This window comes from Streptomyces sp. DH37, assembly GCF_029813835.1.
GTDB lineage: Bacteria > Actinomycetota > Actinomycetes > Streptomycetales > Streptomycetaceae > Streptomyces.
This window is the reverse complement of the sequence record NZ_JARVKV010000053.1, coordinates 1-50,018: the sequence shown is the minus strand read 5'-3', so window position 1 is coordinate 50,018 and position 50,018 is coordinate 1. Positions and strand designations below refer to the sequence as shown.

The window sequence follows — 50,018 nt, the reverse complement described above, 5'->3', positions numbered from 1 at the left end:
CCACCCACCCACCCTTTCCCCTCGTCACCCGTACGAGTGACCAGCTTGCGGGTTTGAGAAGCGGGCGGTTACGTTCACCGCGACAACCGCAAACAGATACGGCCCCCGGCCGGGACTGGCATCCCGATCGAGGGCCTCACCGATCAGGAAGAAACAGGCTTCCCGATGGCTGACTCGCAGTTTAGCGCGCCCGCGCGCGCCCGCGCCGAGGCTCCGGCCTCCGGCGTGATCCACGTCCGCACCCGTCTCACCACCGGCTTCACCGTCCTCGCCAACGCCCTGGCCCAGCGGCCCGGCAGCGCGGTCACCATCGGGGTCGCGGCCTACATCGCCTCCCTGCCGGACGGCGCTCCGGTGAGCATCACCGCTCTGTGCGAGCACTTCTCCGAGGGCGAGATCCTGATCTCCCGGGCCCTGCGGGAGCTGGAGGCGTCCGGCCACCTGGAACGGCGGCGCGAGCGCGGGCCGGACGGCCGGGTCCGCACCCGCACCCGCTTCCACGACGTACCGCCCGGCGACGACGGTCCGGACCCCACGCCGCCGCCCGGCCGCCGGCGCCGCCCCGCACCCGTCCGCGTACCGGTACCGGCGGCGCGTACGGAGGCCGAGGCGGCGCCCCTCCCGCCTCCCCCGGCGGCGGTGCGGTCGCCGCAACCGCCGCCCCCTCCGCTCGGCGAGGCCGATCCGCACGCGGTGCGCGTCCTGACCTCCCTGCGCACCGTCGATCCCCGGCTGATCCTCTCCGAGGGCGAGGCCGCCCGGCTCGCCCCGGACGTGGCCCGGTGGCTCGCGGCGGGCGTGTCCCCCGCCCGGATCACCGAGACGCTCACCAACGGCCTGCCCGAACGGCTGCTGGCCCGCCCGGCCCGCATCCTGGCCTTCCGGCTCGGCGAGCCGCCCCTGCCCGCGCCCGCCCCTCCCCCACCGCCCGCGAAGCCGGCCGTCCTGCCCCTCCAGACCTGCGACGGCTGCGAACGCGCCTTCCGCGCGGCCAGGCCCGGCCTGCTGTGCCGTGACTGCCGCGTGGAGCGGGAGGAACTCCGCGCGACCGGCTGATTCAGCGAGCGCGGTGCCCTGTACGGCGACGAGGAAGGTCCATCCTGCGGTGGACTGCTGCCGAGCCTGCGCCGTACGCCGCCCCGGGTCTGCGTCGTGATCGACACCCCCGGGTCGGTGAGCGACGCCGAGCTGGGCAGCGCGCTGCTGGAGGTGGTGGCGATCTCACGGGCGGTGGGCGGACCGCGCGACCTGGTCTCGGTGCTCTCCTGCGACGCGGCGGCCGGAGTCGCCGTCCCGCTCTGCCGCGCCGAGAACGTCGAACCGGTCGGCGGCGGGGGAACGGACCTGCGTTCCGGTTTCACTCGGGCGCTCCGCTCCCGGCCCCGCCCGGACGTGATCGTCGCCCTGACGGACGGCCAGACTCCGTGGCCCTCCGCACAGCCGCCCTGCCGCATCGTCGTCGGCCTCTTCCCCCGTCCCGCCCGGGCCGTGGACGAGGAGAACCCCGACCACCTCCCGGACGCCCCGCCGTCCTGGGCGCGTGTCGTCACCATCGGCTGAGGAAGCGCGCCGGGGAAGCGGTGAGGCACCACCCCTCGCGGGCGGACCGCGGCCGACCGGCGCGGGCTACAGCGGCGCGGTGTCCCGGGAGGGGGCGGCGGTGCTGTCGCGGACCGTCAGGGTGGGGTCGGGGCCGTGGCGGTGCTCGACGCGGTGGCCGGTGGCCACGTCCCGGAGCTGACGGGCCGCCAGGGCTCCGTAGGCGGCGATGTCGCGGCGCAGCGCGGTCAGGCCGGGGTGGACCAGTTCGCACAGCGGCGAGTCGTCCCAGGCCACGAGGGAGACGTCCTCGGGGACCCGGACGCCCAGGGTCTGCGCCGCGCTCAGGCCGGAGACGGCCATCACGTCGTTGTCGTAGAGGATCGCGGTGGGGCGCTCGGCGCCCTCCAGCAGGGCGCGGGTGGCGGCGAAGCCCCGCTCGCCGCTGTAGTCGGCCTCCACGCTCCGCCCGGTGACGCCCCGCTCGGCGGTGGCGGCGGTGAAGGCCTCGGTCCGTATGAGGGTGTGCCGCAGGACGGCGGGCCCGGTGACGTGGGCGATGGAGCGGTGGCCGAGGTCGGCCAGGTGGGCGACGGCGGTGCGTACGCCCGCCGCGTCGTCGCTCCACACCGCCGACAGGCCCCCGGAGGCGGCGGGCGAGCCGATCACCACGGCGGGCAGGCGCAGTTCCTCCAGGGCGCGCACCCGGGGATCGTCCACCCGCAGGTCGACCAGGAAGACGCCGTCGACCTTGCGCTGCGCCCACCAGGCCCGGTAGGTGGCCATCTCGGCGTCGGCGTCGGGCGCGACGGTGAACAGCAGCGAGGTGCCGTCCTCGGACAGCTCGCCCTGGATGCCGGAGACCAGCTGCATGAAGAACGGCTCGATGCCCAGGGAACGCGCCGGGCGGTCCACGACCAGTCCGAACGCGCCGGCCCTGCCGTCGGAGAGGGCCCTGGCCGCGCTGTTGGGCTGCCAGCCCAGTTCGTCCGCGATGGCGAGCACCCGGGCGCGGGTCGCCTCCGAGACTCCGGGACGGCCGTTGAGCGCGAAGGAGACCGCGCTCTTGGTCACCCCCGCACGACGGGCGATGTCCACCATGGTGGGACGCTTCACCGCTACTCCCTCCCGCCGCCGTCACCGGCGAACTGGGGCTCATCCTAGAGCGGCCGACTGCGGCCCGGAACACGAGATCCGAAGGCCGTCCGCGGCCGGGGGCGCGGCGTATGGACGCCTCCGATGCCGTTGAACAATCAACCGGATGAGCCCGGGGCGGCACCGCCGCCGGAACCCGTCCGCCTCCGGAGGGCGGGCGGCGGGCGGACATCACCCCGGCCCGCGGGGGTAGGAGGCAGAGAGGACGCACGACAGAGCGCAGAAGGCGCAGCTCGCTCCGGCGAGCACCCGTGAACAGCTGGAGGAACCGTGCCGGGCATTCTGAGCAAGATCGCCATGTTCGCCCGAACCCCGCAGGGCCGCCGTCTGACCCAGAAGGCCAGGACGGCGGCCTCCGACCCCAGGAAGCGGGCCGAGGCCAAGCGCGCCCTGAGCAGGCTGCGCGGCCGCGGGTCCGGGCACCGCTGAGGCGCCCCGCCTCCGTACGGCCCCGCATCCCCGCACACCCGCCCGCCCGCTCGCCGACCACAGCACGCCGCCCGCCGCCGTGGAAAACGGCGGCGGGCGGCGTCGTGTGCTGCCAGGATGGGGGCATGGTCGAGATCGGCACGGGCGGCGGCAGCGGGATCAGACTCGTCCACACCGCCGAGCTGGACGCGTCCGCCCGCGCGGCGGCGCGGTCCCTGCTGGACGAGGTCTTCGAGGGGGACCTGACCGACCAGGACTGGGAGCACGCCCTGGGCGGCGTGCACGCCCTGGCCTGGGAGGGCTCCGAACTGGTCGGCCACGCCTCGCTGGTCCAGCGGCGGCTGCTGCACGGCGGCCGGGCGCTGCGCGCGGGCTACGTCGAGGGGGTCGGGGTCCGCGCCGACCGGCGCGGACGCGGATACGGCGCGGCGCTGATGGAGGCGCTGGAGCGGGTGGTGCGCGGCGCGTACGACCTGGGCGCGCTGGGCTCCAGCGACGAGGCGCTCGGCTTCTACGCGGCGCGCGGCTGGCTGCTGTGGCAGGGCCCCACCTGGGCGCTCACCCCCTCGGGCCTCGTGCGCACCGAGGAGGACGACGGATGCGTCCACGTCCTGCCGGTGACCCGGGAACTGGACCCGGCCGGCGAGCTGGTCTGCGACTGGCGCGACGGCGACGTCTGGTAGCACCGGCCGTACGGCTCCGGGGCCGCCTCAGATCCCCGGTTCCAGCGCGCGGACGGCCGCGACCAGCGGCGCCAGCTCGGGCCGCTCGGCGGCGGCGGCGAGGGCCTCGCGCAGCGCGGCGTCGTTGGTCGGCCGCGCCTTCTCCAGCAGTTCCCGCCCCTCGCCGGTGACCTCGGTGTAGATGCCGCGCCGGTCGGTGGGGCACAGGTAGCGGCTGAGCAGGCCGCGGTCCTCCAGCCGGTTGACCAGGCGGGTGGTGGCGCTCTGGCTGAGCACCACGGCGTCGGCCAGCTCGTTCATGCGCAGGTGCCCGCCCTCGCCGCCGTGCTGGCCGCTGAGCACGTCCAGCACGGAGAACTCGCGCACGCTGAGCCCGTGCTCCGCCTGGAGCGCGCGCTCGACGCGCGCCTCGATGCGGCCGTGCAGGGCCGACAGGGCGCACCAGCCCTGGGCCAGCCCCCGGTCGGGGCGGGTCGTGGTCATCTCGCGTCTCCCCTTCGTGTCGCCTCCCAGGTTAGCCAGGCGCGGTACAAGGCGTTTGCAAATATCCCGCGTCTGCAATTATTGTCTACGCCTGTAAGACGTATGTGCAACAAATCTGGGAGCCCCTTCATGCCCCTCGCCCTGCTGGCGCTCGCGATCGGCGCCTTCGGCATCGGCACCACCGAGTTCGTGATCATGGGACTGCTGCCGGAGGTGGCGGAGGAGTTCGGCGTCCCCATCCCCACCGCCGGCCTGCTCGCCACCGGCTACGCCCTCGGCGTCGTCGTCGGCGCGCCGCTGCTGGCGGTCGCGGGCACGCGCGTCTCGCGCAAGCGGATGCTGATGCTGCTGATGGTCCTGTTCACCCTGGGCAACCTGGTCTCCGCCCTCGCCCCCGCCTTCGAGGCGATGCTGGCCGGGCGGGTCGTCGCGTCGCTCGCCCACGGGGCGTTCTTCGGCATCGGCTCGATCGTCGCCGCCGACCTGGTGGCCCCGCGGAAGAAGGCGGGCGCGATCGCGACGATGTTCACCGGCCTCACCGTGGCGAACGTGGTCGGCGTACCGCTGGGCACCCTCGTCGGCCAGGAGTTCGGCTGGCGCGTCACCTTCCTGGGCGTCGCCGGGCTCGGAGTGCTGGGCCTGGCCGGTGTGGCCGCCCTCGTGCCCCGGGACGAGCGCCCGGCGCCGGGGCACTCCCGGGTGCGCCGGGAGCTGGCCGCCTTCCGCGACGTCCAGGTGCTGCTGGCCATGGCGATGACCGTGCTCGGCTTCGGCGGCGTCTTCGCCGCGATCACCTACATCGCGCCGATGATGACGGACGCGGCGGGCTACGCCGACGCCTCCGTGAGCCGGCTGCTGGTGCTGTTCGGCCTGGGCATGGTGGCGGGCAACCTGGTGGGCGGGCGCCTCGCCGACCGCGCGCTGATGCCCCTGCTGTTCACCGCCCTGGCCGCCCTCTCCCTGACGCTGGGCCTGTTCACCTTCACCGCGTACGACAAGACGCTCGCCGCCGTCTCGATCACGCTGATCGGCGCCTTCGGCTTCGCGACCGTGCCGCCGCTGCAGAAGCGCGTCCTGGACCAGACGGCGGACGCGCCCACGCTGGCCTCCGCCGTCAACATCGGCGCCTTCAACCTGGGCAACGCGCTGGCCGCCTGGCTCGGCGGGGCCGTCCTCGCGGCCGGGCTGGGCGTCACCGCGCCCAACTGGGTCGGCGCGGTGCTCGCCGCGAGCGCCCTGGTCCTGGCCGTGCTGTCGGCCCGGCTGGAACGGCGCACGGACGGCCGCGGGAGCCGGATCGTCGCCTCCTCCTCCCCGGCGGCCGGGGCCGCACGGGCCGTGCGCTGAAGCCCCCGGCCGGAACGGCCGTGGCCCCCACGGCCGTTCCGGCGACGGTCTTCCGCCGACGGATTGTCTGCGCATGCCGCTGGTGTCATGCTCACAACACCACCGGGTGAACCGGTGGTAACCCCCCAGCAGCACCGTGAGGAGCCGCACGTGAGCGATTCCCGAACCCAGCGGCGCGCACCGTCCGGCGAGATCCCGGACGGACCGTCCCGCACCACGGGCAGCAGCCGCCGGAACGTCCTGCGCGCCACGGCCGCGGCGACCGGGCTCGGCCTCGCCGGGCTTCCGCCGGCCACGGCGTCCGCCGCCGGCCGCACCTCCGCCGCACCCGGGCGGGCCGGCGCCGCGGAGGCCGGCCCCCACAGCCCCTACCTGGTGGGCCGCGGCATCGCCGACGCCACCGGCGAGGTGGCCGAGGTCGGCATGATGGGCTACGGGCGCACCGACCAGCAGGCCCAGGGCCTGCACACCCGGCTGCGGGCCCGCGCCTTCGTCATCGCCGACCGGACGCCGGACGGCGGCGCCGGGGAGCGCGTGGCCCTCGTCGTGGTCGACTCCCCCATGATCTTCTCCAGCGTGCACCAGGCGGTGCTGCGCGCCCTCGAGGAGCGGTACGGCGGCCTCTACACCGCCCGGAACACCATGATCACCGCCACCCACACCCACGCCGGACCGGGCGGTTACTCCCACCACCTGCTCTACAACATCACCACGCTCGGCTTCCACGCCAAGACCTTCGACGCGGTCGTCCGCGGCATCGTGGAGGCCGTCGGCCGGGCCCACGCCGACCTCGCGCCCGCCGGGCTCTCCCTCTCCCGCGGGGAGCTGCGCGGCGCCAGCGTCAACCGCTCCCGCGCCGCCTTCGACCGCAACCCGGCGGACGTCAGGGCCCACTTCCCCGACGCCGTCGACCCGCTCACCACGCTGCTGCGGATCGAGCGCGAGGGGCGGCTGGTGGGCGCGGTCAACTGGTTCGCCACCCACTGCACCAGCATGTCCGGCGACAACCGGCTGATCAGCGCCGACAACAAGGGCTACGCCGCCTACCACTGGGAGCGCGAGGTCGCGGGCGCGGACTACCTGGCCGACGCCTCCCCCGAGGTGATCACCGCGTTCGCCCAGACCAACGCCGGCGACATGTCCCCCAACCTCGACCTGCGGCCCCCGACCACACCGGAGGACTTCGAGCGCACCCGGGCCTGCGGCCTGCGCCAGTACGAGGCCGCCGCACGGCAGCTGGAGCGCCCCGGCACCCCCCTGACCGGGGGCGTGGACTCCCGGCTGGTGTACGTGGACCTCTCCGACGTCACCGTGGCGCCGGAGTTCACCGGCGACGGACGCGCCCACAGGACCGCCCGGCCCGCGGTCGGCGCGTCCATGGCCGCGGGCAGCATGGAGGACGGACCGGCGTTCCCCGGCTTCACCGAGGGCGAGAACCCCTTCTGGGACGCGGTCTCCCACTCGGTGGTCTACACCGTCTCGCCCGAGCTGCGCGAGGCCCAGGCCCCCAAGGCGATCGCCGTGCCCATCGGGGAGATGAACCGGATCTACCCCTGGGTGCAGGAGATCGTCCCCGTCCAGCTCGTGCGCATCGGCCGCCTGTACCTCATCGGCGTCCCGGGCGAGGTGACCATCGCGGCGGGGCTGAGGCTGCGCCGCACCGTCGCGGACGTCACCGGCGCCGACCTGGACGACGTGCTGGTGGCGGGCTACGCCAACGCCTACTTCCACTACCTCACCACGCCCGAGGAGTACGACGCCCAGCACTACGAGGGCGGCAGCACCCTCTTCGGCCGCTGGCAACTGCCCGCGCTCCAGCAGGTGTCGGCGCAGCTGGCCCGCGCGATGCGCGACGGGAGGGAGCTGCCGACCGGCCCGGAGCCGCCCGACCTGTCCGCCGCGCCGCTCGCCCTCCAGCCGCCGATCGTGCTGGACGCCCCGCAGATCGGGCGGTCGTTCGGGGACGTGCTGACCCAGCCACGCGAGAGCTACCGGACCGGCGAGCGGGTCTCGGCCGTGTTCGCCGGCGCCCATCCCGGCAACGACCTGCGCCGGGGCAGCACCTACCTGCGGGTGGAGCGGTACGAGGGGGGCGCGTGGCGCACGGTCGCCGACGACGGCGACTGGTCGACGGCCTTCCGCTGGGAGCGGGACGGGATCGCCGCCTCCAGGGTGACCGTCACCTGGGACGTGCCCTCCGGAGCCGTGCCCGGCCGCTACCGCGTCCGCTACCACGGCGACGCCAAACCCCTGCTGGGCGGCGCCCGTTCCTTCTCCGGCACCACCCGCGCGTTCACCGTCCTGTCCTGACCCCTCCTCGCACGCCTCCCCCACGCCTCCCCCACGGCCCTCCCGCACACCCCTCCCCGCGCGGCCCCTCCGGCCCGTCCCGGCCCGTCCCGGCCCGTCCCGGCCCCTCCGGCGGCGGGCCGGGACGCCGGCCGCACTATGCTTCACCGGCCGCCGGGCCGCCGAGGAGGTGGGGAGATGACGCACGACCCGGTCCCGCTGCACCGCCTGGAGGTGCCCGCGCCGAACGTCCTGCCGTTCGCCATCGGCTCCTTCGACACCATCGGCCCGCTGTCGCGCGCCGCCTTCCCGCACCGGCACGTCTTCCACGAGATCGTCTACGTCACCAGCGGCCGGGGCACGCACGTGGTCGACACGGTGCCGTGGCCGCTGCGCCCGCCGAACCTGTGCCTGGTCCTGCCCGGGCAGGTGCACCACTGGCGCGGGGTCTCGGGCCTCAACGGCTGGGTGGTGCTGTTCACCGACGACTTCCTGCTGACGCACCCGGAGGACCGGGAGGCGCTGCGGGCGCTGCGGGAGCGGCCGTGGCTGTGCCCCCCGCGCGAGGAGGCGGTCCGCCTCTCGGCGCTGCTGCGGGAGATGGAGCGGGAGTACCGCGTCCGGGGCGAGGGCTTCGTCTCCGTCCTCCAGTCCTACCTGCATGTGCTCCTCGTCCGCGCGGGCCGGCTGCCCGGCGGCGGTACGCCCGCCTCGGCGGCCGGGCGGGCGGCCGAACTGGCCGCCCGGTTCGGGGAGTTGCTGGAGGACCCGGACACGGGGCCGCCGCCGGTGCGCGAGTGCGCGGCGCGGCTGGGCGTGTCGGTCGGCCATCTGAACGAGGTGGTCAAGCGGGCCACCGGCCGCACCCCGGGGCAGTTGGTGCGGCGGGCGCGGGTGCTGGAGGCCAAGCGCCTGCTGGCCGGAACGGGGATGACGGTGGGTCAGGTGGCCCGCCGGACGGGCTTCGCCGATCCGGCGTACTTCTGCCGCTTCTTCCGGCGGGAGACCGGCGTCAGCCCCGGCGCCTTCCGCCGCGGCGCGGACGGCGGCGGAGCGAGCGGGGACGGCGGGACGGGCGGGGACGGCGGGACCGTGCCGAATCACCACGACCGCTGAATCCTGTCCATCGATCCCTCCCGGGCGCCCGCATAGGTTCGGACCTGCTCGCGAAAAGTCCGTACCACCTTCCCCGATGCCCAGGAGAAGACCGTGGAAGACGACACCACCCCCCATTCCGAGCCCCGCTCCGGGCCCCACACCGGACCCCGCTCCGGGCCGCGGCCCGCGTCCCTCAGCCGCAAGAGCGTGCTCAAGGGCGCGTTACTGGCCGCCCCCCTGCCCCTGCTCGTCGGCGGCGCGCCGGCCCTGGCCCGCACCCTGCGGCCGTCGTCCACCGGGGAGCCGCTCCCGCCGACCCCGTACTGCGACGACGGGGACGACCCGACGCCCCCGCAGATGGAGGGCCCGTACTTCAAGCCGAACTCGCCGCGCCGCACCTCGCTGGTCGAGGCGGGGACGCCGGGCACGCGGCTGACCGTCAGCGGGTACGTGTTCGGCCGGGCGTGCCGGCCGATCCCCGGCGTGCTGCTGGACTTCTGGCAGGCGGACGTGAACGGCGCCTACGACAACACCGGCCACCGGTTCCGCGGCCACCAGTACACCGACGCCCAGGGGGCCTTCGAGCTCACCACGATCGTCCCCGGGCTGTATCCGGGCCGCACCCGGCACATCCACGTCAAGGCGCAGGCACCGGGCCGCCCGGTGCTCACCACGCAGCTCTACTTCCCGGGCGAGCCGCGCAACAACACCGACGCGATCTTCGACCCGGCGCTGCTGATGAACGTGCGGACGGCCGGCTCGGCGAAGGAGGCCACGTTCGACTTCGTCCTCGACGTCCCCCAGACTCCCCCGCCCACCACCCCGCCCCCGGACGATCCCGGCGGCACCTGGCGTGCGGGGGTGTCCTACCGGGCCGGCGACCGGGTGGAGTACGGCGGCGCCTCCTACACGTGCCTCCAGGGCCACCTGTCCCAGGCGGGTTGGGAGCCGCCGAACGCACCGGCCCTGTGGCGGAGGGGCTGACCCCCGCACGGCAGCGGTGCACCCGGGCCCGGCGTCGATGTGGGGGACGCCGGGCTCCGGTACGGCCCCGTCCGGAGGCCGCCCGCACGGTCCCGGAGGCGGTCGGTCAGTCGGCCGCGACGGCCTCGGCGTCCGGGCCCCGGTGGGAGCCGAGGCAGGCCAGCAGCTCCGCACGGTGCAGCCCGGCGACCGGCGCCATCAGATCGGGGTGGCGCAGCAGGGGCGCGGCCTGCCGGTCGAGCCCGTCGGGCGCGGCCAGCCTGCGGAAGTCGACCACCAGGCCCTGCGCGTGCTCGCTGCGCAGGGCCCCGGCCACCGCCTCCTCCACCAGGTCCGGCGAGGTCAGCAGGCAGGCCGCCCAGCTGGCGAGGACCTCGTCCACCCAGGTGCGCCAGGCTCCCCCCGTCTCGCCCGGCTCGCGGGGCACCGGGATCCACGGCAGTCCGGCGGGCGTCCCGTCGGCCCCGCCGAAGCCGTCGGGCTCGCCGAGGCCGTCGGGCTCGCGCGGCTCCGGGGGCTCCGCGCCGCTGATCCGGTCCAGCCGCAGCGCGCCGCCCGGACCGGCGAGCGTCACCAGCGCGGCGTCCAGCAGGGTCGGGTAGCGCAGCCAGGCCGCGACCGTGACCGCCTGGCGCGCCTGCGCCTCGGCCAGGGAGGCGCTGAGGACGCCGCCGGCGGTGGGGTAGGAGCGGACCAGCCACCGGGCGGTCGCGGCTATGACGGAGGAGAGATCAGCAGACACCTTGGTCCCGCATTCGGAAGAGCGGATTCCGGTCTTCGGTACTCCGATGGTAGCGAGCCCCGCCCAGGTCACCGGAGTGAGGTGCGACACCGGGCCGCCGACGAGCCGCCGGGCACCACGGGCCCCACGGTACGGCGACCGCGGCGCGCTCGCGTCGTCCCCGCCGCCGTCCGTCCCGCCGTCCGTTCCCGGTCCGCCGGCTCACCGGTGACGGGCGGAGGGCGCTCCGCGGGTGCCGTCCCTCCCGGCACGTCGGCGCGGGAGGCGCGGCGCGGGGGCGGGGTCTCGCAACCGCACCGCGCCCCGGGCTACCGTGGCGTGCGACAGCCGTGGCCGACGGTGGTGACCGCACCGGAGGCACGGACGGGCCCGGCGGGGCACGGCGGAAGGGGAACTGCCGGTGAACTGCACCACATGCGGAGCCACGGTGATACAGGGACCCGACGGGCGCTGGTCCTGCGGCAACTGCGGGGCGACCGGATGACCCCCCCGCCCTCCGACATCCCGGCGCCCGACGTGGCCGTGATGCACTGCGCCCAGTGCGGCTGGGCGGTCCAGGAGGGGCCGCGGGGCGGATACGTGTGCACCCAGTGCTTCCACACCGTCGAGCCTCCGGCGGACCTCGGCCGGGGCTGAGGCCGCGCCGCCGTCCGCCGCCGCTCGCCGCCGCTCACCGGTGGGCACGGGTCCGCGCGGGCGCGCACCGGCTCCCGCCGGGCCGTCGCCCGGTGCACGCCTCATCCGTGGGCCTGCGGTGCGCGCGGCGCGGCGGCGGTGACGTGCGCGGCGGGACGCCGGGCGCGGTGGACGCCCGGCGCGGCGGCGCGGGCGTGCTCCGGCGACCCGGCCGGGAAGCCTCCCGCGGCGGCCGGGTCGCCGTCCGGCGCGGCACCGGGCGGCTCCTCGCCGGGCGGCGGGAGAAGGGCCCCCGGCTGCCGCAGCAGCGGACTGCCGTGGCGCAGCAGCCACCAGCGGTAGGCGGCGCTGGCCCAGGCGGCCTCCGCGTAGGAGGCCATGAGGTCGGCGCGCAGGCCGCCGACCTCCGCCTCCAGACGGCTGTCCGACCGGCAGGCCAGTAGCAGCCGCACCGCCAGGGGGTCGTCGCGCAGCGGGCGTATGACCATCCCCTGGCGCTGCTGCGAGATGGGCTGGCACACGCTCACCGCCTCGCCCCCCGCGATCAGTTCCGCGGCGGTGGTGGTGTCGGGCACGTGGACCATGCGCGGGTTCAGCCCGGCGGTCGCGAAGGCGCGGCGCGTGGCGGCCCACTCGCCGTCCGCCGTGAAGTCGACGATCCACTGGTCGTCGGCGAGGTCCGCCATGTCCACCACCCGGTGCCCGGCCTGGGGGTGGGACTCGGGCAGGGCGATGAACTGCGGCTCCCTGGCGACCAGGACGTGCTGCTCCACGCCCGCGGGGAAGCGCAGCGGGAAGCCCTCCGGTTCGTGGACGAACGCCACGTCCACCTGCCCGTCGGCGACCGTCTGGAGCAGCGAGTTGGCGGAGACGTCGATGTGGATCGTGGTGTCGGCGCCGGGGTAGCGGGCGCGGAGCCTGCGCATCCATCCGGCCACGGCCCGGCTGGCGGTGCTGCCGATCCTCAGCCGCGCCTCCCCCGCCAGCGCCGCCGCGCTCCTCGCCTCGCTCACCAGGGCTGCCATGTCCGCGACAATCGGGCGCGCGCGGCAGAGCACGGACTGTCCCAGTGCCGTCGGGCGGCTGCCCGTGCGTTCCCGGGTGAACAGCCGTCCGCCGATGGCGTTCTCGATGCGGCGGAGCTGCGTGGTCAGGGACGGCTGGCTCATGCCCAGCCGCAGCGCCGCCTTGCGGACGCTCCCGGCGTCGGCGATGGCGCACAGCACGCGCAGATGCCTCACGTCGAGCTCCACGCATGGAGGATAACGACGCCCCAACAGGCGGCACCAGACGTCCAAACGCCGCCGAAACGGCATGCCCGGCGTTCCCGGCGCACATCTTCGGCCACCTCCGTTCGCCTTCGGACGTCTTCGGTCGCCTTCGGGCAGGCTGTTTCCGGCCACCCGAACGGAGACCGCGGACGGGCACCGCCCGCCGACACCGCCGGCGGCCGTCGCGCCGGAGCCGGGGCGGTCGGTCGGTCGGGCGGGCGGGGGCGACCGCGGGTGATACCCGCGGAGCTATCGCCGGTTGGCATCATCCCGGCGGCGCGGAGGTCGAACAGAATCCTGACTGTTCGACGTTCCTCCGCCGAATCCGGCCCCCTCAGGCTCCCCACCCGGATTCACGGACGAGAAGGAGACCCCCCACATGAAGTCCTCCAGACTCGCCCTGTCGGCCACCCTCGGCCTCGGCATGGCACTGAGCCTGGCCTCGGCGCCGGCGTCCGCCGCCCCCGCCGACCGGCTGCCCGCCTCGATCGCGGCGTACTCCGGCTCCGCCGCCGACCGGGCCAACACCAAGGCCTTCTTCGAGGCCGTCATGAAGTCGGCGCTCTCCAAGCAGCAGGCCACGGGCGCGCAGGCCGTCACGGTCGTCTACGACGCCAGCCGGGCGCCCTCGTTCGCCACCGAGATATCCCGCAGCGCCCAGATCTGGAACTCCTCGGTCAGCAACGTGCGCCTGGTGTCGGGCAGCAACGCCGACTTCCGGTACTACGAGGGCAACGACTCGCGCGGCTCCTACGCCAGCACCGACGGCCGCGGCAACGGGTACATCTTCCTGGACTACCGGCAGAACCAGGTCTACAACTCCACCCGCGTCACCTCGCACGAGACCGGCCACGTGCTGGGCCTGCGCGACAACTACTCGGGCCCGTGCAGCGAGCTGATGTCCGGCGGCGGCCCCGGCCCGTCCTGCACCAACGCCTACCCCAACTCCGCCGAGCGCAGCCGGGTCAACCAGCTCTGGGCCTACGGCCTGAGCGCCTTCCAGAAGGAGTCCGCCGCCAAGGCGGGCTGACGGCACGGCGGTTCACCGGCGAGCCGTCCGGCGCCCGTCCCCTCGCGGGCGCCGGGCCGGCGGCCTTCTCCGGCGCCGGGCAGGAGGGTTGAGGCCCTGCCCGGCGCCGGCGCACGCCCGGGGACCCGGCGCGGACGCGCCAGGGCCCCGGCCCGGACGCGTCAGGGCCGCAGGATCAGCCGGACCGGGTTGCCCTCCTTGCGCAGCAGCCGGTCCACCGCCTCCCGCGCCTCCGCCAGCGGCAGCACCCCGCTGACCGACCGCGAGAAGTCCAGCCGGTGCCGCCGCACCAGCTCGACGAGCTGCACGACGTGCTCGTCGGAGGAGCCGTAGTGGCCCAGCACCTGCTGCTGGAAGTAGCTGAAGGCGGTGCCGTCGCTGATGGTGAGGGGCTGGTCGGTGAGCCCGACCAGCACCAGCCTGCCGCCCGGCCCGAGGCAGCGCACCGCCTGCTCCCGCACCGCCGGGACCCCGGCGAAGTCGAACGCGACGGCCAGCCCCGTCCCGCCGGTCTCGCCCCGCACCCGGGCGGGCAGCTCCGGATCGCCCGGTGAGAAGGCCATGTCGGCGCCGAAGGCCAGGGACCGCTCGCGCGCCTCGGGCAGGGGATCGACCACGATGATCGGCGCGGCGCCGACCAGGCGCAGCAGCTGCACGCCGTGCGCGCCCAGACCGCCCGCGCCCCAGACGCCGGCCGGCCGCGCGGGCTCGGTGCGGGCGGTGGCGGTGACGGCGGCCCAGGGGGTGGAGACCGCGTCCGGGATGATCGCGGCCTGCTCGAAGGGCAGGTCGCCGGGCAGCTCCACCAGCGTCGACTCCGTCGCCACCGCGTACTCCGCCCAGCCGCCGTCGTAGTCCACGCCGCGGGTCCACACCACCCCGTCGCGCTCCTCCCCGGCCTGGAGGAGGACGCGCTGCCCCGGCCGCCGGCGGGTCACGCCCGGGCCCGGCTCGGCGACGACGCCCGCGACCTCGTGGCCGAGGGTGACGGTGTCCCCGGGCAGGTGGAGCGGGGTGAGCGTGCCGTCGATCAGGTGGACGTCCGACAGGCAGACCCCCGCGGCCTCCACCTTGACCAGCACCTCCCCCGGCCCCGGCCGCGGGGTGGGCACCTCCTCCACGGAGAAGGTGCGGGTCGTCACGTTGAGCCGCCCGGCGAGCATGATGACCACCTGTCTTCCCTGTCGGTGCCTGCGATCGCCCTCTTCCCCGGCCGGGGTACCCGTGCCGGGCACGGGGAACGCGGACCGCCCCGGGGCCGTGCGCCCCGCCGCCCCGCCACCTCGCCGCCCCGCCGCGCTACGCCCCCTCGCCGGCCGCGGTGGCCCGGCCCCGGGGCGGGATCTCCTCCGCCGCGGGCGGCGGGCCGGGCGGGGTGCCGTCGCCGAAGGGCCGCCCGCCCAGCTCCTCGCGGTGGTGCGGGGTCAGCCAGGCGGACGGGTCCGGGCCGAGGGGCACGATCTGGGTGGGGTTGATGTCGGTGTGCACCTGGTAGTAGTGCCGCTTGATGTGGTCGAAGTCGACCGTGTCGCCGAAGCCGGGGGTCTGGAAGAGGTCGCGGGCGTACGCCCACAGCACCGGGTCCTCGCTCAGCTTGTTGCGGTTGCACTTGAAGTGGTTGTGGTAGACCGCGTCGAAGCGCACCAGGGTGGTGAACAGCCGCACGTCGGCCTCGGTGATGGTGTCGCCCACCAGGTAGCGGCGGGCGGACAGGCGCTCCGAGAGGCGGTCCCAGCAGGCGAACAGGTTCCGGTACGCCCGCTCGTAGGCCCGCTGGCTCTTGGCGAACCCGGCCAGGTAGACGCCGTTGTTGAGGTTCCGGTAGACGTCCTCCATCACCTCGTCGATCTCGTCGCGCAGCGGCTCGGGGTACAGGTCGGGCGCGCCATCGCGGTGCAGCGCGGTCCACTCGGTCTCCAGGTCGAGCGTGATGCGCGGGTAGTCGTTGGTGACGAGCCTGCCGCTGGGGACGTCCACGATCGCCGGGACGCTGATCCCGCCGTCGTAGCCGGGCTCGCGGGCGGCGTACGCCTCGCCGAGGAAGGCCATGCCCAGCACCGGGTCCCTGCCGTCCGGATCGAGGCTGAAGCGCCAGCTCCGCTCGTCCTGGAGGGGGTCGGTGACCGCCAGGGAGATCGCGTCCTCCAGGCCGAGCAGCCGCCGCACCACCAGCGCGCGGCTCGCCCAGGGGCAGGCCCGGCTGGCCACCAGCCGGTACCGTCCGGCCTCGACCGGCCAGCCGTCGGCGCCGTCGGCCGTGATGCGGTCCGTGAAGTGGCTCGGTGACCGCTCGTACTCGGCGGTCGTGCTGCCGGGGTTGCCGACGGTGGTCGTCATGGGGGCCGTCTTCCCTTCGGTGCCGGGGCGCGGGGACCGGACGCCTACCCGGTTCCGCCCCCGGCATCCGCACGGGCGGCGGCCCCCGTCAGCTCCCGCCGGCCGCGGACCGCGCCGGCCTGCGCGGCTCGCCGCGGTAGGTGCCGAACTGCCAGCGGTTGCCCTCCGGGTCGCGCACGGCGAAGTCGCGGGAGCCGTGGCCGGTGTCGTACGGCTCCCTCAGCACCCGCGCCCCGGCGCCCGCGGCCCGGGCGAAGAGCTCGTCGGGGCGGTCGGTGACGACGTACGCGCCGAAGCTCCCCGGCTCCAGCGGCCAGGGGTCGTCGCCGCCCCCGCGCACCGAGCCGAGCATGATGCCGCCGCCCTCGGGCCAGCTCAGCTCCGCGTGGTGGACGGTGTTCCCGTCGGCGCCCTCGCCCGTGACGACCAGCGTCTCCTCGAAGCCGAACGCGTCGGTCAGGAAACGGATCAGCCCCAGGGCGTCGCGGGCCCGCAGCGTCGGCCACACCATGGGCTCCCGTGCCGTGCCGTCCGTGCTGGTCGTGCCGTTCGTGTCTGCCGTCATCTGCGCCGTCCTCCTCGGTGGGGTCCTCACGGCTCACCCGTCCTCGGCGAGCCCCGGCACACCCCACCGTGGCGCCGCGGCGTCCTCCCCGGCTTGGACGTTTCGGAACCGCGTGCCGTGCTCCTGCGCCAGCCAGCGGCTCGGCGCGCAGCCGGCCAGCGCGCGGAACTCGCGGGCCAGGTGGGCCTGGTCGAAGTAGCCGCACTCCACCGCCAGCCCGGCCAGCCCCAGCCCGCCCGCGCCCGCCGCTTCCGGGCGGGCGGCCCGGGCCACCAGCAGCCGGCGCGCCCGGTCGAAGCGGACCACCCGGGCGGCGGCCTTGGGCGTGAGCCCGATCTCGGCGCGGAAGCGTCCGGTGAGGTGGCGGGCGCTCCAGCCGGACTCCTCGGCCAGCTCGGAGACCGTGGCGGTGCCGCCGGAGGCCAGCAGCCGGTGCCAGGCGCGGGCGACCTCGGGGTGCGCGGTCCGCTCGGGGCGGAGCAGGCCCGGCAGGGTGCGGTCCAGCACGGCGAAGCGCTCCGGCCAGGTCGCGGCCTGCCGCAGCCGGTCGTGGATCTCGGCGCAGCGCCGGCCGAGCACGGCGTCGGCGGGTACGTCGAGGTGGGCCAGTTCGCCGGCGGGCGGGCCCAGCAGCGCCCGCGCGCCGAGCGGGCCGAGCGCGATCTGGACGCCCGACTGCCTGCCCTCGTGGGCGATCAGCGCGGGCGCCGCGTGGAGACCGCCGAGCAGCGTGTCGTAGCGGCCGGGCGGCTGCCGGGGGTCGGGGTGGCCGGCCACGGTGAGCCGGTCGTCCAGGGTGAGGATCAGCGTCAGGTACGGGGAGGGCAGACCGCGGTGGAGGCCGGGCGGCAGACCGGCCTGGCGGTAGCCGGTGTACCGGGCGACGTACGGCCGCAGCGCGGGGGCCGGGCGGCGGTACACGTACTCGTCCACCGCCCCGCCGGCCGTCTCGGGACCGGCGGGGCGTGCCGGGCCGGGTCCGGGGGCCATGGAGTCCGTGGGGTCCACGAGATCCAGTATCGGCCCGGTATCGGCCCCGAGCCGCTCCGGCGGGGCGGGTCGGTCGGCGGGTCAGTCGAGTCCGAGGGCCGCCAGCTGCTGGGCGAAGGGGGTGACGGCCTCCTGCCCGGTGGCCCGCCCTGTCGCGCCGGACCCGTCGGACTCGTCGGCCCCGTCGGACCCGTCGGCGGGCCGCGGCCGGGCGCCGACCAGCTCCGCCAGCTCCTCCCCCGCCCGCTCGATCCGGGCGGACAGCTCGCCGGCCCGCTCGTCCCCGCCGCCCCAGTCCTCGGAGGCGGCGTAGACGGCGGTGGGCACGGTGACCGCCCGCAGGTAGGCGAACATCGGGCGCACGGCGTGCTCGATGGCCAGGGAGTGCCGCGGTGTGCCGCCGGTCGCGGCCATGAGGACCGGCTTGCCGCGCAGCGCGGTGTCGTCGATGACGTCGAAGAAGGACTTGAACAGACCGCTGTAGGAGGCGGTGAAGATCGGGGTGACCGCGATCAGGCCGTCCGCCCCGGTCACGGCCTCGACCGCCTCGCTCAGGGCGGGTCCGGGAAAGCCGGTGACCAGGTTGTGGGCGATGTCGGTGGCCAGGCCTCGCAGTTCGACCACCCGCACCTCGACCGGGCGTTCGCCGTCCGCCAGGCGCCGCCTGGTCGCCTCGGCGAGGCGGTCGGCGAGCAGGCGGGTGGAGGAGGGGACGCTCAGGCCGGCCGAGACGGCCGTGATCCGGATGGGCTTCATGTGCTGCTCCTGCGGATGGTGCGGGTGGACGGGCGGGCTGGTCGGGGACGGGGTCAGGCCGTGGCGCCGGAGGCCCGCTCGGCGGCCTCGGCGTCGCGGCGGGCGACCAGGGAGGCGTGGGTGGGGGCGTCGGGGACCCGGGCGGGGCGCCGGGCGGCGAACTCCTTGCGCAGCACGGGCACGACCTCCTCGCCGAGGATGTCGATCTGCTCCAGCACGGTCTTCAGCGGCAGCCCGGCGTGGTCCATCAGGAAGAGCTGGCGCTGGTAGTCGCCGGCGTAGTCGCGGAAGGCGAGGGTCTTGTCGATGACCTGCTGGGGGGAGCCGACGGTGAGCGGGGTCTGCTCGGTGAACTCCTCCAGGGACGGCCCGTGGCCGTAGACGGGCGCGTTGTCGAAGTAGGGGCGGAACTCGCGCACGGCGTCCTGGGAGTTGCGGCGCATGAACACCTGGCCGCCCAGGCCGACGATCGCCTGCTCGGCGGTGCCGTGGCCGTAGTGGGCGTAGCGCTCCCGGTAGAGGGAGACCATGCGCTGGGTGTGCTCCTTGTTCCAGAAGATGTTGTTGTGGAAGAAGCCGTCGCCGTAGTAGGCGGCCTGCTCGGCGATCTCCGGGGAGCGGATGGAGCCGTGCCAGACGAACGGCGGGACGCCGTCGAGCGGGCGCGGGGTGGAGGTGAAGCCCTGCAGCGGGGTGCGGAAGCGGCCCTGCCAGTCCACCACGTCCTGGCGCCACAGCTTGTGCAGCAGCGCGTAGTTCTCGATGGCCAGCGGAATGCCCTGGCGGATGTCCTGCCCGAACCAGGGGTAGACCGGCCCGGTGTTGCCGCGGCCCAGCATCACGTCCACCCGGCCGTCGGCCAGGTGCTGGAGCATCGCGAAGTCCTCCGCGATCTTCACCGGGTCGTTGGTGGTGATCAGCGTGGTGGCGGTGGACAGGATCAGCCGCTCGGTGCGCGCGGCGATCCAGCCCAGCATCGTCGTCGGCGAGGACGGCACGAAGGGCGGGTTGTGGTGCTCTCCGGTGGCGAAGACGTCCAGCCCCACCTCCTCGGCCTTCAGCGCGATGGCGACCATCGCCTTGATGCGCTCGTGCTCGGTGGGCGTCCGGCCCGTGGTCGGGTCCGCGGTGACGTCACCCACGGTGAAGATTCCGAACTGCACTGCGCTCACATCCCCAATAGTTGATTATTCAATCACTTTGTCGAACGTCCGGGCGACCACCCCTATTCCTCCGCTCCCCACCAGGGAGGCATGGACACCGGAAGCGGGGGAACCGCGTAGCGCGAAATGCGCATACCGGGCTTTTCGCCCACGGCGGCCACCGGGCCGCGGACGGGCGGCGGACGGCCCGTACGAGGCAGGGAGCGAGGCACCATGTTCAAGCGCCACCGCAAGGAAGAGCAGCGCAAGAGGGACGAGCGGCTCAAGCAGGTCGCCAAGGAGCACGTCCGCCACCTGTCCGGGGAGACCGCGAAGGGACGGGTCGACCCGGCCACGACCGAGCGGACCGAGCGGGACGAGGGCGCCCCCGGCGAGGGCGGCGCCTCCCGTTAGGACGGCCCCCGCGCACCGCGCCGCCGCCCGGCCGGTAGCTCCCGGCCGGGCGGCGGGCCCGCGCTCACTCCAGGACCTTCAGGCCCACGACGCCGGCGACGATCAGCACCAGGCAGAGCACGCGCCCGGTGGAGACGGGATCACCGAGCGCGACCATGCCGTACACGGCCGTGCCCACGGCCCCGATGCCCACCCACACCGCGTACCCGGTGCCGATGGGGATGCCGCGCAGCGCGTAGGCGAGGCCGCCCATGCTGAGGGCGAGCGCGACGACGAACAGCACACTGGGCCTGAGACGGGTGAGGCCCTGCGACGCGGAGAGCGCCGCGGCCCACACCGCCTCCAGGATCCCCGAGACGACCAGGACGACCCACGCCATGACGTGACCTCCGCAGGTGATGGTGCGTGACTGCGTATGACCTGCGCCGTCTTGTCGTGCCGGGTACGACGCGCTCGTCCGGGGCGCGGGGCGCGCCACGGCCAACCTAGCACCGGCCCCAAAGGGGGCGCGGAGCGGCGGCCGTCCCGCGCCCGCCCATGCCCCCGCGCTTCCGGGGCACGCGTGGGTACATGCGCTACTACGCCGACCTGCACGTGCACTCCCGGTACAGCAGGGCGTGCAGCCGCAACAGCGACCTGCCGCACCTGGCCTGGTGGGCGCGGCGCAAGGGGATCACCGTGCTGGGCACCGGCGACTTCACCCACCCCGTGTGGTCGCGCACCCTGCGCGAGTCGCTGGTGCCCGCGGAACCGGGCCTGTTCCGGCTGCGGGACGACCTCGACCGCGAGGTGCTGGAGACCCTGCCGCCCGCCTGCCGCGGCCCCCTGCGCTTCCTGCTCCAGGTGGAGGTCGCCACGAACTACTCGCGCGGCGGCCGGGGCCGCAGGATCCACCACCTGTGCTACGCGCCCGACCTCGACGCGGCCGAGCGCCTCACGCGCGCCCTCTCCCCGTACGGCGACCTCGCCTCGGACGGGCGGCCCGCCCTGGCGATGGACGCCCGCGACCTGCTGGAGGCCGTCCTGGCCTCCGGCGAGGGCTCCTACCTGGTCCCGGCGCACGCCTGGACGCCCTGGTTCGGCGTCCTCGGCTCGAAGTCCGGCTTCGACGGCGTGGACGAGTGCTACGGCGACCTGGCCGGGCACGTCTTCGCGCTGGAGACGGGCCTGTCCTCGGACCCGGAGATGAACTGGCGGGTGTCGTCCCTGGACCGCTTCCGGCTGGTCAGCCACTCCGACGCGCACTCGCCGCCCATCCTGGGCCGCAACGCCACCGTGCTCGACACGGAGGTGGACTACTTCGCGATCCGCCGGGCCCTGGAGACCGGCGAGGGGTACGCCGGCACCGTGGACCTGTACCCGGAGGCGGGGAAGTACCACCTGGACGGGCACCGTGCCTGCGGCGTGCGGCTGGAGCCGGCCGGGACCCGGGAGCGCGGCGGCAGGTGCCCGGTGTGCGGCAGGAAGCTGACCGTCGGCGTGCTCCACCGGGTCGACGAGCTGGCCGACCGTCCCTCCGGGCGGCCGTCCACGGCCGGCGAGGCGCTGAAGATCGTCCCGCTGCCGGAGATCGCGGGCGAGATCCTGGGCGTCGGGCCGAAGACCAAGACCGTGGAGCGCGCCCTGGAGGGCCTGACCGCCGCGCTGGGCCCGGAACTGCCGCTGCTGCTGGAGGTTCCGGTGCGGGAGGTGCGCGAGGCGGGCGAGGCGGAGACGGCCGAGGCGATCGAGCGGCTGCGCGCCCACCGGGTGCGGCGCGAGCCGGGCTACGACGGCACGTTCGGCAGGGTCTCCCTGTTCGGCCCCGAGACACCTGAGGCCACCGGGACTCCCGAGGTCCCCGAAGCCCGGGAGGAGGAGGCCGCCCCCGCGGGCGGGGCGGCCCGGTAGACCGCAGGCCCCGGGCGTACGCGCCCCGGTCCCCGGTCCCCGGCTCCTCGGGCGGCTCCCGCGCCGCGGCGCATACCGCCGCGGCCGGCGGGTACCCCGGCGGCGCACGGACGTCCACAGCGCGGGAGGTGGCCGATGCTCCCCGAGACAGCCGGGATCCCGACCGACGGAGGAGCCGTCCTGACCGGGGACCTCACCGTGCCCGGCGGGGCCCGCGGCGTCGTGGCCTTCGCCCACGGCAGCGGCAGCTCCCGGCACAGCCCGCGCAACCGCGCGGTGGCCGGGGTCCTGCAGGACGCCGGTCTGGGCACGCTGCTGTTCGACCTGCTCACCGATGACGAGGAGCGGACGGACACGGTCACCGCCGAGTACCGCTTCGACATCCCCCTCCTCGCGCGGCGCCTGGTGGCGGCCGTCGACTGGCTCGGCGGCCACCCGGCCACCGCCGGGCTGCCGACCGGCCTGTTCGGAGCCAGTACGGGGGCCGCCGCGGCCCTGGTGGCCGCGGCCGAGCAGCCCGGCCGGGTGCGGGCCGTGGTCTCCCGGGGCGGCAGGCCGGACCTCGCGGGCGGCGCCCTGGACAGGGTCGGCGCGCCCGTCCTGCTGATCGTCGGCGGCGAGGACCACGAGGTGCTGCGGCTGAACGAGCAGGCGGCCGCGCGGCTGTCCGCGCCGTGCACGGTGCACGTGGTGCCCGGCGCCACCCACCTGTTCGAGGAGCCGGGCACCCTCGACCAGGCCGCCGCCGCGGCCCGCGACTGGTTCGTCCGCATGTCCCGGGAGGCGGCGCACCGGTGACCGGTCCCGCCGCCCCTCCGCCGCGGCGGCCTCCGCCGGGGCGGGGCCGGGAGGAAGCGAAGGGAGAGAGATCATGCGCTTCCACGACCGCAGGGAGGCGGGCCGGATGCTCGCCGGTCCGCTGCGGGAACTCCAGCTCGCCGGAGGGATGAGGGACCCGCTGGTCCTGGCGCTTCCCCGGGGCGGCGTCCCCGTGGGCGACGAGATCGCCCGCGCGCTGCACGCGCCGCTGGACGTACTGGTCGCCCGCAAGATCGGCGCGCCGTTCAATCCGGAGTTCGGGGTCGGCGCCATCGCGGGCGAGGGCCCGCCGCTGTTCGACGAGCGGTCGCTGGACATGCTCGGCCTGACGGCCGCGGAGATGGCCCCGCGGGTCGAGCGGGAGCGGGCGGAGCTGCGCCGCCGCGAGGACCTGTACCGCGGCGGCCGTCCCGCCCCGGAGCTGCGGGGACGCACGGTGGTCGTCGTCGACGACGGGCTGGCCACCGGCGTCACCGCGCGCGCCGCGCTGCACGCCGCCCGCGTCCTGGAGCCGGGCCTGCTGGTCCTGGCCGTACCGGTCTCCTCCGTGCAGGCCGCCGCGGCGCTGGAGACGGTGGCCGACCGCCTGGTGTGCCTGGAGACGCCGCCGTCCTTCCAGGGGGTCGGGCAGTGGTACGAGGACTTCCACCAGGTGGGCGACGACGAGGTGATCGCCACCCTGCGGTCCTCGGCCGCCGCGCGGTGAGGGCCGCGGCGGGCACCGCGCCGGCAGTGGGCGCGCCGCCGGAGGGCGCGTCCGTTCCGGACGCGCGGTCAGGAGTCCCGCGGCGGTCCGGTCCGGGACACGCGGAGCCGGACGGGCCCCGCCCCGCCCCCGGCCGGCGGTGGGAGCGGCCCGCGCCGGCCCGGTGTGATCGACCCCAGCACACGGGCGTGGCGCGCGCCGGTGCAGGCCGGGACCGTGCCGGGCACGCCCCGGGCGGTCAGGAAGCCCAGCAGCGCGAAGGCGTACGCCTCCTTGGCCCCGGAGGGCAGGCCGAGCTCGTCGGAGACGCGGACCGGGACGCCGCCCAGGGCCCGTGCGAGCCGGGCCAGCAGGACCGGGTTGCGGGTGCCGCCGCCCGAGGCGATCACCTCGGTGCCCCCGGCGGCCCGTACGGCGTCGGCGACCGTACGGGCCGTCAGCTCGGTGAGGGTGGCCAGGACGTCCTCGGGGGGCAGGTGCCCGAAACCGCTCAGCGCGGTCCGCAGGTAGGCGGCGTTGAACAGCTCCCGGCCCGTGGTCCTGGGCGCGGGCCGGGCGTAGTACGGCTCGGCCAGCAGCCTCTCCAGCAGCGGCCGGCAGACGGTGCCCGCGGCGGCCAGCGCCCCGTCCGCGTCGTGGTCGGCCCGGCCCCCGGTCAGCTCCCGCACCGCCTCGTCGAGCAGGACGTTGGCGGGTCCGGTGTCGTACGCCAGCGGGCCGCGTCCGCCGTCCGCCACCGTGATGTTGGCGATGCCGCCCAGGTTGAGGGCGACGGGTGTCCCCGGCCGGCCGCGCAGCCACATCACGTCCAGGGCGCTCACCAGCGGCGCGCCCTGGCCCCCGGCGGCGACGTCGCGCGGGCGCAGGTCGGAGACGACGGTGCGGCCGGTGCGCTCGGCGATCCAGGCGGGCTGCCCGAGCTGGAGGGTGCCGCGGACCCGGCCGTCCTCGGTCCAGTGGTAGACGGTCTGCCCGTGCGAGACGACCAGCTCGGCCCGCCCCCGGCACAGTTCGCGGTCGGCGCGGTCGGCCGCCGCCGCGAGGGCCTGCCCGAGGAGGGTGTCGAGCCGGCAGACCGCGGCCATGGTGGTGGGCGACGGCGGGAGCGCCGCGAGCAGGTCGCGGCGCAGCCCGCCGGGGAAGGCGTGCTCGAGCGCGCCGAGCGGGGTCAGGACGACGGTGTCGCCCTCGATCTCCAGGTCGGCGGCCGCCGCGTCGATCGCGTCGCAGGACGTCCCCGACATCAGCCCGATCACCCTCATGCCCGTACCCTCCGTGCTGGTCGTGCCGGTCGTGCGCGTACCGGTGGTCCGTCAGTCCCGCAGCGCGCGCCGGTGGTCGTCGCCGCGCAGCGCGAGCAGCGCCGGCAGGCCGACCGCGCAGACGGCCACCACGTAGTACGCGGGGATGTCGGCGTCGCCGGTGCGTTGGATCAGCTCGGTGATGATGAGCCCGGCCGAGCCGGAGAAGACCGCGTTGGACAGCGAGTACGCCAGTCCCAGCCCGGTGTAGCGCACGGTGGTGGGGAACATCTCCGCGAGCATCGCCGGGCCGGGCCCGGCCAGCAGTCCCACCGCCGCGCCGGCCGCGAACACCGCCGCCGCCTTGGCCGCCGGGGAGGCGTCCGGGTCCTGGAGGAGGTTCAGCAGGGGGAGGGCGAGGACGAGCAGCGCGACCGTCCCCGCGACCATCACCGCCCGCCGTCCGATCCGGTCGCTGAGCGCCCCGGCGGGGAGGATGGCCAGGGCGAAGCCCGCGTTGGCCACGACGGTGGCCACCAGCGCCTGCCGGAAGGACGCGCCCAGGGTGCTCTGGAGGTAGGCCGGCATCACGACGAGGAAGGTGTACCCGGCCGCGGACCAGCCCATCAGACGTCCGACCCCCAGCCCGACGGCCCGCCAGGTCGCGGCGGCGGAGGGCGGGGGCACGGCGGCGGGCGCGGACCCGGCGGCCGGTCCCGCGCCGTGCGCGCGCCCGGAGGAGCGCCGGAAGGAAGGCGTCTCCTCCAGCCGCAGCCGCAGCCACAGGGCCGCCAGCCCCAGCGGCACCGCCAGCAGGAACGGCAGCCGCCAGCCCCACCGCTGGAGGTCGTCCTCGCCGAGCACCGTGGCCAGCAGCGCGGCCAGGCCGGCGCCGGCGAGCAGGCCCAGCGCCACCGTGAAGGACTGCCACGCCCCGTACAGCCCGCGCCGGCCGGGCGGCGCGAACTCCGTCATCACCGACACCGCGCCGCCGAACTCCCCGCCCGCCGACAGTCCCTGGACGACGCGGACGAGGGTGAGCAGCCACGGCGCGGCGGCACCCACCGTGGCGTACGTCGGCAGCAGGCCGATGGCCGCGGTGGCGGCGGTCATCAGCAGGACCACCAGGATCAGGGTGGGGCGGCGGCCGATCCGGTCGCCGATCCGGCCGAAGAGGGCGGCGCCCACCGGGCGGAAGAAGAACGCCAGGGCGAAGGAGGCGTAGGTCTTCACCAGGGCCTCGGCGTCGCCCGCGCCGTCGGGGGCGAAGAACCGCGCGGCGATGATCGTCGCGAAGTAGCCGTAGACCCCGAACTCGTACCACTCGATGAAGTTGCCGACCGATCCCGCCACCAGTGCCCGCCGTGACGCGGGTGGTGCGGCCTCCTCGGTTCCGGCCTCCGCGGTCGCCGCCATCGTCCCGCCCTCCCGGTCCGTCGGTGCGCGCCCTGCCGGGCCGCGTACGTGTCAGGGCCAGTCATGCCCCGCCGGAGGGGGATGAATGTCCGGGCCCCGGCGCGTCGGCCGGGCGGGTGGTTGCGGTGCGCCGGTCGGAGCCCGGCCGCCGCGTCGCGGAAGGGGCCGCCGGGCCCCGGCCCCCATCCTTGCGGCTGACCCACCCAGCGGACGACCGGCGGAAGGGAAACGTTTCATGAGCGTGTGCGAGGTGTGCGGGAACGACTACGAGATGGCGTTCGAGGTGCGCGCGGCGGGTGCCGTCCACGTCTTCGACAGCCTGGAGTGCGCGGCGCACCGGATGGCGCCCATTTGCGAGAACTGCCAGTGCCGCATCCTGGGCCACGGTGTGCAGTCGGCGGACGGGCGGTTCTTCTGCTGCGCCCACTGCGCGCGGACGCAGGGGCACGTCGAGCTGGTCGACCACGCCTGAGCGGTCCGGCACGGCGGTGTGAGACCGTGGCGGCGTGAGACATGACGCCGTGACGACCGTGCCGGAGACCCTGTCGCGGACCGCGCCCACCGCGCCCGGAACCCCCCGGAAGGCCGCGGGAGGTGAGCGGGCATGAGGCTCACCGTGCTGGGCGGCGGCGGGTTCCGGGTGCCGCTGGTGCACCGGGCGCTGCTGGAGGACGCGGGCGACCGGGCGGGCCGCGTCACCGAACTCGTCCTGTACGACACCGACCGCGCCCGGCTGGACGCGATCGGCGCGGTGCTCGCCCACCAGCGGGGGCGGCACACCGGACCCGCCCCCGCGCTGCGCGCCACCACCGACCTCGACGACGCGCTGCGCGGCGCCGACTTCGTCTTCTCCGCCATCCGGGTCGGCGGCCTGGCGGGCCGGGTGCGCGACGAGCGGATCCCGCTCGCCGAGGGAGTGCTGGGGCAGGAGACGGTGGGCGCGGGCGGCGTGCTGTACGGTCTGCGCACCCTGCCGGTGGCCGTGCGCGTCGCCGAGCGGATCGCCGAGGTCGCGCCCGGCGCCTGGACCATCAACTTCACCAACCCCGCCGGGATGGTGACCGAGGCGATGGCCGCCGTCCTCGGCGACCGCGTCATCGGCATCTGCGACTCGCCGGTCGGGCTGTGCCGCCGCGCCGCGCGCGCCCTGGGCGCCGATCCGGACCGGGCCAGCTACGACTACGTGGGCCTGAACCACCTGGGCTGGCTGCGCCGCGTCACGGTGGACGGCCGCGACCGGCTGCCCGACCTGCTGGCCGACCCCGCCGCGCTCACGTCCTTCGAGGAGGGCAGGCTGTTCGGCGCCGACTGGCTGCGGACGCTCGGCGCACTGCCCAACGAGTACCTGCACTACTACTACTTCAACCGCGAGGCGGTCGCCGCCGTCCGCGGGGCCGGGGCCACGCGCGGCGAGTTCCTCCGCGGCCAGCAGTCCCGCTTCTACGAGCGGGCGCGGCCGGACGACCCGGCGCAGGCGTACGGCGAGTGGGAGCGCACCCGCCGTGAGCGCGAGGAGACCTACCTGGCCGAGAGCCGCGAGGCCTCCGGCGGCTGGGAGCGCGACAGCTGCGATCTGGAGGGCGGCGGCTACGACCGGGTGGCGCTGGCCCTGATGCGGGCGATCGCCCGGGACGAGCGCACCACGCTGATCCTGAACGTCCCCGGCCGCGGCGCCGTACCGGGCCTGGACGGCGACGCGGTGGTCGAGGTGCCGTGCCTGGTGGGGGCCTCCGGCGCGCGTCCGCTGGCGGTCGGCCCCGTGGCGGCCGACCAGCTCGGGCTGATGCTCACGCTCAAGGCCGTCGAGCGGGCCGCGATCGAGGCGGCGCGCAGCGGTTCGCGCGGGGCGGCGCTGCGGGCGCTGGCGCTGCACCCGCTGGTGGACTCGGTGGGGGTGGCCGGGCGGATCCTGGACGCGGCGGGCGGCTTCGGCCGCCCGTAGCCGGTGCGGCCGTGTTCCGGGTACGGCCGTACCCGGAACGCGGGCGGACGGGCGGCCCGCGGCGGGGATGCCCGGCCCGGGAAGGGGTACGCCGTCCTGGGTCCGCTGACGTACGACCCCGGGAGTGAGATCCGGTGAGCGAATTCGAGCGTTCCCGCACCATGCCCGCCCTGCCCGAGCTGATCTTCAACCAGGTCTCCGACCCGGACGGCCTGAACAACTGGCTTCCGGGGGACCTCCACGTCCACACGGGGACCCCGCCGGCCGTCACCGTGCACGAGGAGCGCACCGGACACGACGTCCGGGCCCTGTTCCGCGCCCGGCCCGACCAGCTGCGGGCGGAGTGGGGGACCCGGGACGAGGGCGCCTACGCGGGCTGGCTGCAGGTGGCGGGCATCGGCAGCGGCGCCAGCGAGGTGACCGTGCACCTGTCCTTCTTCGACGAGAGCCACGTCCCCTCGGAGGACGCCGTCCACGCCTCCCTCGACCAGAGCCTGGACAGGCTGGCCGAGCAGGTGCGGATGTACACCGAGCACGCCGACTGACGGCCGGGGCCGGGGCGTCAGCCGTTTGGGCGCGCCTCCCCCCGGGGCGCACGGGTAGACCTTTCCCCATGGCCCCATCCGAACAGGATCTGTACACCGCCCAGGCCCGCTCCCTGCACGGCACCGGCCGGGTGGACGTCTCCGGGCGGGCCGGCCTCCCGGTCGGCGCCCCCGGCGAGCTGGGCGGCAGCGGGCAGGGGTACGACCCCGAGCAGCTGTACGCGGCCGCGCTGGCCACCTGCCTGCACCAGGCGCTGGTCATCGCGGCCACCGAGACCGGCGTCGACCCCTCCGGCAGCGAGGTGACCGCCCGCGTCCGCCTCAACGACGGCGGCGCCCAGCACTACCGCTTCGACGCCACCGCCGACGTCTCGCTGCCGTCCGCCTCCGGGGAGCAGCGCGAGCGCGTCATCGGCCAGGCCCTGCGCATCTGCCCGCTCGGCGACCGGCTGGACCCGCCGCCGGCCTGACGCACGCGCCGGGCCGGCGGCGGGTCCGGCGCCCGGCGCGGCTTCAGCGCCGGGGGGCGACGGCCTCGACGAAGACCGGGTTCCCGTCGGGCTTCAGCTCCAGGACCGGGAGGACCTTGTCCCTGGGGTTGCCGTCGTTGGCGAACGACAGGAAACCGCTCGCCCCCGGCACCCGCTGGTGGCCGTCCATCTGGCGGAACATGCTGCCGACCGTCTCGCCGGTGGCGGCGTTGTCGAAGCGGACCGCCATCCGCGCCCCGGTGGCGGCGGTCAGCACCGCGTCGTGGGACATCATCGCCTGGCCGTCGCCGCGCGCGTCCTGGGGGAAGAGGTCGTCCAGCCTCTTCTTCCCGCCGTCCTCCCCCTCGGCCGCCTCGTCCTCTCCCCCGCCGCCCGCCTTGCCGTCCGCCTTGCCGTCCGCGGCTCCGGCCCGCTCGGCGCCGCCCTTCCTCCCGCCCTCCTGGAAGAACCAGATCGTCTCCGGGGACACCCCCTCGGGGTCGTCCCGCCACATGTCCGGGTGGGCCAGGCCGGTGTAGAGCACCCGGATGCCGCTGTCGGCGGCCTCGGCGAGCTGCCGGGGGGTGAGGTTGGTGGTGTCGTCGCCGGTCATGACCGTGAACCTCCACCTCGCGCAGTCCCGGTTGGCCAGGGCGTCGAGGAAGTGGGTCAGGTGCTGACCGCGGCCGGCGAAGTAGACCACCTGGGGCCTGTACTCGCACAACTGCTGCGAGATGTACCACAGCTCGTTCTTCCAGGCGCCGGGGATCGAGGAGTCGAACGTCTTGTCCTCGGCCACCACCTCGCCCCCGCGTTCGGCGAACTCGGCGTTGAAGTCCCGGCTCAGGGTGCGGGCGTACAGGTTCCGGTCCGCCACGTCCTTGACCACCACGGCGGTGTCGACACCCTCGCGCCTGAGGTGGCCGGCCGCGGCCCACGCCTCGTCCCGGTTGGTCGGGGTGACGCGCACGAAGCCCCTTATGCCGCGGATGTCGGTGTCGGTCATCGTGCTGGCGACCGTGGCCAGGCCGTTCCCGGACAGCCGCCTGAGCGCGGCCAGGTTGGCGTCCGTGCTCGGGCCCAGGCCGGTCACCGCCACCAGCCGGTCGTCGGTGTCCCTGCGCCGGACCAGCTCCCCGACCGTGTGCTCCCAGTGCGCGGAGCCGCTGCCGGCGTTGGCGATCAGCAGCCTGATCCTGGGGGTCGAACTCCGGTTGTGCCGCCACTGCGCCAGATAGGCGCCCTGGAGCTCGTGCCGCACCGACTCCTCGGAGTTGCTGTCGTCCTCGTTGAGGGTGAAGGCGGTCATGTAGGCGACGCTGACGTAGGGCTCGCCGCTCTCCACGGCCCTGGCGTTCTCCCGCCCGATCAGCTCGGTCACGGGGCGGAGGTGGTCGGCGAAGGCGTACGAGCCGTCGCTGACCCCGACGCACTCGCCGGACGGCCCCTTCCTCACCACGCCCTCCCCGCAGCGGGAGCGGCGTTCGTCCAGCAGGTGGTCGGCGAAGAGGAACGCGCCCGCCAGGACGGCCAGCACCACGGCCGCGGTGGCGGTGCGCTTGACGGTCAGCAGGGAGATCCGGCGCCGGGCCACGCCCCTCACCCCTCGTCCGCGGCCGTCAGCGGATGACGCCAGTGCCGGTAGCGCTCGGCCTCGTCGTACAGGGCCACGATGTCACTCCCCCTCAGTTCGGACAGCCGGTCGTACTTGGCCGCGATCACGCTGTTCAGCCGCAGCCCGGGGTCGCCGAGCGGGTCGCTCCACAGCCAGCGCGCGCACACCAGTCCCCGGATCACCGAGACGTCGGTGATCGCGTGCGTGGGCGCCTCGGGCGCGAGGTCGCCCAGCAGGGCCAGCGGCGGCCGGTCGGCGGGCAGCCGGCTGGGCGCGGCGGTGACCGCGTTGAGCAGCCGGATCCAGCGGACGGCGCTCAGTTCCCGGAAGCGGCCGGTCAGGTGGTCCACCACCTCGTCGACGCGGTGCGCGGCCAGCCGGTGGTACATCGCCTCGTCCGGCAGGCCCTCCGCCTCGAAGTGGTCGCCCATCAGCTCGTGGACGGCGTCCCACTCGCCGGGGTCGGCGGCCAGCCGCCACAGCAGCAGCCTGCGCAGCCACGGGTGCAGGCGCGGCTGCGTCCGCTCGGTCTCCAGCAGCCAGCGCGAGCGCACCTCGTTGAACAGCGACTCGCTGGCGTCGCCGGGGGTCACCGCTCCCAGGATCCTGCTGCCCGCGGACAGGTCGCGGGCCGCCGCGCACCGCACCAGCGCGTCGCGCTGGGCCGCCGGGAAGTCCTCCAGCAGGTGGTCCAGCGCCGCGTCGGCCAGGGTGTCGTGCGGCGCCCGGCGCATCCGCCGGCCGGGCAGGGAGCGCAGCCACAGGTCGAACTCGCCGCTGCCCCGGCGGGGCGCGTTGGCCAGGTCGAGGACGTCCATCACCTGCCGCACCGCCACCGGCAGGCCGCGGGTCAGCCGGTACACGAACGGGGCGAGGCCGGAGTGGCGGGGCGAGGCCAGCTCGATGCCGGTGCGCACCTCGTCGAGCGTCAGGTCGCGCAGCCGCAGCGGGTACCACCAGGAGTCGTCGCTGTCGTGGGCCGGACGGCGTTCGCGCCAGTCGTCGAGGGACGCCCGGTCGGGGCCGCGCAGCCGCCAGGGCCACTGGTCGCCCGCGGACGAACCCCAGTTCTCCAGCCAGCGGTTGGAGCTGCCCACCACCGTCAGGGGGTCGCAGACGGCCCCGGCCAGGGCGGCGTCGCGGCGGGCGCCGGTCAGCAGTTCCAGGAACAGCCGCCCCTGGTCGGTGTGGCAGTTGTCGAGCAGGAGCAGGTACGAGCCGGGGGCGAACCAGCGGGTGGTGTCGTGGCGGAGGTCGTCGAGGAAGGCGGCGAACAGGACGCGGTCGAGTATCCGCTTCTCCTGCTCGGTGCCGCTGTGCCGCCACATGTTGAGTTCCAGCAGGGCGTCCCACGGGTCCTGGGAGGGCACCAGCGGATGGTCGCCGAACCACTGCGGGGCGCCGGCGAAGATCCGTCCCGGCAGTCTGCGCCCGCCGCGCCGGGCGGTGTCCCGCAGGATCGCGGCGACCACCGCGGGGGCGCCGTTGGGGGCGCCCAGCGCGCTGCCGGCGACCTCCAGGAAGGCGGAGAGGTAGTCGCCGTACCGGGCCTCGTTCTGCTGCCGGAACTCGTCGAGCTGCCGCTGGACGGCGCGGCGCCCCTGCGAGCGGTCGGGCATCCGCAGTTCGCGGTCCGAGGCCAGCAGTCCGAGCGTGAGCCGGGGGAAGCGCGAGACGCGGTACTGCGGCAGCTTGCGCTCCAGCTGCCGGGCGATCAGGGCGAGGGCGTAGCGGGGCAGCAGGGCCTGGTCCGCGGCGAAGTTGAGGTACGCGAAGGGGTGTTCCGTCCCGAACCGGCCCATGACGGCGCCGTGCGCCTCGCTCGCCCCGCTCCCCCGCGGGCCGACCAGCATCGTCACCGGCCGCTCCGCGCCGGGGGGCTGGTCCAGGCACTCGGCGACGAGGGCCAGGATGCCGCTGCGCCCCCGCATGCCCATTCCCGCTCCGGACTCCTCCATCCGACCGGCCCTCCCCCGTGACGACGCAACCGTCGGCAGACAGGAGGATGCCACGTTCGGTGCACGCACGACAGCGCCAAGCGACCGCGTACCGGCGCGCGAGGGCCCGGCGGGGCGCGGAGCCCCGGCCGGGCCCGGCGCGGGCTCAGTCCTCCCAGGTGTAGAAGCCCCGGCCGCTCTTGCGGCCCAGCTCGCCGCGGGCGACCTTCTCCCGCAGCAGCTCCGGGGGCGCGAAGCGCTCGCCCAGGGTGCCGTGGAGGTACTCGGCGATGGCCAGGCGCACGTCCAGGCCGACGAGGTCGGTCAGCCGCAGCGGTCCCATCGGGTGCTTGTAGCCCAGGCTCATGGCGGCGTCGATGGCCTCGGGTTCGGCGACGCCCTCCTCGACCATCCGGATCGCCTCCAGGCCGAGGGCCACGCCCAGGCGGCTGCTGGCGAAGCCGGGCGAGTCCCTGACGACGACGTCCTTCTTGCCCAGGGCGCGGGTCCACTCCAGGGCCGCCCGCACGGTGCCGTCCGCGGTCCGCCCGGCCACGACCAGCTCCACCAGGGCGGAGGCCGGGACGGGGTTGAAGAAGTGCATGCCCAGGAACCGCTCGGGGCGGGCCAGGGCGGCGCCGAGCTCGGTGACGGACAGGGAGCTGGTGTTGGTGGCCAGCACCGTCGCCTCGCCCACGGCCTTCTCGGCGGCGGCGAGCAGCCGGGCCTTGAGGGCGGGGTCCTCGGGTACGGCCTCGACGACCAGGTCGGCGCCGGCGGGCAGGTCGTCCACGGTGGTGGCGGTGGTGACGCGCGCCAGGACCCGTTCGGCCGGCTCGTCGAGCCTGCCGCGCTCGGCGGCCCGGCGCAGGCCGGTGGCGACGCGCTCCAGGGCCGCCGCGGCGGCCTGCTCCCCGCTCTCCACGACGACCACGGCCGAGCCGGCCGTGGCGAAGGACTGCGCGATGCCCGCGCCCATCCGCCCGCCGCCCACCACTCCGACGGTTCCCGGTGCCGCTGCCATGAGCTCTCCTCGTCTTCTCGTACCCGGTGCGCCGGTCCGCGTGCCGTGCGCGCCGGATCGTCCGTCAGGGACGGGGCGACCGTACCGGCGGGCGTCCCCTCCCTTGACACGCGGTCCGGGTCTCGGTTTACCTGGCGTCGCCGCAAAGCTAACCGAATGGTCGGTCGGGCTCAAGGCCCGCCCGGCGCACGGCGGCCCATGACGGCCCATGACGGCCCATGACGGAGTTGGTGGAGGCGCATGACACAGCTCACGGAGACCGGACAGGGGCCGGCCCAGCGGATGTTCGCCGCCGACCGGGCCTCCCGCGGCCTGGGCATCGAACTGCTCCGGGCCGAAGGCGGCTCGGCGGCGGTGCGGATGACGGTGACCGCGGACATGGTGAACGGCCACGGCGTCGCCCACGGCGGCTTCCTGTTCCTGCTCGCCGACACCGCGTTCGCCTGCGCCTGCAACAGCCACGGCCCGGTGACCGTGGCGGCCGGCGCGGACGTCGTCTTCACCGCCCCCGCCCACGAGGGCGACGTGCTGCTGGCCGTCGCCGAGGAGCGCACCCGCTTCGGCCGCAGCGGCGTCTACGACGTGACCGTCCTGCGGGACGGGGAGGTGATCGCCGAGTTCCGCGGGCGCAGCCGCACCGTCGGCGACCGCGGCGCCCGGGGCCGGAAGGAGGCGCCGTGAGCGGCGGCCCGGCCGTCCCCGCGCGCCCGGCCGCGCCCGCGCCGCGGCTGGGCGACGCCCCCGACCCCGGCCTGCTGGACGCGGCCGAGCGCATGGACCGCGAGGAGCTGCGGGCCCTCCAGCTCGACCGGCTCCGCTCCACCCTGCGGCACGCGTACGGCAACGTGGAGCACTACCGGCGCGCCTTCGACGAGGCGGGCGTCGCCCCGGACGACTGCCGCTCCCCTGCGGACCTGGCGCGCTTCCCGTTCACCACCAAGGCCGATCTGCGCGAGACCTACCCCTACGGCATGTTCGCCGTCCCGATGTCCGAGGTGCGCCGGCTGCACGCCTCCAGCGGCACCACCGGGCGTCCCACCGTGGTGGGGTACACCCGGGGCGACCTGGAGGTGTGGGCGGACGTGGTCGCCCGCTCCATCCGGGCGGCGGGCGGCCGTCCCGGGCACAAGGTGCACGTCTCCTACGGCTACGGCCTGTTCACCGGCGGGCTGGGCGCGCACTACGGGGCCGAACGGGCGGGCTGCACCGTCATCCCCGCCTCCGGCGGCATGACGGCGCGCCAGGTGCGGCTGATCCAGGACCTCCGGCCCGAGATCATCATGGTCACGCCCTCCTACATGCTCACCCTCCTCGACGAGTTCGAGCGCCAGGGCGTCGACCCGCGCGCCTCCTCCCTCCAGGCCGGGATCTTCGGCGCCGAACCGTGGACGGAGGAGATGCGCCGCGAGATCGAGGAGCGCGCCGGACTGCACGCGGTGGACATCTACGGGCTGTCGGAGGTGATCGGCCCGGGCGTGGCGCAGGAGTGCGTGGAGACCAAGGACGGGCTGCACATCTGGGAGGACCACTTCTACCCCGAGGTCGTCGACCCGGTCACCGGCGAGGTGCTGCCCGACGGCGAGGAGGGCGAGCTGGTCCTCACCTCCCTCACCAAACAGGCCCTGCCGGTCGTCCGCTACCGCACCCGCGATCTGACCCGGCTGCTGCCGGGCACCGCGCGCCCCGCCTTCCGCCGCATGGCGAAGGTCACCGGCCGCTGCGACGACATGATCATCCTGCGCGGGGTCAACGTCTTCCCCACCCAGATCGAGGAGATCCTGCTGCGGGTGCCCGGCGTGGCCCCGCACTTCCAGATACGCCTCACCCGCCGCGGCCGGACGGACCACATGACGGTGCGCGTCGAGGCCCGCCCCGGCACCGGGCCCGAGCAGCGCGAGGCCGCGGCCGGGGCGATCGCCCGGGGCGTCAAGGACGGCGTCGGCATCACCGTCGAGGTGAGCGTGGTGGACCCGGAGACCCTGGAGCGCTCGGTGGGCAAGATCCGCCGCGTCGTCGACGCCCGCGAGGGCTGACCCGCGCCGCCGCGGGTACGGCCGCGGGCACCCGCCCGGCCGTACCCGTACTGCGGAGGCCGGCGCGGGCTGCGATGATCGCAGTCCGTGCCGAGGGGGGCGGGAAGGGATGGATGGGACGATGGATGGGACGACGGGTGGGACACCGTGCAGACGTTCCTGCCGCTCCCCGGCTTCGCCGCGACGGCCCGTGTGCTCGACGCCCGGCGGCTGGGAAAGCAGCGGGTCGAAGCCCTTCAGGTGCTGCGCGCCCTGACCGTGCCCGGCTACGGCTGGGCCCGGCATCCGGCCGTGCGCATGTGGACGGGGTACGAGGAGGCGCTGGTCCGCTACGGCATGGAGATCTGCCGCCACTGGCGCCTGGCGGGGCGCGCCGACACCTGCGAGGCCACGATGCTGACCGATCTGCGGCACGCCACCGGCATCGCCTCGCCCCGCTCCCAGGAGGAGCTGGCGCGGAGCGGGGAGCTTCCGCCCTGGCTGGGGGAGCCCGCCTTCCACCTCAGCCACCGGTCCGCCCTGGTCCGCAAGGACCCCGACCACTACGCGCCCCTGTTCCCGGACGTGCCGGACGACCTGCCGTACGTCTGGCCCGCCTCCGACCGCGGCCCCGGTGCCCGGGACGCCGGGTGAGTCACCCGTCCGGGGGTACGGGAGGGAGGATGGAAGCGAACAAGGCCCCCGGGAGGACGGTCCGGGAGGGCGCGACGGTACGGATGCGCGCCCCTCGCCTCCTCCGCGGGACCCTGGAGACCGTGGAGACCGAGCAGCCGTCCACCGGCGCCGACAGCCGAAGGGGTGACCGGGCGGGGCGCCGTGCGTGCCGCGCCCCCGTTCTTCCGTGACCGACCCTCCCCTGCCCTCAGACGTCCCCGCGGACGCGCACGCCCGGAGCGGCGGCGACGAGCGGGCGTCCGCCGTGCCCCCCTACCGCGCGCTGGTCGAGTCCGCGCCGGTGCCGGTGGTCGCGGCGGACCGGCGCGGAAGGGTGTCGCTGGTGAACGCGGCGGCGCACGCCCTGATGCCCGGCCTCGCCGCCGGGGCGCTCCTGGACGCCCGTACGGCGCCCGGCTGGCTGGCCGCCGCGCACGGCCGGCGCGGCGGGGCGGACCCCGGGGCGCCGGTGACGGTGCGCGGCTCCCTGGCCGGCCGCGTCTTCACCGCGCGCGCCGCTCCCCTGCCGGACGGGCACACCGCCTGGTGGCTGACGGACGTCACCGGCCGGGAGAGCACCGAGCGCTCGCTGCGCTCGGAGCGGGAGAGCACCGCCTTCCTGGCCCGGGCCTCCGCCCGGCTCCAGTCGTCGCTCAACCCGCGCAGGTGCGTGGTGACGACCGCCCGGCTGGCGGCCGGCCACCTCGCCGACGCCGCCGTCGTGGTCCGTACCTCCCGGGGCGGCGGCCTGGAGGTGACCCGGGCGGTCTCCGACGGGCGGCTGGAGGAGGAGACGCCGTCCGCGACCGCGGACGAGGTGCCCGGCCTGGCCGAGGCGCTGGCCGGCTTCCCGCCGGTGTCCTCCCGGTGGGCCGGTCCCGAGCGGGTCCCCGCGTGGCTGCCGCCCCGGGGGTTCGGCCGCCCGGCGTCGCTGGCGGTCGTCCCGCTGCCGGGCAGCGGGGAGACCGCCGGGGCGATGGTGCTGCTGCGCCGTACCGGGAGCGAGGAGCCCGGCCCGGAGGAGGACACCGTGGTCCGGATCTTCGCCGCCCGCGCCGGCGCGGCGATCTCGGCCGCCGCGCTCTACGCGGAGCAGGTCACCACCGTCGCCGTGCTCCAGCGGGAGCTGCTGCCGCCCCCGCTGCCGCACCTGGAGGGCGTCGAGCTGGCCGGAGCCTATCGCCCCGCGCAGACCGCCCAGCGCGTCGGCGGCGACTTCTACGACGTCCATCCGGCCGACGGCCCCGGCCGGGAGACCGACGTCGTACTCGGCGACGTGGCCGGCAAGGGCCCGGAGGCGGCCGTCCTGACGGGGAAGATCCGCAACACGCTCGCGGCGCTGCGGCTGGTCGAGTCCGACCACGAGCGCCTGCTGGACCTGCTCAACCGCGCGCTGCTGAGGGGTCCCCAGAACCGGTTCGCCACCCTGGTGCTCGCCTCGTTCGGCGCCCCGGAGGACGGCGCCGGGAGCGTCGCCCTGCGGCTGACCTCGGCCGGGCACCCGCCGCCGCTGCTCCTGCGCCGCGACGGCGCGGTCGAGGCGGCCGACACCTCCGGCACGCTGGTCGGCGTGCTGCCGGAGGTGTCGGCGAACACGTGCTCCACCGTGCTCCTGCCGGGGGAGACCTGCCTGCTGTACTCCGACGGCGTCACCGAGGCCCGGGGCGGACCCTACGGGGAGATGTTCGGGGAGGAACGCCTGGCCGACGCCCTGGGCTCCTGCGCGGGCATGCACGCCCAGGCCGTCGTCGAGCGCGTCGGGATGCTCACCTCCGAGTGGCTGGCGGGCCGGGAGCACGACGACATCGCGCTGGTGGCCGTCACCGCCGCCCACCGCACACCGCTGAGCGCGGTGGGCGGCCCCGGCCGCGGAGGGGGCGACCGGTGAGCCGGGGGACGCCGGAGACACCGGAGACGCCGGGCACGCCGTCCCCGGCGGCCCGGATGGAGGAGTTCTGGACGGCGCTGGAGAACGCCGACGAGCGCTCCGCCGTCGCCCTGGTCACCGAGGCACTGGACCGGGGCCTGCCCCCCGAGGACGTCCTGCTGGAGGTCGTCGCGCCGGCCCAGCGGCGGGTCGGGGTCCGCTGGGCGGAGAACCGCCTCACCGTCGCCCAGGAGCACGCGGCCACCGCCATCAGCGACCGGGCCGTCACCGCCGTCGCCGCCCATCCGGCGGCCCGGGCCGCCGCCCGGCTCGGCCGGGTCACGGTGGCCTGCGCCGACGGCGAGTGGCACACGCTGCCCGCCCGGCTGGTCGCCGAGGTGCTGCGGCTGCGCGGCTGGCGGGTGGACTTCCTGGGGGCCCACGTGGCCACCCGGCAGCTGGTGGCCCACGTGCACTCCACCGGCCCGGACGCGGTGGCCCTGTCGTGCTCCCTGCCGGTGCGGCTGCCCGTCGCCCACGCGGCCATCACCGCCTGCCAGGCCGCCGGCGTCCCCGTGCTGGCGGGGGGCGGCGGGTTCGGACCGGGCGGCCGGTACGCCCGCCTGCTGGGCGCCGACGCCTGGGCCGGCAGCGCCCGCGCCGCGGCCGAGCGCCTCACGGCGGGCATCCCGCCCCCCTCCGCCCTCCCCCGGGACGGCGGGGAGGGGGCGCCGCCCCTGGGCGAGCGGGAGCACGCCCTGGTGAACGGCGCCCGCTCCCGGATCGTCGACGAGGTCCTGGCGGCGCTGCCCGAGCGGTTCCCGGAGGTGCGCGGGTACACCGGGCGGCAGCGGGAGCACACCGCCGAGGACCTCCACCGCGTTGTGGAGTACCTGGCGGCCGCGCTGTACGTGGACGACCCCGGTCTGTTCGAGGGCTTCGTGGCGTGGACGGGCCGGATCATGGCCGCCCGGGGTCTGCCCGTCCACGCCCTCTCCGCGGTGCTGGAGGCCATGGCCGGGGCCTTCGGCGGACTCCCCCGCGCCTCGGCGTACATCGCCGCCGCGCGGGCCGCGCTCGACCGCGGGCCCTAGGGGGTGCCCGGCCGGTCGTGTGCGGAGCCGGACGGCGGCGATGTACGCCGAGGCGCGGGGTCGCCTGGTTTCCCGTGGGGGTCCGGGTGTGGCCGGTTCACGCGCGGCACCGGGCGCGGAGCGCTTGACCCTCACGCGGCGTCATGCCGCATCGTCGGCGGGGTGGAGGAACACCTGACCGTGGGACGCGTGGCCGGGCTGGCCGGCGTGACCGTCCGCACGCTGCACCACTACGACGGGATCGGCCTCGTACGGCCGTCCGCGCGGACGGCGGCCGGGTACCGGGCCTACTCGGCGGGCGACGTGGAGCGGCTGCGGGAGGTGCCGGCCTACCGGCGGCTGGGCTTCGGGCTGCGCGAGATCGCGGACCTGGTCGACGACCCGGCCACCGACGCGGTCGCGCGCCTGCGCCGGCTGCGCGGCCTGCTGCTGGAACAGCGCGACCGCGCCGCCGCCATGGTGACGGCCATCGACGGGGAACTGCAGGCACGGGCCATGGGGATCAGGACGACACCGGAGGAGCAGCTGAGAGTGTTCGGCGCGCAGCTGTACGACGCCATCGGTTCCGCCTACCCGGCGACGCGGCGCACCGAGCCGCGGATCGCCGCGCAGGTCTGGGAAGCGCTCGGGGACGCGCGGACGGTGCTGAACGTCGGGGCCAGCACCGGCTCCTACGAACCCCCCGACCGCGACGTCACGGCGGTGGAGCCGTCGGCGGTCATGCGGGCGCTGCGTCCCGCCGGCGCGGCGCCGTGCGTGGCCGCCGCCGCGGAGAACCTCCCCTTCCAGGACCGGTCCTTCGACGCCGCGATGGCCTTCAGCACCCTCCACCACTGGCGGGACCCGATCGCCGGGCTGCGCGAGATGCGGCGCGTGGCCCGCCGCGTGGTGGTGTTCACGCATGACGCCGGTGACGCCGGATGGCGTCACCGGTTCTGGCTCACCCGCGACTACCTGCCCGAGGTCGCCGGCCTGGTCGCCGGCCGGCCCCCGGTGGACCGGCCGGCCCGCGCGATCGGGGCCCGCATGGACCCGGTGCTCGTTCCGTGGGACTGCGCCGACGGCTTCTTCGAGGCCTACTGGCGCCGGCCCGGGGCATACCTGGAGGACCACGTGCGCCGCGCGGTGTCGGTATGGACCAGAGTCGGGCCGGAGGCCGAGCGGCGGGCGGTGGACGGACTCCGCCGGGACCTCTCCTCGGGCCGGTGGGCCGAGCGCAACCACGACCTCGTCGCCCTCGACGCGGCAGAACTCGGCCTCCGCCTGCTCGTGGCCTGAACCACCACACACCACACGGGAACGCCGACGGGGGCCCGCCCGCCGAGCGGCGGGCCGGACCACGCGAGGCCCACTCAGGACGACGGCGGACGCTCGGCTCCGTGGGGCGCCTGCGAGAAGGTCTCGTCGGCGCCCAGCGCCTCGGCGCCCGGAGCCGACCTGGAGGGGTCGGCGGGGCTGTGCGGCCGGCTGTCGCCGGACGGCGGCGGGGTGCGGTCGCCCGGAGCGCCCGCCCCGCGCGGCGGCAGCCGCAGGGCGAGCAGGGCGACGTCGTCGCCGCGGGGGTCGATGCGCTCCAGCAGCTCGTCGCAGAGCTCCTCCAGCTCGTGGCGGGCCAGGGCGGAGGCGTGGCGGCACAGCAGCTCCATGCCGGTGTCGATCGGCCGGGTGCGGCTCTCCACGAGCCCGTCGGTGTAGAACAGCACCGTCGACTCCGGCGGCAGGGGCTCGTAGGCGTCGGGCCAGTGCATGCCCAGGTTCAGGGTCGCGCTCATCCCCAGCAGGGGGCCGTGGCCGGTCTCCAGGAAGCGGGTGCGGCCGTCGGAGGTGACCAGCAGCGGCGGCGGGTGCCCGGCGTTGACCCAGTGCAGCTGCCAGGGCCCGCCCTCGCGGCCCTCGATGCGGGCGAAGACGACGGTGGCCATGGGGGCGTCGCTGGTGTTGGTCATCGCCTCGTCCAGGCGGCGCATGATCACGCTGGGGGGCTCCTTGCGGTCCCAGGCCAGGGCGCGCAGCATGTTGCGGACCTCGGCCATGTGGGCGGCCGCCTGGAGGTCGTGACCCACCACGTCCCCGATGACCATCGCGGTGACCCCGTCCTCCAGCAGGAAGGCGTCGTACCAGTCACCGCCGATCTCGGCCGCCACCTGGGCGGGCCGGTAGCGGGCCGCCATCTGCAGGTGGTCGACCTGGGGCAGCGGGGTGAGGAGCTGGCGCTGCATGGTCTCGGCGACGTGCCGCTGCTGGTCGAAGAGCCGGGCGTTGTCCATCGCCAGCCCGGCGCGGCGGCCGATGTCGGCGAGCACCATCGCCTCGTCCTCGGTGTACGGCGGCGAGTCGCCGGCGCGGGCCGCGGTGAACGCCCCGAAGACCCGGCGGCGGCTGTGCAGCGGCACCACCACGGCGCTGTGCCCGCCGAGCCGGTCGAACAGCCCCCGGTGGGCCGCCGTGAGCGGCGAGTCGGGCCGGCGCGCGATGTCCTCGCGGCCCAGCACGACCGTCTCGGCGCCGCGCAGCGCGCGCACCAGGCCCGCGTTGGCGGACTCCGCCAGCGGCGGCAGCGGTCCCTCCAGCTCCCGGGCCGCCTCCGGATCGCCACCGCTGTGCACGGCGATGCGCCGCACCTCGTCCGGCTGCCCGGTGAGCACGTCCACCGCCGTCCAGTCGGCCAGGTCCGGCACCAGCAGACGGCTCAGCTGCCGGAGCACCTGCGGGACGTCCAGGCTGGAGATGAGGACGGAGGAGACCTCCGACACCAGCGTCAGACGGGTGGTCAGCGCCTCCAGCGCCGCCAGGTAGGCCGCCGTCTGCCGCTCCGCGGCTCTGCGGACGCTGAAGTCGTGGAAGGCGAGGACCAGGCCGGGCGGCTCCCCCGGCAACTCCAGCGGGGCGGCCGACCAGATGACCGGCAGGGTGGTGCCGTCGCCCCGCAGCAGGTACTCGTCGCCCCCCTCGCGCGGGCGGCCGTCGGTGAGGACCCTGAGCATCTGGCACCGCTCCCGGGGGACCTCCGCTCCGTCCGCGTCCCGGTGCAGCAGATCGTGCATGTCCCGGCCGAGCATCTCCTCCGCCGGCCGCGCCACCATCCGCTCGGCCCGGGGGTTGGCGGCGATGAGGCGGCCCGTGGCGTCCGTGGCGTAGATGCCGGCGCCCAGGCTCTCGAAGACCGCGCGCAGGACCCGGGGCTCCTGTGTCCGGTCGGCCGCGCTCGCCGGCCCGCCGCCGTCCCTGGTGGTCCCCACTGCCCTTCACCGCCTCCTCGCCCGGCTGCCAGGAGCCCGTGTGAGCGTCGCGCGCGCCCGCGTACACCCGGCCTGTGGCCTTGCTGGTTACCCCGTTCCCGCCCTCCCAGACATTCCGCGCCGCCGGGCGGACGGCCGTACGCCGTCCGGGTACGGCGGAGGACGGCCGCGGGCGGCGGCCGGGAACCGGCGCATGCCCGCCTCGCCGGCCGGACGGCGTGTGCCGCGGCCCGGGACCTCCCGGAACGCGCGGACGGTGGCGGCGCCTCGCGGCGGTCCTCACCGGCCGGCCGCTGGTTACGGACCCGTGCCGGGCGGGAACGGTGGTGTCGGTGTGCGGCGCCGCCCGGAGCGGGACGGGACGTCTGCCGCGGATCCCCCTGGATCCCCCCTCCCGCCGTGCGCCGTGGGGGCCGCGCACGCCCGGGAGCGAGGTGTCCGCCGTGGGCCCGGCCCGGAGCCGCCCGGCCCGGCCGCCAGCGGTTCCGCCGTTCCGGACGGTCCCGGCGGCCACCGCGGGCAGGAGCGCGGGAAAGCGTCGTGGAGCGGTGGGAGGACAGCCGGTGTCGATCTTCTCCGGACGGGAAGGGCCGTAGTGTGCCTGAAGTTCCCGAACCCGTGATCGAGCTGGTGAAGCGGCGCAGGGAGCCGGTGGTCGTCCAGGCCCTCCGCTCCACCGCAGCCGCGACCCTCGCCTACGTCGCCGCCCTCTGGCTGACCGACGCCCGGGCCCCGCTGCTGGCCCCGCTGACCGCGCTGCTGGTCGTCCAGGTGACCCTCTACGCCACGATCACCAGCGGCATCACCCGGGTCAACGCCGTGGTGGCCGGGGTCACGGTCGCGGTCGGCTTCAGCGCCCTGGTGGGTCTGAGCTGGTGGAGCCTGGGCCTGCTCATCCTCACCTCCCTGGCCGTCGGCCATCTGGTGCGGGCCGGCGACTTCATCCCCGAGGTGGCGATCAGCGCCATGCTGGTGCTGGGGGTCTCCCACGCCACGGACTTGGCGCTGAGCAGGGTGCTGGAGACCCTGATCGGCGCCGCGGTCGGCCTGCTGTTCAACTTCCTGTTCGTGCCCCCGGTGTGGGTGCAGCCCGCCGAGGAGGCGCTGGTCGACCTGGCCGACCGGATGCGGAGGCTGCTGCTGCGCATGGGCGAGCAGTTGAGCGCCCCCACTCCGGTGCACCGGGCGGCCGCCCGGCTCCACGAGGCGCGGCGGCTGGACAACGACATCACGCAGGTCGACTCCGCCCTCGTCCAGGCCGAGGAGAGCCTGCGCCTGAACCCCCGGGTCAAGGAGGCGCTGCTGTCCCGGGTCGTGCTGCGGACGGGGCTGGACACCCTGGAGATCTGCACCACCGTGATGCGCGCGATGTCGCGGACCCTGACCGACCTGGCCAAGGAGCGCGAGGACGAGCCGCTGTTCCCCCACGAGGTGGCCGAGGCGCTGGAGGAGCTGTTCGGCCACGTGGCGGGGGCGGTGCAGAGCTTCGCCGTCCTGGTCACCAGCCCCAACAGCAACAGTTCCGAGGAGGCGGAGGAGCGGCTGGCCACCGAGATGGAGGCCGGGCGCGCCGGACGCGAACGGGTCGCGCACCTGCTGCTCGCCCGCGTCCAGGAGCACCCGCGCCAGTGGCACCTGCTGGGGGCGCTGCTGTCGGAGTTCGACCGGGTGCTGGACGAGCTGGACGTGGAGAAGCGCTCGACGCGCCTGGCGGAGGAGCTGGACCGCTACACCCGCGAGGAGCGGGACCGGCACCCGGTGCTGTACGAGCTCAAGCGCCGGTTCCGGGTGCCCCGCTCCCGCCGTCGCCGCCGCAGGACGCCCGGACGGGCGGAGGTCTGACGACCGCGGCGGACGGCTTCCGGGCGCGGTTGTCAGTGGCCGGTGCTTTGCTGGGAGTGGTCGGCCGGGGAATCGGCCGCCGCCGAAGAGCGTGCGCAGCGCCCTCCCGCCACCGGCGCGGAGGGCACGGACGAGGGTGACAGAGGGTGACAGGGGGCCTCGATGGGTGACGTCGCGACGGTGGACGGCACGAAGGGCGCGGTGACGCGCGAGCCCGCGGAGCCGGAGCGGGAGGAGCTGCGGCTGGAACGGCACCGGGTGGAGCTGACGGGCTACTGCTACCGGATGCTGGGGTCGGCCTTCGAGGCGGAGGACGCCGTACAGGAGACGATGGTGCGGGCCTGGCGCGCCCTGGACCGCTTCGAGGGCCGGTCCTCGCTGCGGTCGTGGCTGTACCGCATCGCCACCAACGTCTGCCTGGACATGCTCGGGGGCAGCCAGCGGCGCGCCCGCCCCATGGACCTGTCGTCCCCGTCGGGGGCGGAGACGCGGCCGGGTCCGGTGCTGCCGGAGGCCACCTGGATAGAGCCGATGCCGGACGCCCGGATCCTGCCCGAGGGCGGCGATCCGGCCGAGACCGCCGTGGCGCGGGAGTCGGTGCGGCTGGCGTTCATCGCGGCGCTCCAGCACCTGGCGCCCCGGCAGCGGGCGGTGCTGATCCTGCGCGAGGTGCTCAGCTGGCGGGCGAGCGAGGTCGCCGAGCTGCTGGGCACCACGGTCGCGTCGGTCAACAGCGCGCTCCAGCGCGCCCGCGCCACGATCGCGTCGAGCGAGATCACCCCCACGGGGCGGACGGACACGATGGACGAGGAGCAGCGCGCGCTCCTGGCCCGCTACGTCAGCGCCTTCGAGGCGTACGACCTCGACGCCCTCACCGCGGTGCTGCACGAGGACGCGACGCTGTCGATGCCGCCCTACGGGATGTGGCTGCGCGGCCACGCCGACGTACGGGCGTGGTTCACCGGGCACGGCGCGGCCTGCCGGGGGTCGCGCCTGGTGCCGGTCGCCGCGAACGGCTGCCAGGCGTTCGGGCAGTACCGGCCGGACCCGGAGGGCGGTTTCTCCCCCTGGGCGCTGCAGGTCGTCGAGGTGTCAGGGGGCCGGGTCACCGCGCTCAACTCCTTCCTGGACACCGCCCGGCTGTTTCCCCTGTTCGGGCTGCCCCCGCGGCTCGGCTCCCGCTGAGCGGTCCGGGCCCGGCGCCCCGCCCGCGTCCGCCCCGACCGCGTCCCCCTCGGGCGCGTCCGTGTCCGTGTCCGCGGCGAACGCCTCCTCGTCCAGCCCCGTCCAGGCGAGGAGGCGCCGCAGCTCGCCGTCGGCGCCGGCCAGCCGGATCCGGCCGCCCAGGCGGTGGGCGGTGAGCCGCAGCCGGGCCAGCGCCTCGACCGTGACCATGTCCGCGGCGCAGGACTCCCCGGCGTCCACGACCACCGGGTCCACGCGGGCGCGGACCAGCACACGCCGCAGACGCTCGCACAGCCGCGGTATGTCGGCGCGGGTGAGCGGGCCGTCGGCGGCGAGCACGAGCGCGGCCTTCCGGTCGGGCGTCCGCGGTTCCTCGTGAACTGCCAAGGCCGGCCTCCTGTCGTGGGGTCATCAGGGCAGACCGGCCGCACGGGCGGAACTCATCGCCGCCCGCGCGCCCACCGGCACGGACGGTGACACAGGGGGTGTCACAGACGGTGACACAGGGGGTGACACGGACGCCCCGCACACGGAAGGCCCTCCGCACGGAGCCCGCCGCCCCGCGGGAGCCGCCCGTCGCGCCCCGTCCGGGTGAAACGGGCGCCGCCCGTCCCCCTTCCGGCGGACGGCGCCCGTTTCGGCACCCCCCGGAAGGACACTCCGGCCGGACGCGACAGCGGCCGGAGCGGCCGAGTGAGGAGGCAGCGCCGTGGGCGGAACCGTACGACTGGACCTGTCGGGCAGACGCGCACTGGTGACGGGCGGGGCGCGCGGTCTGGGCGCGTCCATCACCCGCCGCCTGGCACGGGCCGGAGCCGCCGTGCGGGTGGTGGACGTACGGCGCGAGGAGGGCGAGAAGTTCTGCGCCCGGCTCAGCGAGGAGGAGGGCGCCGACGTCCGCTTCCTGGAGGTGGACGTCCGCGATCCGCAGGCGGTCGAGGCGGCCTTCCGGGGGCTGGACGAAGCGTCCTGGCCGCTGGACATCCTGGTGAACAACGCCGCCGTGGACGTCTCCAAGCCGATCGAGCACCTGTCCGCCGAGGAGGTCACCCGGGTGGTCTCCACCAATCTGCTGGGCCCGATGTACATGTGCCTGGAGACCTACCGGCGCATGGTCGCCCGCGGTGGCGGCCACATCGTCAACATCCTGTCCACGGCGTCGAACCGCACCTGGACCGAGGCCGGCCCCTACTCGGCGGGCAAGTCCGGGCTGCGCGCCTTCACGCACACCCTCTTCAAGGAGGCGCAGCGCGACTGCCTCGGCATCGGGGTCACGGGGGTGATCGCCGGAGGCATGGAGACCCCGTTCGTGACGGAGCGCTTCCCCGACGCGGACACCTCCAAGCTGCAGAGTCCGGACATCGTGGCGGACGCGGTCATGTGCGCGCTGTCGGTGCCGGAGGGCAGCGTGATGCCCGAGCTGGTCGTGGTGCCGCGCAGCGAGACCTCCTGGCCGTGACGGGAGCGGGGGCCGTGACGGGGGCGGGAGCGGGAGCGGCGGCGCGGCCGGCTCCGGGGCCGGGCGGGAGGCGTGGGCGCCGGCGCCCCGGGCCCGCGGCGGGCGGGTCCGGGGCGCCGGCGCCGTACGGGGTCAGGCCCCGGTGATCGGCTCCTGGATCTCGGTCACCCACTTCTCCCTGTCCTCGGGGCACTCCAGGTACAGCTCCCGCGCGTAGCCGGCCGAACGGTGGCCTCCGGTGTCGATCCAGTGCGCCAGGGCCTGGACGGTGGGCATGATCTGTTCCATGGGGCCGCGGTGGACGATGGTGGCGGCCCGGTCGATGCCGGGCAGGTCCACGATCGCGAAGTCCCGGCCCCCTCCGGGGTCGGCCGCGACCGTGACGCCGGCGTGGACGACGACCGCGCCGTCCCCGTCCGGGGCGTCCTCGTACCAGGCGATGCCGGGACCGGCCGGCTCCACCCCGGCGCGCTCCAGCCGGCGGCACAGCTCCTCGTACAGCGGCTGGATGACCGGGCCGATGTCCTCGGGCCCGTAGCTGTCGGCGATGCCGGTCAGCTCGGCCACCCGCACCGGCGGAATGCTCTTGACCACGACGTCGTCGGTGGGCATGCGTCCCTCGCTCTCGATCGTCCGGAGCCTCGCCCCGACCCGGGCCAGTCGCGCCGCGGCGACCGCCGCGGCCGCCTCCAGTTCCGCCTGCCGCAGTCTGAGCATCCCGCGCAGTTCCTCGGTGCCCACGCGCTCGTCGAGGATCGACCTCACCTGCTCGAGGGTGAAGCCGAGGTCCTTCAGGGCGATGACGCGGTTGAGCCGGGCGAGCTGGCCCGCCTCGTAGAAGCGGTAGCCGCTGGCCGGGTCGACCCGGGCGGGGCGCAGCAGCCCGATCGCGTCGTAGTGCCGCAGCATGCGGACCGACACGCGGCCGTGCCTGGCGAAGTCTCCGATGGTGAACATGACGCCTCCCAGTGCAGGGCCTCACACGGTGTCAGGGTCAAGCCCGCGCCGGTGCGGGCGGCCGACCGGGGCCGGGAGGGCCGGGAAGGGCGGGACGGACCGTCAGCCGCCGTGCCCGGTCCCGTCCGCGCCGGTGTCCGCGCCGGTGTCCGCGGGGGCGGGCGCGGTGACGCGGTCGTCGGCACGGGCGGCGTTGCGGGCGACGGCGTCGGCGAGGAGCGGCCAGAGCGGCTCGGGGAGGTCGTGCCCCATGCCGGGGATCACCAGGAGTTCGGCGCCGGGGATCGCGGCGGCCGTCGCCTCGCCGCCGCTGCGGTCGACGAGGGGGTCGTCGGCGCCGTGGACGACCAGCGCCGGAGCGGTGACGGCGCGCAGGTGCGGCGTGCGGTCGGGCGAGGCCAGGATCGCGGCGTACTGGCGGGCGAAGCCGTCGGTCCGGGGGGACCGGTCGTAGGCGGCCTCGGCCCGCTCGCGCAGCTCTTCGGGCGGGACGGGGTGGCCGGGCGACCCGATCACGGAGAACGAGCGCACGCCCCGCTCCCCCGCCTCCCGCCGGTCGCGGGGCGGCGGCGCCACCAGCGCGGCCATCGCCTCCGGGGTGGCCCTGCCGACCGAGCGGTCCCCGGTGGTGGACATGATCGAGCACAGCGAGCGCACCCGGGACGGGTGGTCGATCGCGAGCTGCTGGGCGATCATGCCGCCCATCGAGGCCCCCACGACGTGCGCGGCGTCGATGCCCAGGGCGTCGAGCAGACCCGCGGCGTCCCGCGCCATGTCGGCGATGCCGTAGGGGACGGTGGAGGTGTCGCCCGCCAGGACGGCCCTGATGTCCGGGGACGGGCACCCGTCCAGGAAGGTGGACAGGCCGCAGTCGCGGTTGTCGTAGCGGACGACGTGGAAGCCCCGGTCGGCGAGCGCCTGGCAGAAGCGCGGGTGCCAGGCGGTCATCTGGGTGCCGAGCCCCATGATCAGCAGCAGTGCCGGGCGGTCCGGCGCGCCGAAGGTGTCGTACTCCAGTTCCATCCCGTTGGACAGGGCGCGCGGCATCGCGTTCCTCCTCGGAAGGGGCCCGGTCGGCGACCGGGCCGGACGGTGTGCGGCCGCCTCGGTCCGCCGCCCGCCCGCGGCCGGGCCGTACGGCGGACCTGCCGGGCGACCGCGCGTCCTACCGGCCGGTCGGTACGATAGCCGGACCGGACTTCCGGGGGAACGGGAGGGGACGCCCCGGTTCCGGACGGCGCCGCGCGGCGGGCGCCCGCACGGGCGGCGGGGAGCGCCCGCGCCCGGCCTACTTCTCGCCGAAGGACACAGAGACCCGCTCGAAGCCCAGGGAGCGCAGCAGGTTCTCCAGCATGTCCCGGGTGTTCTTCTCGGCGCGCGCCGCCAGACCGCTCTCCTCCGCGGCCTTCCCGATGTGCTCCACGGCGAGCCTGTGGACCTCGCGCTCGTCGCCCGGGTTGTCGGAGAAGACGTCGCCGAGCCGGTCGAGGAGCCCGCGCTCCTTGGTCACGGCGTAGGAGCGTTCGACGTCCAGCGCGGGCTTCTCCAGCCGGGCGCGCGGCAGCCGCACCGTCGCGCCCTCGCGGTCGTCCGTGACCGTGACGGCGTCCTCGCCGAGGCCGCCGAGGTCCACGTACGCGCCGACGCTGCCGGTGCCGACGAACAGCGTCCGGCTGCCGCGCACGGCGTCCGGCAGGAACTTGGCGTCCTTGTCCAGGTCGACGACGACCTGGAAGGTGCCGGAGGCGCCCTCGTAACGGCTCATGTCCTTGAGGGACTTGAGGACCGCGGGGCCGGTGCGGTCCTCGGTCTCGGTGGCGAACGGGTTGCCCAGTTCCGGCAGCAGGCGGAGCTGCCCCGCCAGCAGCACCCCGGCCAGCAGGAGGACCACGAGGAGGAGAGGGGTGATCCACCTCGGGGAGGGCGAGGAGCTCTCGGACCGGACCATCTGGCGTGCACCTCCGTCGGCGGCGGGAGACTCTCCGTCCAGCCGTCTTCCCGGAAACCGCCCCCGCATGGCAGGGAGTTGGCGCCGCACGGGCCGGCGCGGCGGGAGGCCGGCGGGCGGTGCGTACGTACGGTCGCCGGAGCCGGAGAACCCCGGGCGCCGGGGCCGGGCCCCGCGAGCCCGGAACGCGCGGGCACGGGCGTCCCGGTCCCCCGGCGGTGCGTGTTCTGCCCGCACCCGGTGCG

Annotated in this window: 47 protein-coding genes, 1 pseudogene and 1 riboswitch; of the genes and pseudogenes, 27 read left to right on the top strand and 21 right to left on the bottom strand. The window is 75.7% G+C overall.

The window, feature by feature from the left end; all coding sequences use genetic code 11:
* Positions 1 to 165 precede the first annotated feature (165 nt).
* Together QC029_RS22770 and QC029_RS22765 are read left to right on the top strand one after the other, a co-directional pair.
* Positions 166 to 1,056, top strand: coding sequence for a hypothetical protein (locus QC029_RS22770; RefSeq protein WP_279557611.1), 891 nt, complete (start codon positions 166 to 168; stop codon positions 1,054 to 1,056).
* A 54-nt stretch (positions 1,057 to 1,110) separates the two neighbouring features.
* Positions 1,111 to 1,560: pseudogene (locus QC029_RS22765) on the top strand (VWA-like domain-containing protein); the annotation flags it as partial.
* A gap of 66 nt (positions 1,561 to 1,626) precedes the next feature.
* Here QC029_RS22765 and QC029_RS22760 read toward each other — a convergent pair.
* On the bottom strand, positions 1,627 to 2,655 hold the full coding sequence (locus QC029_RS22760) for a LacI family DNA-binding transcriptional regulator (RefSeq protein WP_279557610.1): 1,029 nt from the start codon (positions 2,653 to 2,655) through the stop codon (positions 1,627 to 1,629).
* A 309-nt stretch (positions 2,656 to 2,964) separates the two neighbouring features.
* Here QC029_RS22760 and QC029_RS22755 point away from each other — a divergent pair, with 309 nt between their 5' ends.
* Both QC029_RS22755 and QC029_RS22750 read left to right on the top strand, forming a co-directional pair.
* Positions 2,965 to 3,123, top strand: coding sequence for a hypothetical protein (locus tag QC029_RS22755; protein WP_279557609.1), 159 nt, complete (start codon positions 2,965 to 2,967; stop codon positions 3,121 to 3,123).
* Between the two features lie 125 nt (positions 3,124 to 3,248).
* The gene (locus tag QC029_RS22750) at positions 3,249 to 3,806 is read left to right on the top strand and encodes a GNAT family N-acetyltransferase (RefSeq protein ID WP_279557608.1); all 558 of its coding nucleotides are present in this window, start codon (positions 3,249 to 3,251) and stop codon (positions 3,804 to 3,806) included.
* A 27-nt stretch (positions 3,807 to 3,833) separates the two neighbouring features.
* Here the strand turns inward: QC029_RS22750 and QC029_RS22745 are convergent, their stop codons facing one another.
* Complete coding sequence (locus QC029_RS22745; RefSeq protein WP_279557607.1) at positions 3,834 to 4,289, bottom strand: MarR family winged helix-turn-helix transcriptional regulator; 456 nt, start codon at positions 4,287 to 4,289, stop codon at positions 3,834 to 3,836.
* Between the two features lie 129 nt (positions 4,290 to 4,418).
* Between QC029_RS22745 and QC029_RS22740 the strand changes: the two genes are divergently transcribed.
* The 4 genes from QC029_RS22740 (at position 4,419) to QC029_RS22725 (ending at position 10,007) form a co-directional block, all read left to right on the top strand.
* Positions 4,419 to 5,636: an MFS transporter gene (locus QC029_RS22740; RefSeq protein ID WP_279557606.1), complete on the top strand. Its 1,218-nt coding sequence runs from the start codon at positions 4,419 to 4,421 to the stop codon at positions 5,634 to 5,636.
* Positions 5,637 to 5,828: 192 nt separating this feature from the next.
* Positions 5,829 to 7,946, top strand: a complete 2,118-nt coding sequence (locus QC029_RS22735; protein ID WP_279557615.1) for a neutral/alkaline ceramidase — start codon at positions 5,829 to 5,831, stop codon at positions 7,944 to 7,946.
* 177 nt (positions 7,947 to 8,123) lie between these two features.
* Positions 8,124 to 9,041: an AraC family transcriptional regulator gene (locus QC029_RS22730; RefSeq protein ID WP_279557605.1), complete on the top strand. Its 918-nt coding sequence runs from the start codon at positions 8,124 to 8,126 to the stop codon at positions 9,039 to 9,041.
* A 93-nt stretch (positions 9,042 to 9,134) separates the two neighbouring features.
* Positions 9,135 to 10,007 (top strand): carbohydrate-binding protein, encoded by an 873-nt coding sequence (locus QC029_RS22725; RefSeq protein WP_279557604.1) that lies wholly within the window; start codon positions 9,135 to 9,137, stop codon positions 10,005 to 10,007.
* Positions 10,008 to 10,113: 106 nt separating this feature from the next.
* On the opposite strand, the gene QC029_RS22720 is transcribed toward QC029_RS22725, so the two are convergent.
* On the bottom strand, positions 10,114 to 10,749 hold the full coding sequence (locus QC029_RS22720) for a hypothetical protein (RefSeq protein WP_279557603.1): 636 nt from the start codon (positions 10,747 to 10,749) through the stop codon (positions 10,114 to 10,116).
* A 414-nt stretch (positions 10,750 to 11,163) separates the two neighbouring features.
* Here QC029_RS22720 and QC029_RS22715 point away from each other — a divergent pair, with 414 nt between their 5' ends.
* Positions 11,164 to 11,385 carry a hypothetical protein gene (locus tag QC029_RS22715; protein WP_279557602.1) on the top strand — a complete coding sequence of 74 codons (222 nt, stop codon included), beginning with the start codon at positions 11,164 to 11,166 and terminating at the stop codon, positions 11,383 to 11,385.
* A 101-nt stretch (positions 11,386 to 11,486) separates the two neighbouring features.
* Here the strand turns inward: QC029_RS22715 and QC029_RS22710 are convergent, their stop codons facing one another.
* Entirely contained in the window at positions 11,487 to 12,638 is a 1,152-nt protein-coding gene (locus QC029_RS22710) for a LysR family transcriptional regulator (protein WP_279557601.1), read from the bottom strand.
* A 397-nt stretch (positions 12,639 to 13,035) separates the two neighbouring features.
* On the opposite strand from QC029_RS22710, the gene snpA reads away from it, so the two are divergent.
* Positions 13,036 to 13,686, top strand: a complete 651-nt coding sequence (snpA, locus tag QC029_RS22705) for a snapalysin (RefSeq protein WP_279557600.1) — start codon at positions 13,036 to 13,038, stop codon at positions 13,684 to 13,686.
* 161 nt (positions 13,687 to 13,847) lie between these two features.
* On the opposite strand, the gene QC029_RS22700 is transcribed toward snpA, so the two are convergent.
* The 6 genes from QC029_RS22700 to QC029_RS22675 form a co-directional block, all read right to left on the bottom strand.
* Positions 13,848 to 14,858 carry a zinc-binding dehydrogenase gene (locus QC029_RS22700; protein ID WP_279557599.1) on the bottom strand — a complete coding sequence of 337 codons (1,011 nt, stop codon included), beginning with the start codon at positions 14,856 to 14,858 and terminating at the stop codon, positions 13,848 to 13,850.
* A gap of 127 nt (positions 14,859 to 14,985) precedes the next feature.
* Positions 14,986 to 16,023 (bottom strand): glutathione S-transferase C-terminal domain-containing protein, encoded by a 1,038-nt coding sequence (locus tag QC029_RS22695; RefSeq protein ID WP_279557598.1) that lies wholly within the window; start codon positions 16,021 to 16,023, stop codon positions 14,986 to 14,988.
* Between the two features lie 88 nt (positions 16,024 to 16,111).
* Complete coding sequence (locus QC029_RS22690; RefSeq protein WP_279557597.1) at positions 16,112 to 16,588, bottom strand: VOC family protein; 477 nt, start codon at positions 16,586 to 16,588, stop codon at positions 16,112 to 16,114.
* Between the two features lie 33 nt (positions 16,589 to 16,621).
* Positions 16,622 to 17,596: an AraC family transcriptional regulator gene (locus QC029_RS22685; RefSeq protein WP_279557596.1), complete on the bottom strand. Its 975-nt coding sequence runs from the start codon at positions 17,594 to 17,596 to the stop codon at positions 16,622 to 16,624.
* A 63-nt stretch (positions 17,597 to 17,659) separates the two neighbouring features.
* Entirely contained in the window at positions 17,660 to 18,334 is a 675-nt protein-coding gene (locus QC029_RS22680; RefSeq protein WP_279557595.1) for an FMN reductase, read from the bottom strand.
* Between the two features lie 53 nt (positions 18,335 to 18,387).
* Positions 18,388 to 19,497, bottom strand: coding sequence for an LLM class flavin-dependent oxidoreductase (locus QC029_RS22675; RefSeq protein WP_279557614.1), 1,110 nt, complete (start codon positions 19,495 to 19,497; stop codon positions 18,388 to 18,390).
* A gap of 213 nt (positions 19,498 to 19,710) precedes the next feature.
* Between QC029_RS22675 and QC029_RS22670 the strand changes: the two genes are divergently transcribed.
* Positions 19,711 to 19,890, top strand: a complete 180-nt coding sequence (locus QC029_RS22670; RefSeq protein ID WP_279557594.1) for a hypothetical protein — start codon at positions 19,711 to 19,713, stop codon at positions 19,888 to 19,890.
* A 64-nt stretch (positions 19,891 to 19,954) separates the two neighbouring features.
* On the opposite strand, the gene QC029_RS22665 is transcribed toward QC029_RS22670, so the two are convergent.
* On the bottom strand, positions 19,955 to 20,269 hold the full coding sequence (locus QC029_RS22665) for an SMR family transporter (protein WP_279557593.1): 315 nt from the start codon (positions 20,267 to 20,269) through the stop codon (positions 19,955 to 19,957).
* A 40-nt stretch (positions 20,270 to 20,309) separates the two neighbouring features.
* A riboswitch (guanidine-III (ykkC-III) riboswitch) is annotated at positions 20,310 to 20,370 on the bottom strand.
* 90 nt (positions 20,371 to 20,460) lie between these two features.
* On the opposite strand from QC029_RS22665, the gene QC029_RS22660 reads away from it, so the two are divergent.
* The 3 genes from QC029_RS22660 to QC029_RS22650 all read left to right on the top strand — a co-directional run bounded on the left by QC029_RS22660 (position 20,461) and on the right by QC029_RS22650 (position 23,305).
* Positions 20,461 to 21,780 carry an endonuclease Q family protein gene (locus QC029_RS22660; protein WP_279557592.1) on the top strand — a complete coding sequence of 440 codons (1,320 nt, stop codon included), beginning with the start codon at positions 20,461 to 20,463 and terminating at the stop codon, positions 21,778 to 21,780.
* A gap of 135 nt (positions 21,781 to 21,915) precedes the next feature.
* On the top strand, positions 21,916 to 22,578 hold the full coding sequence (locus QC029_RS22655; protein ID WP_279557591.1) for a dienelactone hydrolase family protein: 663 nt from the start codon (positions 21,916 to 21,918) through the stop codon (positions 22,576 to 22,578).
* Positions 22,579 to 22,651: 73 nt separating this feature from the next.
* Positions 22,652 to 23,305 carry a phosphoribosyltransferase gene (locus QC029_RS22650; protein ID WP_279557590.1) on the top strand — a complete coding sequence of 218 codons (654 nt, stop codon included), beginning with the start codon at positions 22,652 to 22,654 and terminating at the stop codon, positions 23,303 to 23,305.
* Positions 23,306 to 23,373: 68 nt separating this feature from the next.
* Here QC029_RS22650 and QC029_RS22645 read toward each other — a convergent pair whose 3' ends face one another.
* Positions 23,374 to 24,567: an anhydro-N-acetylmuramic acid kinase gene (locus QC029_RS22645; RefSeq protein ID WP_279557589.1), complete on the bottom strand. Its 1,194-nt coding sequence runs from the start codon at positions 24,565 to 24,567 to the stop codon at positions 23,374 to 23,376.
* A gap of 51 nt (positions 24,568 to 24,618) precedes the next feature.
* Complete coding sequence (locus QC029_RS22640) at positions 24,619 to 25,962, bottom strand: MFS transporter (RefSeq protein WP_279557588.1); 1,344 nt, start codon at positions 25,960 to 25,962, stop codon at positions 24,619 to 24,621.
* Between the two features lie 235 nt (positions 25,963 to 26,197).
* Here QC029_RS22640 and QC029_RS22635 point away from each other — a divergent pair, with 235 nt between their 5' ends.
* The 4 genes from QC029_RS22635 to QC029_RS22620 all read left to right on the top strand — a co-directional run bounded on the left by QC029_RS22635 (position 26,198) and on the right by QC029_RS22620 (position 28,919).
* Entirely contained in the window at positions 26,198 to 26,434 is a 237-nt protein-coding gene (locus QC029_RS22635) for a hypothetical protein (protein WP_279557587.1), read from the top strand.
* A gap of 132 nt (positions 26,435 to 26,566) precedes the next feature.
* Complete coding sequence (locus QC029_RS22630; RefSeq protein ID WP_279557586.1) at positions 26,567 to 27,904, top strand: 6-phospho-beta-glucosidase; 1,338 nt, start codon at positions 26,567 to 26,569, stop codon at positions 27,902 to 27,904.
* A 134-nt stretch (positions 27,905 to 28,038) separates the two neighbouring features.
* Complete coding sequence (locus QC029_RS22625) at positions 28,039 to 28,449, top strand: SRPBCC family protein (RefSeq protein ID WP_279557585.1); 411 nt, start codon at positions 28,039 to 28,041, stop codon at positions 28,447 to 28,449.
* A gap of 68 nt (positions 28,450 to 28,517) precedes the next feature.
* On the top strand, positions 28,518 to 28,919 hold the full coding sequence (locus QC029_RS22620; RefSeq protein ID WP_279557584.1) for an OsmC family protein: 402 nt from the start codon (positions 28,518 to 28,520) through the stop codon (positions 28,917 to 28,919).
* Positions 28,920 to 28,962: 43 nt separating this feature from the next.
* On the opposite strand, the gene QC029_RS22615 is transcribed toward QC029_RS22620, so the two are convergent.
* From QC029_RS22615 to QC029_RS22605, 3 genes are all read right to left on the bottom strand, one after another.
* Positions 28,963 to 30,513, bottom strand: coding sequence for a branched-chain amino acid ABC transporter substrate-binding protein (locus QC029_RS22615; RefSeq protein WP_279557583.1), 1,551 nt, complete (start codon positions 30,511 to 30,513; stop codon positions 28,963 to 28,965).
* Positions 30,514 to 30,518: 5 nt separating this feature from the next.
* Positions 30,519 to 32,492: a hypothetical protein gene (locus QC029_RS22610; protein WP_279557582.1), complete on the bottom strand. Its 1,974-nt coding sequence runs from the start codon at positions 32,490 to 32,492 to the stop codon at positions 30,519 to 30,521.
* A gap of 145 nt (positions 32,493 to 32,637) precedes the next feature.
* Positions 32,638 to 33,495 (bottom strand): 3-hydroxyacyl-CoA dehydrogenase family protein, encoded by an 858-nt coding sequence (locus QC029_RS22605; protein ID WP_279557581.1) that lies wholly within the window; start codon positions 33,493 to 33,495, stop codon positions 32,638 to 32,640.
* Between the two features lie 240 nt (positions 33,496 to 33,735).
* Between QC029_RS22605 and paaI the strand changes: the two genes are divergently transcribed.
* The 6 genes from paaI to QC029_RS22575 all read left to right on the top strand — a co-directional run bounded on the left by paaI (position 33,736) and on the right by QC029_RS22575 (position 40,421).
* The gene (paaI, locus tag QC029_RS22600) at positions 33,736 to 34,176 is read left to right on the top strand and encodes a hydroxyphenylacetyl-CoA thioesterase PaaI (RefSeq protein WP_279557580.1); all 441 of its coding nucleotides are present in this window, start codon (positions 33,736 to 33,738) and stop codon (positions 34,174 to 34,176) included.
* 92 nt (positions 34,177 to 34,268) lie between these two features.
* Complete coding sequence (paaK, locus tag QC029_RS22595) at positions 34,269 to 35,528, top strand: phenylacetate--CoA ligase PaaK (protein WP_279557613.1); 1,260 nt, start codon at positions 34,269 to 34,271, stop codon at positions 35,526 to 35,528.
* A gap of 147 nt (positions 35,529 to 35,675) precedes the next feature.
* A complete protein-coding gene (locus tag QC029_RS22590) occupies positions 35,676 to 36,161 on the top strand; it encodes an MSMEG_6728 family protein (RefSeq protein WP_279557579.1) in 486 nt (161 codons plus the stop codon).
* A 208-nt stretch (positions 36,162 to 36,369) separates the two neighbouring features.
* The gene (locus QC029_RS22585) at positions 36,370 to 38,070 is read left to right on the top strand and encodes a SpoIIE family protein phosphatase (RefSeq protein ID WP_279557578.1); all 1,701 of its coding nucleotides are present in this window, start codon (positions 36,370 to 36,372) and stop codon (positions 38,068 to 38,070) included.
* Positions 38,067 to 39,143: a cobalamin-dependent protein gene (locus tag QC029_RS22580; RefSeq protein ID WP_279557577.1), complete on the top strand. Its 1,077-nt coding sequence runs from the start codon at positions 38,067 to 38,069 to the stop codon at positions 39,141 to 39,143. The genes QC029_RS22585 and QC029_RS22580 overlap by 4 nt, the downstream gene beginning before the upstream one ends.
* Positions 39,144 to 39,305: 162 nt before the next feature.
* Positions 39,306 to 40,421 (top strand): MerR family transcriptional regulator, encoded by a 1,116-nt coding sequence (locus tag QC029_RS22575; RefSeq protein ID WP_279557576.1) that lies wholly within the window; start codon positions 39,306 to 39,308, stop codon positions 40,419 to 40,421.
* A 74-nt stretch (positions 40,422 to 40,495) separates the two neighbouring features.
* Here QC029_RS22575 and QC029_RS22570 read toward each other — a convergent pair whose 3' ends face one another.
* On the bottom strand, positions 40,496 to 42,316 hold the full coding sequence (locus QC029_RS22570; protein ID WP_279557612.1) for a SpoIIE family protein phosphatase: 1,821 nt from the start codon (positions 42,314 to 42,316) through the stop codon (positions 40,496 to 40,498).
* 663 nt (positions 42,317 to 42,979) lie between these two features.
* Here QC029_RS22570 and QC029_RS22565 point away from each other — a divergent pair.
* On the top strand, positions 42,980 to 44,224 hold the full coding sequence (locus QC029_RS22565; RefSeq protein ID WP_279557575.1) for an aromatic acid exporter family protein: 1,245 nt from the start codon (positions 42,980 to 42,982) through the stop codon (positions 44,222 to 44,224).
* Positions 44,225 to 44,386: 162 nt separating this feature from the next.
* Positions 44,387 to 45,409 carry a sigma-70 family RNA polymerase sigma factor gene (locus tag QC029_RS22560; protein ID WP_279557574.1) on the top strand — a complete coding sequence of 341 codons (1,023 nt, stop codon included), beginning with the start codon at positions 44,387 to 44,389 and terminating at the stop codon, positions 45,407 to 45,409.
* Here the strand turns inward: QC029_RS22560 and QC029_RS22555 are convergent.
* The gene (locus QC029_RS22555; RefSeq protein ID WP_279557573.1) at positions 45,317 to 45,796 is read right to left on the bottom strand and encodes an STAS domain-containing protein; all 480 of its coding nucleotides are present in this window, start codon (positions 45,794 to 45,796) and stop codon (positions 45,317 to 45,319) included. The two genes, QC029_RS22560 and QC029_RS22555, sit on opposite strands and share 93 nt — an antisense overlap.
* Positions 45,797 to 46,118: 322 nt before the next feature.
* Between QC029_RS22555 and QC029_RS22550 the strand changes: the two genes are divergently transcribed.
* On the top strand, positions 46,119 to 46,868 hold the full coding sequence (locus QC029_RS22550; protein ID WP_279557572.1) for an SDR family oxidoreductase: 750 nt from the start codon (positions 46,119 to 46,121) through the stop codon (positions 46,866 to 46,868).
* Positions 46,869 to 47,000: 132 nt separating this feature from the next.
* Here QC029_RS22550 and QC029_RS22545 read toward each other — a convergent pair whose 3' ends face one another.
* The 3 genes from QC029_RS22545 to QC029_RS22535 form a co-directional block, all read right to left on the bottom strand.
* Positions 47,001 to 47,825: a MerR family transcriptional regulator gene (locus QC029_RS22545; protein WP_279557571.1), complete on the bottom strand. Its 825-nt coding sequence runs from the start codon at positions 47,823 to 47,825 to the stop codon at positions 47,001 to 47,003.
* A gap of 102 nt (positions 47,826 to 47,927) precedes the next feature.
* The gene (locus tag QC029_RS22540; RefSeq protein ID WP_279557570.1) at positions 47,928 to 48,872 is read right to left on the bottom strand and encodes an alpha/beta fold hydrolase; all 945 of its coding nucleotides are present in this window, start codon (positions 48,870 to 48,872) and stop codon (positions 47,928 to 47,930) included.
* Between the two features lie 241 nt (positions 48,873 to 49,113).
* On the bottom strand, positions 49,114 to 49,773 hold the full coding sequence (locus QC029_RS22535) for a DUF4230 domain-containing protein (RefSeq protein WP_279557569.1): 660 nt from the start codon (positions 49,771 to 49,773) through the stop codon (positions 49,114 to 49,116).
* Positions 49,774 to 50,018: the final 245 nt, after the last annotated feature.

What these genes read in the sequence shown, in the direction of transcription:
- QC029_RS22540 (WP_279557570.1), bottom strand. Translation starts at nt 48,872, where the DNA reads ATGCCGCGCGCCCTGTCCAACGGGATGGAACTGGAGTACGACACCTTC.
- QC029_RS22535 (WP_279557569.1), bottom strand. Translation starts at nt 49,773, where the DNA reads ATGGTCCGGTCCGAGAGCTCCTCGCCCTCCCCGAGGTGGATCACCCCT.
- QC029_RS22655 (WP_279557591.1), top strand. Translation starts at nt 21,916, where the DNA reads ATGCTCCCCGAGACAGCCGGGATCCCGACCGACGGAGGAGCCGTCCTG.
- QC029_RS22660 (WP_279557592.1), top strand. Translation starts at nt 20,461, where the DNA reads ATGCGCTACTACGCCGACCTGCACGTGCACTCCCGGTACAGCAGGGCG.
- snpA (WP_279557600.1), top strand. Translation starts at nt 13,036, where the DNA reads ATGAAGTCCTCCAGACTCGCCCTGTCGGCCACCCTCGGCCTCGGCATG.
- QC029_RS22670 (WP_279557594.1), top strand. Translation starts at nt 19,711, where the DNA reads ATGTTCAAGCGCCACCGCAAGGAAGAGCAGCGCAAGAGGGACGAGCGG.
- QC029_RS22645 (WP_279557589.1), bottom strand. Translation starts at nt 24,567, where the DNA reads ATGAGGGTGATCGGGCTGATGTCGGGGACGTCCTGCGACGCGATCGAC.
- QC029_RS22770 (WP_279557611.1), top strand. Translation starts at nt 166, where the DNA reads ATGGCTGACTCGCAGTTTAGCGCGCCCGCGCGCGCCCGCGCCGAGGCT.
- QC029_RS22740 (WP_279557606.1), top strand. Translation starts at nt 4,419, where the DNA reads ATGCCCCTCGCCCTGCTGGCGCTCGCGATCGGCGCCTTCGGCATCGGC.
- QC029_RS22650 (WP_279557590.1), top strand. Translation starts at nt 22,652, where the DNA reads ATGCGCTTCCACGACCGCAGGGAGGCGGGCCGGATGCTCGCCGGTCCG.
- QC029_RS22715 (WP_279557602.1), top strand. Translation starts at nt 11,164, where the DNA reads ATGCGGAGCCACGGTGATACAGGGACCCGACGGGCGCTGGTCCTGCGG.
- QC029_RS22750 (WP_279557608.1), top strand. Translation starts at nt 3,249, where the DNA reads ATGGTCGAGATCGGCACGGGCGGCGGCAGCGGGATCAGACTCGTCCAC.
- QC029_RS22730 (WP_279557605.1), top strand. Translation starts at nt 8,124, where the DNA reads ATGACGCACGACCCGGTCCCGCTGCACCGCCTGGAGGTGCCCGCGCCG.
- QC029_RS22640 (WP_279557588.1), bottom strand. Translation starts at nt 25,962, where the DNA reads ATGGCGGCGACCGCGGAGGCCGGAACCGAGGAGGCCGCACCACCCGCG.
- QC029_RS22630 (WP_279557586.1), top strand. Translation starts at nt 26,567, where the DNA reads ATGAGGCTCACCGTGCTGGGCGGCGGCGGGTTCCGGGTGCCGCTGGTG.
- QC029_RS22560 (WP_279557574.1), top strand. Translation starts at nt 44,387, where the DNA reads ATGGGTGACGTCGCGACGGTGGACGGCACGAAGGGCGCGGTGACGCGC.
- QC029_RS22635 (WP_279557587.1), top strand. Translation starts at nt 26,198, where the DNA reads ATGAGCGTGTGCGAGGTGTGCGGGAACGACTACGAGATGGCGTTCGAG.
- QC029_RS22680 (WP_279557595.1), bottom strand. Translation starts at nt 18,334, where the DNA reads ATGAAGCCCATCCGGATCACGGCCGTCTCGGCCGGCCTGAGCGTCCCC.
- QC029_RS22695 (WP_279557598.1), bottom strand. Translation starts at nt 16,023, where the DNA reads ATGACGACCACCGTCGGCAACCCCGGCAGCACGACCGCCGAGTACGAG.
- QC029_RS22745 (WP_279557607.1), bottom strand. Translation starts at nt 4,289, where the DNA reads ATGACCACGACCCGCCCCGACCGGGGGCTGGCCCAGGGCTGGTGCGCC.
- QC029_RS22545 (WP_279557571.1), bottom strand. Translation starts at nt 47,825, where the DNA reads ATGTTCACCATCGGAGACTTCGCCAGGCACGGCCGCGTGTCGGTCCGC.
- QC029_RS22665 (WP_279557593.1), bottom strand. Translation starts at nt 20,269, where the DNA reads ATGGCGTGGGTCGTCCTGGTCGTCTCGGGGATCCTGGAGGCGGTGTGG.
- paaI (WP_279557580.1), top strand. Translation starts at nt 33,736, where the DNA reads ATGACACAGCTCACGGAGACCGGACAGGGGCCGGCCCAGCGGATGTTC.
- paaK (WP_279557613.1), top strand. Translation starts at nt 34,269, where the DNA reads ATGGACCGCGAGGAGCTGCGGGCCCTCCAGCTCGACCGGCTCCGCTCC.
- QC029_RS22620 (WP_279557584.1), top strand. Translation starts at nt 28,518, where the DNA reads ATGGCCCCATCCGAACAGGATCTGTACACCGCCCAGGCCCGCTCCCTG.
- QC029_RS22690 (WP_279557597.1), bottom strand. Translation starts at nt 16,588, where the DNA reads ATGACGGCAGACACGAACGGCACGACCAGCACGGACGGCACGGCACGG.
- QC029_RS22610 (WP_279557582.1), bottom strand. Translation starts at nt 32,492, where the DNA reads ATGGAGGAGTCCGGAGCGGGAATGGGCATGCGGGGGCGCAGCGGCATC.
- QC029_RS22605 (WP_279557581.1), bottom strand. Translation starts at nt 33,495, where the DNA reads ATGGCAGCGGCACCGGGAACCGTCGGAGTGGTGGGCGGCGGGCGGATG.